The sequence below is a fragment of the Pseudomonas sp. Sample_14 genome, from assembly GCF_004307515.1.
GTDB lineage: Bacteria > Pseudomonadota > Gammaproteobacteria > Pseudomonadales > Pseudomonadaceae > Aquipseudomonas > Aquipseudomonas atacamensis.
The window spans coordinates 115,344-160,950 of the sequence record NZ_RCOC01000088.1; the positions used below are offsets into that span (position 1 = coordinate 115,344).

Here is a 45,607-nt window from a genome sequence, read left to right on the forward strand (position 1 = left end):
CCTGGCCGAGGAAGCGCAGATGAGCGTGCCGAATTTTCATCTGCACTTTCGCAAGGTCACCGACTCCTCGCCGATGCAGTATCTGAAGTCGACGCGGCTGCACCAGGCGCGATTGCTGATGCTGCGTAACGACCTGACCGCGGCAAAAACTGCATTTCTGGTCGGCTACGAAAGCGCCTCGCAATTCAGCCGCGACTTCAAACGCCTCTTCGGCCGCACACCGCTAGCGGAAGTTGCGTGGATGAAACAGGCCTATGCGCTGCCAGCACCGACGACTGCTTCGCCGTTTGTGTCGTCGCACTGACTTCACCCGCGTCTTGAACAAACAGAAATCCACATTGAAGGGAAGAAAGTGAATCTGAGAGCTGAGATCGAAAACGCATTTGGACCCCAGGCATTCGCCCGCCCGCTTTTCTATTCCTGGCCCGGAGGATTGCGTTTCGAACTCTCCGAAACGGGCGGAATGATCGAGCAATTCCTGACCGCTATGCGCAAATCCATAACCATCTGCGGCGACGTTTTCCAAGGGGACGAATCGTTTGTCGCATGCCTGCGCATTCATTCCGGTCGCAATCGATTCGCCCATCGCAGTACTCTTCGCGCCCTTAAATCTGCTGGCATCGATACTCCATCAGCGCTGTGCATCTGGAGCGAAGAAATAGATAACGAGGAATGGTTCAGTGAGGAAGAGCCGGAATATTGGGTCAACGTCGCCTTCGAAGCGTCTGTGGCGAGCATTCAAGCATTACTCTGGTGCGCATTGGCCAAGGACTTCGGTGCTATCCAACCGCGTGCGAACTGTGCTGTCTACCTGTTCAATCTGCCCAAGCGAGTCATGGTCTTTCCCTATGACGACCGAGGCATGGACGTGGTTGGAGCCAACACCGAACTACTTTTGCAGCTTTATCAACGACATCAAGTCTGGTTGCTCGACCATGACCGCGCAGCGATGGAAGCCACATTCGGCAGGCTGAAACGTTAGGTGAACGCTATCGTTTCAACTTCTTCGCCATGATGATCGTGCGCTCCGTCTGATGAAACTCATCTCTGACTTTCTTGAAGCCGAGCGAAGCATAGAAGCCTTCTGCGGTGACTGAGGAAGGAACGCGCAGCAAGTTGGAACCTGCGTCCATGGCGAGTGATTGAATGCTCTTCATCAGCTGGCTTCCGACACCCATTCCTTGAAAGTCCGGGTCGACAAATACGCTTCGAACAACGTCTCCATCAAGACTTGCCGTTGCGACGATTTGACTGTCGAGCGTAGCGACCAGCACCTGACGCTCAGTCAAAAAACGAAGGATGTTCGAGGGCGAAAAATTTTCAATCACTCGATCGATGATTTCGGGAGGATAGTCCCGAGCATTGCTCTCACGGAGCGTCTTGATGATCGTTTCACTGATAGCCGATGCATCCGCATCTCTCGCGATGTGAATTTGAATATCCACCCAGTAGCTCCTTGCTTGTCCGCTCCGTGTACAGCACTTATCGCAGCAAATTCCCCATCCGCATAGTGCTTGCCCCCTTCTGTGTTTCCCCGCCCAATCAAACAGGTCAGCCACCTGCATCAGGATGGGATCATGCACACCACGGCCATTCCCGAAGGTTTCACACCATTCACCCGCAGCAGTCCGTTGCTGGATCTGCTCGGCCCGATCTACGCCAGAGGCCACGGCCTGCAATTGGAACTGGGCTTGCTGACCGACTCCCGCCACGCCAATGGTCGCGGCACTTTGCATGGTGGTGTATTGGCGACTTTGGCCGATGTCGGGATGGGCTACGCCATGGCCTTTTCCAGCGATCCGCCGCAGCCGTTGATTACGGCGAGCATGACCCTGGATTATCTCGGTGCGGTGCAAATCAACGAGTGGCTCGAAGTGCGTCTTGAACACTCCAAAAAGGGCCGCCAACTGGCGTTTGCTGGCGTCAGTCTGCACGTAGGTGAGCGAACGGTCGCGCGCGCCAGTGCCGTGTTCGCGGTGCCGCTGAGCTGAAGCGCGAAACCTCAGTCTGACGCTTCAGAATCATCCCGCGCTGGAACAGGAATTTGCCATGAGGGTTTCTTGCCGACCTGGCTATCGAACGTGCGTCGCGCTTGGCGGAAACCCTCGACGTTTTCCACCACCCAAGTCCAGATCGGCGACATCCGCACCAGCAAGCCCATGCCCAATGGCGTCAGCTCGTACTCGACGTGCGGCGGCACCTGGTCGAGCTCGCGCCGGGTCAGCAGGCCGTCGCGTTCCAGCGCACGCAGGGTTTTGGTCAACATGCGCTGAGTCACGCCGGTCATCTGCCGTTTGATCTCAGCGTGACGCATCGTGCCGTACACCCCCAAGGCATGCAGGATGCCCAAAGACCAGCGACTGCCGGCGTGCGCGAGCACTTCGCGGCGCACGCCATCATCGTCTCGTCTGAGCGTCTGGCAGATTGCTTCTGCCTCACTGAGCGCTTGCTGATCAGTCATTTCTTCCCCTGGTATCACGCGTGTGCCTTCTTCTGAGTGCTGCCCGATCGTGCCAGCATTTGCCGATCTTACATGCAGATCTCAGGAGACATCATGACCGAATCGAACCACCCTTCCCCGCAATCCATTCTCGTCCTGGGCGCAGGTGAGCTCGGCCTGCCGGTTTTGCGCAACCTTGCGGGAGTGGCAAAGCGCTCGCCCGGCAGCACGATCAGCGTCCTGCTCAGGGCCTCGACGATCGACAGTCAGTTGCCGGCAAAGAAAGCCGAAATCGATGAACTGCGCAGTCTCGGCGTGCAGATGGTGGCGGCAGATCTGGTCAACGATTCGATCGACCAACTGGCCGAAGTCTTCGCACCTTTCGATGCCGTCATCGGCTGCGCCGGCATGGTCGCTGGTCGTGAGACGCCGATGAAGCTGGCGACCGCTGCGCTCAAGTCGGGCATCAAACGCTACTTTCCCTGGCAGTTTGGCGTGGACTTCGAAGTGATCGGCCGGGGCAGTCCGCAGGATCTGTTCGATGCTCAGCTCGACGTGCGCGAACTGCTGCGCGCGCAGGACAAAACCGAATGGGTGATCATCTCGACCGGCATGTTTACCAGTTTCCTCTTCGAGCCGGTGTTTGAAGTCGTTGATTTCGACAACGACACCGTTAACGCCCTGGGCAGCCTGGACACCAGCGTGACGCTGACGACCCCGGACGACATCGGCAAACTGACTGCAGAAATCGTTTTCTTCGAACCGCCTTTTCGCAACGAGATCGTGTATCTGTCGGGCGACACGCTGACCTATGAACAGGTCGCGGGCCTTCTCGAACGCGTGCTCGGACGGCCCTTCAAGCGTAACGTCTGGACGGTGCCGCACCTGATGCAGGAACTGGAAAAAGACCCCACTCACCACATCAAAAAATACCGCGCGGTGTTTGCCCAAGGTCGAGGTGTGGCGTGGCCGAAAGCGGGCACGTTCAATGAGCAGCGGGCGATACAGGTCACGACGGCCGAGCAGTGGGCGCGGGAAAATCTTGCGAACGAGTGAAAGCAGATTTTGCGCAGCGGGGCGTTGTGGGCGCTTTATACTCCCGCAAGCACCAGCTCCGCTGCCCGCTCACCAATAACGACGCACGGCGCCATCGTGTTGCCAACGGTGATGCGCGGCATGATCGAGGCATCTGCAACGCGCAGCCCGTCGATCCCGTATACGCGTAATTGATGGTCAACCACCGACAGCGCATCGCGGCCCATTTTTGCCGTACACGACAGGTGCCAGTAGGTCATCGCCGAGTTGCGGATGAACTGTTCCATAGCGCGGTGTTCTCTCGGCCCGGGCACGACTGCGCGCTTGATCAGCCCATCGAAGGCCTGGCTGTTGCCGAGCGCCCGGCACAGTTCGATCGACGCATGGGCTGCGGCCATGTCCTCGGGCTCGCTCAGGGAGTTCGGCTCAATGATCGGTGCATCCAGCGGCCCTGCACCTGACAACCGCAAGCGTCCGCGACTGGCAGGTCTGGCCAGCCCGGCGAACATGGTCCAGCCATGCTCCGGCGGCTCGATGGCGACCTCAGGCGGAGACGGTACCGCGAATGCCAGCTGACACTGCAAAAGATCCGGGGCTTCCAGGCGACTGTCGCTTTTCCAGTACAAGGTGGTTTCGCATCCGCTGCCAGCGACCGCTTGGGGTTGTTGGTATTCCCACGTGCAGCCGAAAGCCAGATGATCCTGCAAATTTTCGCCGACACCGGGTAAATGAACGACCGGTGCGATGCCGTGTTTTCGCAGTTCATCCGCCGGGCCGATGCCCGACTGCATGAGCACTTTCGGTGATTGCACCGCGCCCATGGACAGAATGACTTCAGCTGCGGCATGAAACCGGCGCCGCTCGCCGGCGATCAACACTTCGACACCGACGGCCCGGGTGCCGACCAGCAACACGCGGGTCACCAACGCCCCGGTCATCACCGTCAGGTTCGGACAGTGCAAGTGTGGCCGGATGTAGGCGTCGTAAACCGACTCGCGCTTGCCCTGTTTGATGCGCAAGTCGGTGACAGCGATCCCACCTGCCCCTTCCATCATCACGCCATTGGGACTGTCGAATCGGGGGATGCCCAGATCGCCGGCCGCCTCCAGCGTTGCCAACGCAAGGGGTTGAGGCGTGGCCGGCTGCTCGACATGTACCGGCCCACCTGAACCACGCCGGGTGGCGTCCGGGCTGCCTTGCCAGTTTTCGATCCTGCGGTAGTAATCGAGCACCGATGCGTAGCCCCAGGCCGGGTCGCCAGACTCGGCAGCAAAATGCTCCCAATCGGCGCGATGGCCGCGCGACCAGACCATCACGTTGATGCTCGAACCTCCACCGAGCCCCTTGCCCATGCTCAGCGGGAGCCGTCGACCGTTGAGGCGTGGATCGGATTGCCCCTCGAATGCCCAGTCGCGCGCAGAGCCGAGGTTCAGCGGCCATTGCGCCGGTTCTGTCACCTCGGGGCCCGAATAGTCTTCGCCGGCCTCAATCAGCAGAACTCGTGCGCCTGACTGATCGGCAAGCCGCGCAGCGACCACGCAGCCCGACGTGCCGGCACCACAGACAATGAAGTCATAGTCGTGATCGCTCCGAAGATTCATACGCCCGCTCCCCTTCGATGCCGCGATCACTGTTCAGCAACGCCGTGCACGGCCTGGAGAATCACCGCCGCGACTTGCGCCGGCTGCGACTGCTGCGGGACATGGCTGGACTTCACCTCGGCGAGGGTCGCACCGATGCGCTTGGCGGCAGAACGCTGGACGTCGGGATGAATCATCCGGTCTTCGGTAGCGAGCAAGTACCAGGACGGTTTGGTTTTCCAGGACGAAACGGTGGTTTTATCTTCGAAAGCCGAGGCCTTGATCGGCCCTTGTGTGGCAGTCATGACGGCAGTTTGCGCGGCCGGCAGATCCTGAGCGAAGTCCTTGGCCATGCCTTCGGGGGTCAGATAGAGGAAGCCGTTACCGTCGGCCTTGATCTGACTGATGCCCGGCGGCGTCGGCGCACCTTTGCCCTGTTCGCCACTGGTTTGCCCGGCCTCTGGCGCGAAGGCGGCGACATACACCAGCGCGCTGACTTTCTGGTCGTTACCGGCTTCGGTGATCACCGTGCCGCCCCACGAGTGACCGACCAGCACCACTTTGCCCTGCTGGTTGTTCAGCGCGCGGCGCGTGGCGGCAACGTCGTCAGCCAGCGAGGTGAGCGGGTTTTGCACAACGGTAACGGCCACGCCTTTGGCTTGCAGCAGTGGCACCACTTTGGCCCAGTCGGAACCGTCAGCGAAGGCGCCGTGTACGATCACCACCGAAGGCGTTGTATCCTGCGCGTGGCTGGCGCCGGCCATGAAGGTACTGGCCAGGGCAAAGGCGACGGTGGCGAATTTCGATTTGATTGTTTTCATTGGATGAGCTCCTGTTCGGGAGTTCAGATTCTGCTGACTGGCCTGCGTTGTGGGCATCGGTCAATTATCCGACCCCGGGGCATTTTTCATGGATAGTGGCTTGCAACTGGACATCTCGCTGGACGGCGCACTGGCAACCATCGCCCAGGTCGGTGACCTCAGCATGGGGCAACCGCTCGGTCATTCCCGGCGCGTTGCCGCTTTGGCGCGGATGCTCGCGCAGGCATGCCACGGCGCCGGTGAGCATTTGCAGGTTGCAGAGCAGATTGCCTTGCTGCGCTGGTCTGGGTGCACGGCCAACGCCGAAGGCTTTGCCGACCTGCTGGGCGACGACGTCGATGGTCGCCGCGCAATGCTCGATCTGACCCTCGGCAATGAACAGATGAACGCGGTGCATCAGGCAACCCCGCTGGCCGTGGTGCACTGTGAAGTGTCCGGTGCAATCGCCAAAACCCTCCAGCTCGGAACCGCCGTCGAAGCGGGCCTGTGTCGGGTGTTCGAAACCTACGACGGCACTGGCCGACCGCTGGGCGTAAGCCATGAACACATCCCTGAAGTCGCCTATCAGGTGGTCATGGCCGGTGATCTGGACATTCTCACCCGCGCCCATGGCCTGGACGCGGCGCTGCGCTGGATCAGCGAGCAGTCGGATCGGCGCTATCCCGCATCGCTGGTGTCGTTGCTGGTGGCCAATGCCAAGACCTGGCTGGCGGATCTGGAAACGCTTTGCACAAAAGTTGAACCCGTGCCTGAGCAGCGTCGTGTCTCGCTGACTTTGGTCGGAGACGTCATTGACTTGAAGCTGCCATGGCTGGCCGGGCATTCGCGTCAGGTCGCGCATGTTGCCATGGAAGCGGCACGCCTGTGGGGGCTGAGTGAGCCGACGCTGACAGACATTGGCAAGTCCGCGCTGATTTACGGCCTCGGCCGCGCAGCCGTTTCCAATCACCTATGGAATAGCCCAGGGCCGCTGCCCTACGGTGCGGCAGAGCGAGTGCGCCTGGTGCCTTACTGGACGCAACAGGCGCTCAGGCCGGTAATGGAACTGGCCGCGCCCGCCGAGATAGCCACCCACGCGTATGAACGGCTCGATGGCAGCGGCTATTTTCGCGGCGTGGCGGGTGATGCACTGAATGCCGAACATCGGCTGTTCGCCACCTCGGTCGCCTGGGTGGCGTTGAGGCAGGCCCGGCCCTGGCGATCAGCCCACGACGAAGCGGCAGCAGCCACGCTACTCAAACAGGATGCTGGCCGTGGTCTGTTCGATAACGATGTCTGCGAAGCCGTCATTGCTGCCGCCAGTGGCGAGCGTCGCCTGCGGCAACCCAAGCCTACGCTGCTGACAGCCCGTGAGTGCCGCATTCTCCTGGAAATCAGCCGTGGCGCCAGCAACAAACAAGTCGCGCAACTGTTGGCTATCAGTCCGAGCACGGTGCGCACGCACATGGAAAGCATCTTTCGCAAACTGCAATGCTCGACCCGTGCAGCCGCCACCCTGAAGGGGCTGACACTGGGCTTGATCGCCTGAGTCCGCCCGGTCAAGCCTGATCAGCCTGTCTGGCGCGAGCAAGTTCGATGAATGCCTTGGCGGCCGCAGAGGGATTGCGGCGGTTCGGGTAGTACAGGCACAACCTGTCTCGGGGCGGGGTCCAGTCCTCGAGTACCTGCACGAACTCGCCGGTGCGGATTTCGTCACGAACGTCCTGCTCCATGAAAAAGCCCAGCCCCATGCCCGCCTGCACCGCGACCTTGACCACGCTCGATTCATCCAGCGTAAGCGGACCGTTCACATCAAGACGGGTAACTTCTCCGTCCCGTTCGAAATACCAAGGGAAAATCGCCCCGTTCGGCAGTCGCACGCGGATGCATCGATGCCCGGGCAGCTCGGACGGCGTGCGCGGTTTGCCGTGTTGTGCAAAATACCCCGGCGAACCGACCACCGCGTAACGTTGCGGCGGGCCGACAGGCACCACAATCACATCGTTGGGGACGAGGCCTGCCGAGCGCACGCCGAAATCGAAGCCGTCAGCCACGATATCCACCAGCCGGCCTTCGGTTACAAGGTCAATATGGACTTTCGGATGCTGCTGCAAAAACTCGATCACCAGTGGCAGCAGCGCCGAACGCGCAGCGCTGGCGAAGGCGTTGATGCGCAACGTGCCCGAGGGTCCGGCGTTCTGCGAGCGCACTGCATCGAGTGCCGCACGCAAATCCTGCAAGGCTGGCCCCACCTGTTCGAGAAACACTCTCCCCGCTTCGGTGATGGCGACGCTACGGGTCGTGCGGTTGAACAGTCGCGATTCGAGGCGCGCTTCCAGTTGCGCAATGGTGTTGCTCAGCGCGGTGGTGGAGACGTCGAGATCAATGGCGGCCTGGCGAAACGACCCCCTTCGCGCCACGGCTATGACGGCGTCCAGTTCATTGAGGGCCAAGCGATCCTGAACCATGGATTGTCCTGATTTCCGGGATAGGTCATTAAGTTTTGTCCCAGTTGAACAAACTATCTGCGGCCCAGCAAGATGACTCCAGTTAATCAATCAGGAGTCAGCCAATGAACCTTCAACATCCCGCCGTCGTGCAGACGTATGTCACGGTCATCGACGAGAAAGAAATCTACGACGCGATCCATCAATTCCGAGCGCTGGAGATCTCGCCATGCTGAATTCAGGATTGACTGGCAAGCGGGTCCTCGTCACTGGCGGCACCAAGGGAATCGGCAAAGCAGTGGTCGAGTGGTTCCTGGCCGAGGACGCAAAGGTCATCACTTCGGCTCGGCAAGTGGACGTCGAAATGCCGGGCGCACTGCTGGTTGCGGCTGATCTTTCGACCCGGGAAGGTTGTGACGTACTCATCGCAGCGGTCCAGCAGCAACTGGGCGGCGTCGACATAGTGGTTCATGTCCTGGGTGGCTCGTCGGCCCCCGGTGGTGGTTTTGCAGCGCTGGACGAGGAGCAGTGGCAACGCGAGCTCAATCTGAATTTGCTGCCAGCGGTGCGCCTCGATCGCGCCCTGCTCCCGGGCATGCTCGAGCGTCGGGATGGCGTGGTGATCCATGTCACCTCCATCCAGAGTCGACTGCCACTGCCGGAATCCACCACAGCGTACGCGGCGGCCAAGGCTGCGCTGTCGACCTACAGCAAGAGCCTGTCGAAAGAGGTGTCGCCCAAAGGAGTCCGTGTGGTTCGGGTTTCCCCGGGCTGGGTCGAAACCGAAGCATCGGTGGCATTGGCCGAGCGACTCGCGCAGGAGGCAGGCACTGACTATCAGGGTGGCAAGGACATCATCATGCAAGCCTTGGGCGGTATTCCGCTCGGCCGCCCATCGACGCCAGCTGAAGTGGCTGAGCTGATCGGGTTTGTGGCGTCGCCACGAGCGGCTTCGATCACAGGAAGTGAATTTGTGATCGACGGCGGGACCATCCCGACAATCTAGCCGGCAGTTTGCGGGTCAGGGATGACTCGCTGAATCCGACCGGCACGCTTACATCCGATGCTGCTCCAGCAAAAAATCCACAAACAAGCGCACCCGCACCGGCATCGCCGCGCCGCCGACGAACACCGCATGAATCGGTTCCTCATCGCCCGGGTTAAACGTTTGCAGCAGCGGGATCAGCGTGCCGCGCTGCAAGTCTTCCCTGACGGTGAACTCGCCAATCCGTGCAACGCCTGCGCCGAGTCTGGCGAACTGGGCCAGTGCTTCGCCGCTGCTGCATTCGATGTTGCCGCTGACTTTCAGCGAGAACTCCTTGCCGTCGCGGATGAACGGCCAGTTGGCTTCGGCGCGGCGGAAGTTGAAGCGCAGGCAGTTGTGCTTGAGCAGGTCTTCCGGTTCGAGAGGTGTGCCGTGGCGTTTCAGGTAATCGGACGATGCGACCACGACTTGGCCGGTGTGGCCGAGCCGGCGTGCGGTCAACGGGCTGTCGGGCAGATGGCCGAAGCGTATGGCGACGTCCGCCTGGCCGGCGAGGATGTCGACTACCTCGTCGCCGAGGCTGAGGTCGACGACGATGTTCGGGTAACGGGCGGTGAAGGCTGCGACCAGCGGCACAATGGTCAGCCGTCCATGGCCAAGGGCGGCACTGACACGCAAGCGGCCCTTGGGTACGCCTTGATCGGTAATGGCCCCTTCGACCTCGTCCATGTCGGCGAGAATTCGCCGGGCACCGCGCAGGAAGGCCTCGCCCTCGGCGGTAAACGTCAGCGCGCGGGTGGTGCGCAGCAGCAAGCGGGTGCCAAGTCGTTGTTCAGCGCGGGCGATGATCCGACTGACCGCCGAAGGCGTCAGCCCCAACGCACGCGCAGCCGCTGAGAGGCTGCCCTCCTGCGCCACGATGACGAACACGCTCATTTCCCCTGACCTGCCGTTGAAGTCCATTCGTGCCTCTTACGCAAAGGTGATTGCCAAAATCGCCATCTACCGCCTGAAAACGATGGATCGTAGCATTGGCGGCATAGATGAGGAGACTTTCCATGCGTATCAATCCACCACTTGTTGCACTCGCTGTCGGCGCCTTTGGCATCGGCGTCACCGAGTTCGCGCCGATGGGCATGTTGCCCGGCATCGCCGCCGATCTCGGCGTTTCCATTCCCGCTGCGGGGTTGCTGGTCAGTGCCTACGCCTTGGGCGTGCTGCTCGGCGCGCCGCTGATGACCCTGACCACTGGCAAGATCCCGCGGCGCTATCTGCTGATCGGGCTGATGGCGATTTTCACCCTGGGTAACCTGATGTCGGCGCTGGCTACCGACTACTACAGCCTGATGGTCGCCAGGGTGATCACCTCGCTCAATCACGGCGCATTCTTTGGGGTCGGCTCTGTGGTCGCCGCCAGTGTGGTCGCGCCGGAAAAACGTGCCGGCGCCGTGGCGGCGATGTTCATGGGCCTGACGTTGGCGACTATCGGCGGCGTGCCGCTGGCGGCGTGGTTTGGTGAGCTGTTCGGCTGGCGCACGGCGTTCTGGGGCATTACCGGTCTCGGCGTGCTGACCATGATCGCCTTGTGGTTCGCCCTGCCCAATCTGAAAGCAGAGCAAGGCGCGGGTGCACTGGCGGAAATACGAGTATTGGGCCGCGGTCCGGTGTTGGCCGCACTGGCCCTGACCGTGGTCGGCTCGAGTGCGATGTTCACCGTGTTCACCTACATCGCGCCGATTCTCAGCAGCGAAACCCACGCCTCAGCCGCGTTCATCACCGCCATGCTGGTGTTGTTCGGAATCGGTTTGACGCTGGGCAATATGTGGGGCGGCAAGGCTGCCGACCGCTCGATCGACCGCACCCTGATCGTGTCGCTGAGCGCATTGATTGTGGTGTTGCTGGCGTTCACGGTGCTGATGCGCTGGCCGCTGCCGGCCGCCGTGGCCATTCTGATCTGGGGTATCGCCAGCTTCGCTCTGGTGCCGCCGCTGCAGATGCGCGTGATGGAAGCCGCCAAGGACGCGCCGAATCTGGCTTCGGCGGTGAACATCGGCGCGTTCAATTTCGGCAACGCGATCGGCGCGGCGCTGGGTGGCGCGGTGATCAATGCCGGGCTGGGTTATCCGGCGATTTCCCTGGCCGGCGCGGCGATGGCTGGTCTGGGGTTGCTGATGGTGCTGACGTTCGCCTGGCGCTCCAGAGCCAGTGCCGCTGCGCTGGCGTAAGTCTTCGCAGCGCTACGCCCCGCCCTGCTGATATTCGCGGGGCGTGCAGCCGAACTCGCGACGGAACACCGTGTGCAGATATTGCGCAGACTTGAAGCCGCAGGCCTGGGCAATGTCGGCAATCGCCGCATCGGTGTTCTTCAAACCGCTGGTAGCCGCCGCCAGTTTGAAACGCAGAATCTCGTCATGCACGCTGCAATCGCGCTCAGCGCGGAAATGCGCTTCCAGCGACGAGCGCGACACCCCGACATACGCCGCCACTTGTGCGGTCTTGATGCCCTGACAGGCATATTGGCGGATGAACAGCAGCGCTTGCATGACGTAGGGATTGCCCAGCGGTTGGTGCAGGCTCGACACCTGCACGTTGACCGCGTCCGGCGGAATCAGGATTTGCGTACCGGTGGACGGCATGCCGTGGAGCATCTGGTGCAGCAATTGCGCAGCGGTGCGGCCCATGGTTTCGGTGCCCTGAATCACCGAACTCAGCGGTACGCGAGTCAGGCTGCGGGTCAGCGGGTCATTGTCGATGCCGATCAGCGCGACCTGCTCCGGCACGGCGATGCCGGCGGTCAGGCAGGCTTGCAGCAACTGGCGGGCGCGGGCGTCGCTGACGGCGATGATGCCGATCGGTTTGGGCAGGCTGTGCAGCCAGGCGATCAGTTGCTCGACGGCGCTGTCCCACAGTGGCGCGCTGGTGCCCATGCCGCGATAGATCTCGGCGTGCAGGCCGTCGCGTTGCATCAGTTTGCGAAAGGCTTTTTCCCGCTCCTGCGCCCAGCGATTGGCCTGCGCCTCGGGCAGGCTGAAACAGGCAAAGCGCTGCAACCCCGCCTCGACCAGATGCGAGTAAGCCAGCGTGATCAATGCGTTGTTGTCAGTGGCAACGTAGGGAATCGCTTTTGGATAAGCGCGTGCATCCTCGTAGGAACCCCCCACCGCCACCACCGGCAAATGAATGTCGGCCAGCGCCTCGCCAATCAGCGGATCATCGAAGTCGGCAATGATCCCGTCACCCTGCCAGCGCTCGATGCCTTTCAAGCGGCAGAGAAAGTCCTCTTCCAGAAACAGGTCCCAGGAAGCGCGAGTGCTGCTCAGGTAGTTGCCGATGCCGCTGATGATTCCACGGTCGTAGATCTTGCTGCCGTTGAACAACAGGGCGATGCGGTGCACGGGCGGTAGGCTTTTCATTCAGTATCCGGATTTTGCGTCAAGCCATTCGCGAGCAGGCTCGCTCCCACACGGTTTTGTGAACGACACGAATCAAATGTGGGAGCGAGCCTGCTCGCGAAAGCGGCCTCAAATTATTTTTGTTCCGGGCCGCCATGTCGCGGCGACGATGGACACAGACTAGGCCTGCGAGCGCTGAAGCTCAATACGCAAAATCGCACTCGCAGTTGAGGCTTTTCATAATCAGCGGGCACGGGGCCGTTGCTAGTATCGAGACACCGCCAAGAACAACAAGGACAAGGTCCATGCAGTATTTCCCCAATATCGAGCCGGTTCGCTACGAAGGCCCGAACAGTGATTCGCCCCTCGCATTCCGTCACTACGACGCCGACAAACTGATCCTCGGCAAACCCATGCGCGAACACCTGCGCATGGCCGCCTGCTACTGGCACACTTTCGTCTGGCCGGGCTCTGATGTGTTCGGCGCCGGAACCTTCAAACGCCCGTGGCAACGCAGTGGCGAACCGATGGAACTGGCTATCGGCAAGGCTCAAGCCGCATTCGAGTTCTTCAGCAAACTAGGCATCGATTACTACTGCTTTCACGACACGGACGTCGCCCCCGAAGGCAACTCGCTGAAGGAGTACCGCGAACACTTCGCGCAAATGATCGACCGCCTCGAACAGCATCAGGAACAAAGCGGCATCAAGCTGCTCTGGGGCACCGCCAACTGCTTCAGCAATCCGCGTTTCGCCGCCGGTGCCGCGAGCAATCCCGATCCGGAAGTGTTCGCCTGCGCCGCCGCGCAAGTGTTCAGCGCGATGAACGCCACCCATCGCCTCAAGGGCTCCAACTACGTGCTGTGGGGCGGTCGCGAAGGCTACGAAACCCTGCTCAATACCGACCTGAAACGTGAGCGCGAACAACTCGGGCGCTTCATGCGCATGGTGGTCGAGCACAAGCACAAGATCGGTTTCACCGGCGACCTGCTGATCGAGCCCAAGCCGCAGGAGCCGACCAAGCACCAGTACGATTACGACAGCGCTACGGTATTCGGCTTTCTCCAGCAGTACGGCCTGGAAAAGGAAATCAAGGTCAACATCGAGGCCAACCACGCGACCCTGGCCGGCCACAGCTTTCATCACGAAATCGCCACGGCTGCCTCGCTGGGGATCTTCGGCAGCATCGACGCCAACCGTGGCGATCCGCAGAACGGCTGGGACACCGACCAGTTCCCCAACAGCGTCGAAGAAATGACCCTGGCGACCTATGAAATCCTCAAGGCCGGCGGTTTCAAGAATGGCGGCTTCAATTTCGACTCCAAGGTGCGCCGGCAGAGCCTCGACGAGATCGACCTGTTCCACGGCCACGTTGGCGCCATGGACGTTCTTGCCTTGTCGCTGGAACGTGCCGCCGCGATGGTCGAGAACGATCAACTGCAAACCCTCAAGGATCAACGCTACGCCGGCTGGCGTCAGCCGTTCGGGCAAGCGGTGATGGCGGGCGACTTCAATCTCGAGTCGCTGGCCGAGCACGCGTTCAGCAACGAGCTGAACCCGCAAGCCGTCAGCGGCCGCCAGGAAATGCTCGAAAACATCGTCAACCGTTACCTGTATCGCTGATCGCCGAGACCCTCTGCCGACGCAACGACGCTGTGACAATTGCACGACAATTCTGTGCCTGCTGCGTCGGCAGATTCTCTACAGTTCTACCAGCCCGATTCATCGTCAGGCCGTGTCTTTCCAACAAAAATAAAAGGACGCACCACCATGAAGAACTTGAAACGTACGCTGTTGGCCAGTGCCCTGGCGTTGTTGGCCCTGCCGGTAATGGCCGACGCTACCCACCCGAAAATCGGTTTTTCCATTGACGATCTGCGTCTGGAACGCTGGTCGCGCGATCGCGATTACTTCGTCGCGGCGGCAGAAAAAATGGACGCCAAAGTCTTCGTGCAATCGGCGGATGCCAACGAGCAGAAGCAGATTTCGCAGATCGAAAACCTCATCTCTCGCGGCGTCGATGTGATCGTCATCGTGCCATTCAACGCGACAGTGCTGACCAACGCCGTGGCCGAGGCGAAGAAAGCCGGAATCAAAGTGGTGTCTTACGACCGGCTGATTCTCAACGCCGATGTCGACGCCTATATCTCCTTCGATAACGAAAAGGTCGGCGAAATGCAGGCCGGCGGCGTGCTGAAAGCGGCGCCCAAGGGCAATTACTTCTTGCTGGGTGGCGCGCCCACCGACAACAACGCCAAGATCCTCCGTGAAGGCCAGATGAAAGTGCTGCAACCGGCCATCGACAAGGGCGATATCAAGATCGTCGGCCAGCAGTGGGTCAAGGAATGGAACCCGACCGAAGCGCTGAGCATCGTCGAAAACGCCCTGACCCGTAACAACAACAAAATCGACGGCATCGTCGCCTCCAACGACGCTACCGCTGGCGGCGCCATCCAGGCACTGGCCGCGCAGCAACTGGCCGGCAAGGTGCCGATTTCCGGTCAGGACGCCGACCTCGCAGCCGTCAAACGCGTGATCGCCGGCACGCAAACCATGACCGTGTACAAACCACTGAAACTCATCGCGTCCGAAGCGGCCAAGCTCTCGGTGCAACTGGCGCGCAACGAAAAACCGGCCTACACCTCGCAGTACGACAACGGCAGCAAAAAGGTCGACACCATCCTGCTCACGCCAACGCCGTTGACCAAGGACAACATCGACTTGCTCGAACAGGACGGCTTCTACACCAAGGCGCAGATTGCCGGGCAGTGATCCGGTCGTAAATCTTGATCAGACCTGTGGGAGCGAGCCTGCTCGCGAAAGCGGAGTGTCAGTCAGTAAAGCTCTGGCTGAAAAGGCCCCTTCGCGAGCAGGCTCGCTCCCACACAGGTTCAGTGGTGTTTGAGTCCCTGGTATACGAGCCTTTTCCATGTCCGACTATCTGCTGCAAATGAACGGCATCGTCAAAACCTTCGGCGGTGTCAAAGCGCTCAACGGCATCGACATCAAGGTCCGGCCCGGTGAATGCGTGGGCCTGTGTGGCGAGAATGGCGCCGGCAAGTCGACGCTGATGAAGATCCTCTCGGCGGTCTATCCCCATGGCACTTGGGACGGCGAAATCCTCTGGGACGGGCAACCGCTCCGGGCGCAATCGATCAGCGAAACCGAGGCCGCCGGCATCGTCATCATCCATCAGGAACTGACCCTGGTGCCGGACTTGTCGGTGGCGGAAAACATCTTCATGGGCCATGAGCTGACGCTGCCCGGCGGGCGCATGAACTACCCGGCGATGATCCACCGTGCCGAAGCCTTGATGCGTGAATTGAAAGTGCCGGACATGAACGTTTCGCTGCCGGTTTCGCAGTACGGCGGCGGCTACCAGCAACTGGTGGAAATCGCCAAGGCCCTGAACAAACAGGCGCGTCTGCTGATTCTCGACGAACCCTCCTCGGCCCTGAGCCGCTCGGAAATCGAAGTGCTGCTGGACATCATCCGTGACCTCAAAGCCAAGGGCGTCGCCTGCGTCTACATCTCGCACAAACTCGATGAAGTCGCCGCCGTATGCGACACCATTTCGGTGATCCGCGACGGCAAACACATCGCCACCACCGCCATGGCCGACATGGACATTCCACAGATCATCACGCAGATGGTCGGGCGCGAAATGAGCAACCTCTACCCCAGCGAGCCGCATGAGATTGGCGAGGTGATTTTCGAGGCGCGCCACATCACCTGCTACGACGTCGACAACCCCAAGCGCAAACGGGTCGACGACATTTCCTTCAGCCTCAAGCGCGGCGAGATTCTCGGCATCGCCGGGCTGGTCGGGGCCGGGCGCACCGAACTGGTCACCGCACTGTTCGGCGCTTACCCCGGCCGCCACGAGGGAGAAGTCTGGCTGGATGGCCAGCCGATCGACACGCGCACGCCGCTGAAAGCGATCCGCGCCGGCCTGTGCCTGGTGCCCGAAGATCGCAAGCGCCAGGGCATCATTCCGGATCTCGGTGTCGGTCAGAACATCACCCTCGCCGTGCTCGAGAGCTATTCGAAAATGACCCGCATCGATGCCGAAGCCGAGCTGGGCTGCATCGACCGGGAAATCTCCCGCCTGCATCTGAAGACCGCAAGTCCGTCCCTGCCGATCACCAGCCTGTCGGGCGGCAATCAGCAAAAAGCCGTACTGGCCAAGATGCTGCTGGCCAAACCGCGCGTGCTGATTCTCGACGAGCCGACCCGAGGCGTGGACGTCGGCGCCAAGTATGAGATCTACAAGTTGATGGGCGCGCTGGCCGCCGAAGGCGTGTCGATCATCATGGTTTCATCGGAACTGGCCGAAGTGCTCGGCGTCTCCGACCGCGTGCTGGTGATCGGCGAAGGCCAGTTGCGCGGCGATTTCGTCAACCATGAGCTGACCCAGGAACAGGTACTCGCCGCTGCCCTCAGCCAGCCGGGCAGCCATAACAATAATGATCGGAAAACCGCGTAAATGAATCAGGTCAAACAACTGTTCACCCGCTACAAGATGCTCGCGCTGGTATTCGCCGTGGTGCTGATCTGGCTGTTCTTCAGCTGGCAGACCGAGGGCGGCTTCCTCACCCCGCGCAACCTTTCCAACCTGCTGCGGCAGATGTCGATCACCGGAATTCTCGCCTGCGGCATGGTGCTGGTGATTATCAGCGGCGAGATCGATTTGTCGGTGGGCTCATTGCTCGGCCTGCTCGGAGGCCTCGCGGCGATACTCGACGTGGTCTATCACATTCCGTTGCTGGCGAATCTGAGTCTGGTCGCCCTGTGCGGCCTGATGATCGGCCTCGCCAACGGCTACATGGCGGCGTACTTGCGCATACCGTCCTTTATCGTCGGCCTGGGCGGCATGCTCGCATTTCGCGGGATTTTGCTGGGGATCACCGGCGGCACCACCATCGCCCCGGTATCGCCGGAGCTGGTCTACGTCGGCCAGGGTTATCTGCCCCACGCGATAGGCACCGGCCTGGGTGTGCTGCTGTTTGTGCTGACGGTGTTCCTGACCTGGAAACAACGACGCAATCGCGCCCTGCATGGCCTGGCGGCGCATTCGCTGGTGCGTGATGTTGTGCGCGTGCTGGTGATCGGCGCGGTGCTGGCCGGTTTTGTTCAGACCCTCAATAGCTATGACGGCATTCCCGTGCCGGTGCTGCTGTTGCTGATTCTGCTCGGCGTGTTCAGCTACGTCACCAGCCAGACCGTGTTCGGCCGCCGGGTCTATTCGGTCGGCAGCAACATGGAAGCCACGCGCCTGTCAGGCATCAATGTGCAGGCGGTCAAGCTGTGGATTTTCGGCATCATGGGCGTGATGTGCGCCCTCGCCGGCGTGGTCAACACCGCACGCCTCGCCGCCGGCTCACCGTCCGCCGGCAGCATGGGCGAACTCGATGCCATCGCCGCCTGCTTCATCGGCGGCACCTCCATGCGCGGCGGCTCCGGCACCGTCTACGGCGCCCTCCTCGGTGCACTGGTGATCACCAGCCTGGACAACGGCATGTCCATGCTCGACGTGGATAGCTACTGGCAGATGATCGTCAAGGGCAGCATTCTGGTGTTGGCGGTCTGGGTGGATGTGAGTACGCGTACGGCGCGGCGTTGATCGCCGCGAGCCTGGATGGATCTGCTTCAAAAGGGAGCAAGAACGCAAGCCGCTGCTACGCTACGTAACACAATATTATGGAATACCAGATACCACAAAACATTGCTTTGAACGCTTGGTCCGCTCTGGCTCAATGGCTTCGAAGGCCTTGCACAGCTTGGCCCGTATCTTGCTCCTCCAGTGCATATCGCGCTCAAGGTCTATGGCCATGCCTGCATCCTCCGCAAATTTCGGCGACGCTCACACCCGCTCTTCAAGCGCGGTGTGTGCGTTGCCGTGCGCAGCCATGGCGCGTTATCTCCGTCGATTCCGCTCTTCGTCCTCCATCGTGCTGCCGCAGCTGCCATCCTGCGTGAGCGCGAAGCAAAACGGTTTCTGGCAGATAGTCAGGTAACACCTCCCCACGAGAGTCTCTCTCGATCTCTCGCAGTTTCCGCCTTGGCGGATCGCTGCGCACCGTCATTACCGAGTTTTCTGGTGAGTCCCTCCGGCTCGCCCGACGCTCTGCATCCGGAACAAACCTGATGAACCAAAACACCGCCTTGCTTGTGATCGATATGCAAAAGGAAGATGGCTTCCCGCTCGAACGCTTCGATCAAGTGGTCGATAACGCCGCATCCCTGATCGATCGCGCTCGCCAGTTGCACATCCCGATTTTCTATACCCGCCATGTCAACGACGCTCCGGGCCGCGATCTGGCGCTGGGCGAACCGGTAGACGACCAAGGCAGGCCAACGACTTACCGCGCCGGCACATCTGCGATCGAGATCATTGACGCTCTGGCGCCTCGAGACGCTGACGTCGTCATCGATAAACGCCGGTACAGCGCCTTCCACGGCACCCGTTTGGCTCAGATGCTCAACCGCCGAGGCATCAAGCACCTGGTGGTCATCGGCGTGCTGACGGATGTGTGTGTCATGAGCAGTCTGTTCGACGCCTATCAGCACGACTTCCAGATCAGCCTTGTCGCTGACGCCTGTAGTGCGACTACAGAGGGAGCGCATTACTCGGCACTGTTCATCCTTTCCAACTGGCTGTACGGGCTGGAGCTCTTCACCACCGAGCAGTTGTCGAGACGCTGGAACAACGAGCCGGCAACATCGCTTCGAACCGCCGAACCCGATCACCTCGCCTTCCAGCCAGATGAATTCCCACAAGTCGTAGCGCGCTTTCAACGCCGCCTCGTCGACCCCTGCTGAACGGAGAACAGACATGAAAGTTGAAAAACGCAGCATCGACTTTATCCCTGAGAGCGAGCGTCACGGTCGGCCCCGTTCCTTGTTCTTCGTCTGGTTTGGTGCCAACGCCAACATCACCACAGTAGCGGCTGGAGTGTTGCCCATCAGCCTGGGACTCAATCTTTTCTGGAGTGCGCTATCGATTCTTATCGGTTCGCTGATTGGTGCAATCTTCATGGCTTCGCACTCCGCACAGGGGCCGAGACTGGGTATTCCGCAGATGATCCAGAGCCGGGCACAATTCGGGGTTTTCGGCGCTATCGTACCGCTGCTGTTCGTCATGCTTATTTATTTGGGCTTTTTCGTCAGCAACACGCTGTTGGCTGCTCAGGCGGTGAGCGACCTGAGCCCGTTGAGCACCGCTGGCAACATCGCTCTGCTGGGCGCGGCATGCTTCCTGGTCGCGCTGTTCGGCTACCAATTGATTCATCGCGTACAGAAGCTGCTTTCGCTGATTTCGATTGCCGTGTTCGGCATCGCCACCCTGCTCGCTCTCGCGCTGCCGATAGAGGCCGGCCAATGGACCGCGCAGGGTTTCAATCTGGTCAGCTTCCTCGCCTCTGTCAGTATCGCGGTCACTTGGCAACTGTCCTACGCACCTTACGTGGCGGACTACTCTCGCTATTTGCCGAGCGACACTTCCGCCCGCCAAGTGTTCTGGTACAGCTATGCCGGTACCGTTATCGGCGGAAGCTGGATGATGTTGTTAGGCGCCGTACTGGCCAAGGGCATGGTGGGGTTCTCCGATAACGTCGGGCTGCATCTTATAGGCCTGCTCGGAGGAGGCACGCTGCTGATGGTGGCATTCGTGCTATACGGCCAGATCGCCATCAATGTGTTCAACCTGTATGGCGCTTTCATGTCGACGATCACGATGATCGAGCCTTTCTCTGCGCTCAAAATCACCCCGTCTGTACGTGCGGGATTCCTGCTGATCATCTGCACGATCGCAACCGGTTTATGCACATTGGCGCAGGACGACTTTCTGCAGTTCTTCCTGAATTTCATTTTTTTCATGAGCTACTTTCTGATCCCCTGGACGGCGATCAATCTTGTCGACTATTACGCGCTGCGCAAAGGCGTTTACCGGATTGCCGACATCTTCGATCCGGCAGGCATCTACGGTCGGGTGAACTGGACAGCAATCGCAGTATTCCTTTGCACCATTGCTCTGGAAATTCCGTTCATGAACACCTCCATGTACGTCGGGCCTGTTGCCACCAGCCTGCAAGGCGTAGACCTGGCGTGGGTCGTTGGCTTGCTGTGCCCTGCGTGCGCTTACTACGCCCTCATGCGCCGGCGCGGTTCGCTGTTGATCAAGGCATCGCAAGTTTGATGTTCGCAGGCTGAGAGCGTTTGTGCTCTTCTATCGGAACAGTACTGAGGCCCGTATTCACGGGCCTCTTACTTCCTGTGCAAGTTTGTGTAACATCCGGGAAACTGGACGATTCGATTTATACGTAAGTCAAAACAATTACTGGCAGTGATTTATTGTCAGGGACATGATCAACGGCCCAACCCAACTCTCTGCAGTTGTACAAGCGCAGCGGTAATCGTTGAGTCTTGCCGAATTTCATCAGCCGCCTCGTTTGCGAGCTGAAGCGAACATCAGCGTTTCGCTGATGGCTTGAACTGACGATCAATGTCCAACATCTTCGCGACGCACAAGGCCAGGCGCTCATTGATCACCCGCTCCTGCTCGTTTTTGAGACACTTCTCACAAAGCCCGGCATGGCCGGCGCTTGCCTTGCAACGCTCCGCTTGCGGCGAGGTTTTGTACAGCCTATTGCATTTTGTACAAGCATGACGCAGCTCGTCGTTTTCCATGGCCCTTCTTCCTGTCAAGGCACAAACGGGTCATTAACCATTACATGAGCTTCGCTGAATCTGTACAGGAAATAGTTCGTTTATCGCCTCGCTTGCGAAGCTTGCTAACTAAAATCTTCCACTGGACTAACTGCACCAACGTACTAACTTGAAAGTATCGGCAGCGATCTACAGATTACGCGCTAGTTAAACGCAGCGATAATCCTCGTCAACATAAAATGACATTCAAATGCCATGACACCGGGCAAGCGCCGATATATTTTGCCGTTTCGCTTAGTTGCGCTGATCAAACTTTCGCAATCACAGGAGGAGCGTTGTTATACCGCAAGCGCATGCTTGTATAAGTAATTTTCAACCGGTGCGGACGCATGTCGAGATGTTAGAAAAAACTGTGAATTTCCTGGCGCGAGGAACATCCCTCTTTCATGAGTAACAGGAGAGCCTCATGAGCCAGACAGATTTGTACATGATTAAGTACCGACTTCACGGTGTGCCCAAATCCTTCATTATCCGCGCCAAATTGATGAACAACGCAGAAGCCTGGCAGTGGGCGAGTTGTGATGCCGGGTTGACGCCAATTCCCAAGCCAGGCCGGCCTCCATTGAAGCGCTTCTCGAAACCGATGGCCGAGCGATTCGGCGTCACCGACGTGCAATGGCACGAATCAAAGGCCGTGTGTTGGGACGAGGACCTGGCGATATGAGAATCCCGCGCCGCCAACCCGAGGCCTATCTGCCCGGTTCACCTTCAGCAGCGGGCACTTGAAATTCAAACACCACTCATTGCCGGGTAATCCCCATACCGTTCACGGCCCTGACGGAACCACGTACTCAGTTCACTCGCCACTGTTTTGCGGTTTTCTGGTCAATTCCCCGGCAAATCAGATATTTCTGCCTAGACTTGAACATGTCTCGGCACTTGAACGCGTTCAGCGCGTCGAGCGGTCATCACAATAAAAACAAGAGGAATCACCCAGATGCTCAGATCTCTGTTCAGCGCACTTGCCTGCGCTTTGGCGGTAAGCAGCATGAACCCGGCCATGGCGGCAGACCCGGTGATCATCAAGTTCTCGCATGTGGTCGCTGACCAGACGCCCAAGGGGCAAGGTGCGTTGCTGTTCAAGAAACTGGTCGAGGAACGTTTGCCGGGCAAGGTCAAGGTCGAGGTGTATCCCAACTCCTCGCTCTTTGGTGACGGCAAGGAAATGGAAGCGCTGTTGCTCGGCGATGTGCAGATGATTGCGCCGTCGCTGGCCAAGTTCGAGCAGTACACCAAGACCGTGCAGCTGTTCGACCTGCCCTTTCTTTTCAATGACATCAACGCTGTCGACCGCTTTCAACTGAGCCCGCAGGGTCAGGGCCTGCTCAAATCCATGGAAAGCAAAAACATCACCGGCCTGGCTTATTGGCACAACGGCATGAAACAACTGTCGGCCAACAAGCCACTGCGTGTACCGGCGGATGCGCGCGGCCTGAAGTTCCGGGTGCAGGCCTCGGCGGTGCTGGAGGAGCAATTCAAGGCGGTGCGCGCCAATCCGCGCAAGATGAGTTTTGCCGAGGTATATCAAGGCCTGCAGACCGGTGTGGTCAACGGGGCGGAAAATCCTTACTCGAACATCTACAGCCAGAAGATGCATGAAGTGCAGAAATACATCACTGAATCCAACCACGGTGTACTGGACTACATGCTGATCACCAACACCAAATTCTGGAACGGCCTGCCACCCGACGTGCGCAGCGAACTGGACAAGATCGTCGTGGAAGTCACCACCCACGTGAACAAGGAAGCCCAGCAACTGAACGAGGGTGACAAGCAGCGCATCCTTGCCGCCAAAACCACGGAAATCATCACGCTTACGCCAGAAGAACGTGCGCAATGGCGCGACGCGATGAAACCGGTGTGGAAGAAGTTCGAAGGCGAAATCGGCGCTGAGCTGATCTCTGCCGCCGAAGCCGCAAACCAGGCGCAATAATCGCAAGGCAGGCGCCGCTGCGTCGGCGCCTGCCCGTCTTCACTCGACGTGAGATGCCATCCATGAAAGCGCTTCGGCGAATCTGGGAACACTTCGAGGAAGGCTTCATCGTCTTCCTTCTGGCGGCCATGACCCTCGTCACGTTTGTCTACGTGATCCTCAATAACTTCTACAGCCTGTTTTACTGGCTCGCCGATCATTGGCCGGCGGCCAGTGTTCCGCTGTTCGCTGTTGGCGATCAGATCATGGGCATGGCGCAGGCCATGACCTGGAGCACTGCCCTGACCAAAGCGCTGTTCGGCTGGCTGATTTTTTTCGGTCTGGCTTATGGCGTGCGCACCGCCGGGCATATCGGTGTCGACGCACTGGTCAAACTGGCGCGCAGATCGGTACAGCGTTACATCGGCATCCTCGCCTGCCTGTGCTGTCTGGCCTACGCGGGGCTGCTCGCCGTCGCCAGCTTCGAATGGATCGAAACCTTGATGAACGCCGGTATCGGTGCCGAGGATCTTGGCCATTTCGGCGTCATGCAGTGGCATATCGGGTTGATCGTGCCGCTGGGCTTCGCGCTGGTGTTCATCCGCTTCGCTGAAATTCTCCTGCGCATCCTGCTCAATCGTCAGACCGGCCTCGGGCTGGCCGATGAGGCGGCCGACGCGCTGAAACTTGCCGAACACGAGGATGACAAGCCATGACCATCGCCTTCCTGTTCGTGGCCCTGTTCGCCTTGATGTTCATCGGCGTGCCGATCGCCATTTCGCTGGGCCTGGCCGGCTCCTTGACGATCATTTTCTTCAGTCCCGACTCGGTGCGCTCGCTGGCGATCAAACTGTTCGAGACCTCGGAACACTACACGCTGCTGGCCATTCCGTTTTTCCTGCTGGCCGGGGCCTTCATGACCACTGGCGGCGTCGCCCGCCGGCTGATCGACTTCGCCAACGCCTGTGTCGGGCATATTCGCGGCGGCCTGGCCATTGCGGCGGTGCTGGCCTGCATGCTGTTCGCCGCCCTCTCCGGTTCAAGTCCCGCCACGGTCGCTGCGGTGGGCTCGATTGCGATTGCCGGGATGGTCCGTTCCGGCTATCCGCAGGCGTTCGGCGCAGGGATCATCTGCAACGCCGGTACGCTGGGCATCCTGATCCCGCCGTCGATCGTGATGGTGGTTTACGCCGCCGCTACAGAAACCTCCGTGGGCAAGCTGTTCATGGCCGGCGTGGTGCCTGGCCTGCTGCTGGGCACGGCGTTGATGGTGGCGATCTACATCGTCGCGGTGAAGAAAAATCTCCCCGCCTTGCCGCGTGCGACGCTTCGCGAGTTTCTGAGTACAGCACGCCAGGCAATATGGGGCCTGTTGCTGATGGTGATCATCCTCGGCGGCATCTATTCGGGCATGTTCACCCCGACCGAAGCTGCCGCAGTGGCAGCCGTCTATTCGGCCTTCATCGCTTTGTTCGTCTACAAGGATCTGACCTTTCGCGAGACCCCCAAGGTTCTGCTCGACTCGGCCAAGCTGAGCATCATGCTGATGTTCATCATTGCCAACGCCATGCTGTTCGCCCACGTGCTGACCACCGAACAGTTACCTCAACAAATCACTGCCTGGGTGATCGACGCCGGCCTGACGCCGGTGACGTTCCTGCTGGTGGTCAACATTGTGCTGTTGATTGCCGGCGCGTTCATGGAACCGTCAGCGATCATCCTGATCCTGGCGCCCATCCTTTTTCCTATCGCGATGAAACTGGGCATCGATCCGATTCACCTCGGCATCATCATGGTGGTCAACCTTGAGATCGGCCTGATCACGCCACCGGTGGGCCTGAACCTGTTCGTGACCTCGGCGGTGACCGGCATGTCCTTGCCCGCCACAGTCAAAGCCGCGATGCCGTGGTTGTCGATTCTGCTGTTGTTCCTGATCCTGATCACTTACGTGCCATGGATCTCACTGGTGCTGCCGAACTGGCTGGGGATGAACTGACGTCGTGACGATCACGTTCAGCCGGGACCGGCTAGAGTGCAATCACTCTGCTTAAAACCATAACAAGACGGAGAAGTGCCCCCATGCGAGTCAAAACACGCTTTGCCCTGCTGGCCGCCGCCACGCTGACCCTTAGCAGTGCTGCGCAGGCCGCGCCCGTGTTCATCAATATCCTCACCGGCGGAACCAGCGGGGTTTACTACCCGATCGGGGTCGGTCTGTCGCAAATCTACAGCGACGGTATTGCCGGCTCGAAGACATCGGTGCAGGCCACCAAAGCGTCGGTAGAAAACCTCAACTTGCTACAGGCCGGTCGCGGCGAGTTGGCCCTGGCTTTGGGCGACTCAGTGGCCGACGCCAAAAACGGCGTGGAAGACGCCGGTTTCAAAGCACCGCTGACCAAATTGCGCGCCTTGGGCGGCGCCTATCCCAATTACATTCAAATCGTCGCCAGCCAGGAGTCGGGAATCAAAACCCTCGCCGATCTCAAGGGCAAGACCATCTCGGTCGGCGCCCCAAAATCCGGCACCGAATTGAATGCGCGGGCGATATTCAAAGCGGCCGGCCTGACCTACGAGGACATGGGCAAGGTGCAATATCTGCCGTTTGCCGAATCGGTGGAATTGATCAAGAACCGGCAACTGGACGCCACCCTGCAATCGTCGGGACTGGGCATGGCCGCCATTCGTGACCTGTCGTCGGTGATGCCGCTGAACTACGTCGCCATTCCGAGCGAGGTGGTGACAAAAATCGGCAATCCGGCCTACCAGAGCGCAATGATCCCGGCCAACACCTACGACGGACAGGCCGAAGCCGTGCCCACCGTGGCAATCACCAATATTCTGGTGACCCGCGCCGACCTGCCGGATGACGTCGTCTATGACATGACCCGCCTGCTGTTCGACAACTTGGGGCGCTTGGGTAACTCCCATTCGGCGGCCAAGGACATCAAGCTGGAAGCGGCTGCGAAAAACCTGCCGATCGCGCTGCACCCCGGCGCCGAGCGCTACTACAAGGAAAAAGGCGCTTTATAAGCGCTTGTGCGCAGTGGCGTGACGGCCACTGCAGCGTCGATTCCTTTGTGTGGTCATGAGGAAGGCAGCCAATGAGTGACGAGCATCACGGTATTTCCGCGAACCCACGGGACTGGCCGAAAACCCTGTTTTACGTAGCGTTGCTGTTCTCGATTTTCCAGATCGTCACCGCAGCCTTTTCTCCTCTCTCCAGCCAGGTGCTGCGTGCGGTGCACGTCGGCTTCCTGCTGTGGGTGGTGTTTCTCAGTTATCCCGCACGAGGCACAGACCGTCCGTGGCAACCGCTGGCGTGGCTGCTGAGCCTGGCCGCCATCGCTACCGCGCTGTATCAATGGGTGTTCGAGGCCGATCTGATCCAGCGCTCCGGTGACCTCACCTCGGCCGACCTGATGATCGGCATCGTATTGATTGCTCTGGTCTTCGAAGCCGCGCGACGGGTCATGGGCATTGCGCTGCCGGTGATTTGCGGGCTGTTCCTGGCGTACGGTCTGTTCGGGCAATACCTGCCCGGCGAACTGGCCCATCGCGGCTACGGTTTCGACCAGATCATCAATCAACTGTCGTTCGGCACCGAAGGGCTGTACGGCACGCCGACTTATGTGTCGGCGACCTACATTTTCCTGTTCATCCTGTTTGGCGCATTCCTCGAGCAGGCCGGCATGATCAAGCTGTTTACCGACTTCGCCATGGGCTTGTTCGGGCACAAGCTGGGAGGCCCGGCAAAAGTGGCCGTGGCCTCGTCGGCATTGATGGGGACGATCACCGGCTCCGGGATTGCCAACGTCGTGACCACAGGGCAATTCACCATTCCGCTGATGAAGCGCTTTGGCTATCGCGCCGCGTTCGCCGGCGGCGTGGAAGCCACCTCCAGCATGGGCAGCCAGATCATGCCTCCGGTGATGGGCGCGGTCGCCTTCATCATGGCTGAAACCATCAATGTGCCCTTCGTCGAAATCGCCAAGGCGGCGCTGATTCCGGCCCTGCTGTATTTCGGCTCAGTGTTCTGGATGGTCCATCTGGAAGCCAAGCGCTCCAACCTCAAGGGCCTGCCCAAAGACCAATGCCCCAGCGCATGGGGCGCGGTGAAAGCCCGCTGGTATTTGCTGATTCCTCTGCTGGTTCTGGTTTACCTGCTGTTTTCCGGGCGCACACCGCTGTTCTCGGGCATGGTCGGCCTGGCATTGACTGCCATCGTGATTCTTGGCTCGGCGATCATTTTCCGGGTGCACAGCTTCGGCCTGCGCTGTGCGTTCTGGATTGCCCTGGGCGTGCTCTGCACAGGTTTTTTCCAGCTCGGCATCGCGGTGATTTTCGCGGTCATTGCCGTCCTGGTGCTGGTCTGCGCTTTCATCAAGGGTGGTCGCGACACGCTGCTGATCTGCCTGCACGCGCTGGTCGAGGGCGCCCGCCACGCGGTACCGGTGGGCATCGCCTGCGCACTGGTCGGCGTCATCATCGGCATCGTTTCGCTCACCGGCGTCGCTTCGACGTTTGCCGGCTACATCCTCGCCATCGGCCGCGACAACCTGCTGCTGTCGCTGATCCTGACGATGATTACCTGCCTGGTGCTAGGGATGGGCATTCCGACCATTCCCAACTACATCATCACCAGCTCGATCGCCGCGCCCGCCCTGCTGGAGCTGGGCGTGCCACTGATCGTGTCGCACATGTTCGTGTTCTACTTCGGCATCCTCGCCGACCTGACCCCGCCGGTCGCCCTCGCCTGTTTTGCCGCCGCGCCGATCGCCAAGGAAAGCGGCTTCAAGATCAGCCTGTGGGCCGTGCGCATTGCGCTGGCCGGTTTCGTCATCCCGTTCATGGCGGTCTACAACCCGGCGCTGATGCTGCAAGGCGACAACTTGTGGGCAACTGCCTACATGCTGATCAAGACTCTTCTGGCGGTTGGTCTCTGGGGCATGGCGTCTACCGGTTTTCTGCAACAGAAAATGCTGATCTGGGAACGGGTGCTCAGTCTCGGCGCCGGCGCCCTGCTGATCGTGGCACTGCCGGTGACCGATGAAATCGGCTTCGCACTCGGGATTCTGGTAATCGTGCAACACGTCTGGCGCTCGCGGCGCGCAGCAGCGGCCAATGCATGATCGGCTTGTGCCTGGGTCTGGCCGGCAGTATCTGGGCACAGTTGCCGGTAGCGAACTTCACCCTGGCATGGAACCACAGCATCGAAAAGATCCGCTGGGAGGAAGACTACCGCGTCACGGCCCAAGGGCTGGTTCTTGAGCAGGCCAGGGTTCGCGGCAACGGCGCTGGCATGGAGATACCCGACGATGCCCGGCTGGAGAACGGCAGTTGGCATTTCCGACGCCACTTGCCGCCGCTGCAACCACTGCAATTGGGCCGAACCCCGCAGGCCGGTGATTACCAGTTATGCATGGATGCCAAGTGCGAATTGGTCAGCCGATGGGTTGGGCCGGCCACTGTCAGCGAGCCGTTTTTGCAGTTGTGGGGTTGCGAAATGACTTCGCTATCGCCGTCGCATGATGGTTAGCCAGGAAGCCGTGGCGAGCTGTCGCCAACATCGCCACGTTTCGCGGATTACTTGTGCGCCAGCAACGATTTACGTTCGGCCTTGGCGTGTTTCATGGCGGCGATTTCCCGCTCGCACGCTTCGACATCGAAGGAGTTGTCCCACTTGGCAATGGCAATGGTGCCGATGCCGTTGCCAATCAGGTTGGTCACCGCTCGCGCCTCGTTGAGGAAGCGGTCGATGCCCAACAGCAACACCAGGCCCACCAGAGGTATGGAGTGAATAGTGGTGAGCGTGGCCGCCAGGGTCACGAACCCTGCTCCCGCCACACCGGCCGAGCCCTTGGAGGTCAGCAGGAACACGCCGAGCAGAATCATCTGATCCATGAAGGTCAGCGGCGTGTTGGTCGCCTGGGCGATGAAGATCGCTGCCATGGTCAGGTAGATGCAGGTGCCGTCCGCGTTGAAGGTGTAGCCCGTCGGCAGGACCATGCCGACCACGGATTTCTTGCAGCCGAGCTTTTCCAGTTTGACCATCATTCGCGGCAGCACCGCTTCGGTCGAACAGGTGCCCAGGGTGATCAGGATTTCATCCTTGAAATAACGCAGAAACTGCATCAGCGGCATGCCCGACCATCGCGCCACCGCGCCCAGTACCACGACGATGAAGATCAGCGTGGTGATGTACAGCGCGACCAGTAACTGCCCCAGCGACAGCAGAGTGCCGATGCCGTATTTACCGATGGTGAACGCCATGCCAGCTCCGGCGCCCAGCGGCGCCAGACGCATGACCATCGCGACGATTTTGAACAGACCTTGCAGGAACAGATCGATGGTGTTGATCAGCGGTTTGCTGGTTTCGCCCATTTGCACCAAGGCGACGCCCATCAGCACCGACAACAGAATCACTTGCAGCATGACGCCATTGGAGAAAGCGCCGAGGAAGGTGTGCGGAATGATATTGAGGAAGAATTCGACGAGGCCGCCCTGCTCGCTCGCCGCCTGGCTGTATTTATTGACAGCACTGCCATCGAGGGTGCCGGCGTTGATGTTCATGCCGGCGCCGGGCTTGACCACGTTGACTACGATCAGGCCGACCACCAGTGCGATGGTGGAAAGAATCTCGAAGTAGATCAGCGCTTTCACACCGATCCGTCCGACCTCCTTGATGCTGCCCATCTTGGCGATACCGACCACCACCGTGCCGAAAATGATCGGCGCCAGAAGCATCTTGATCAGCTTGATGAAACCGTCGGCAAACGGCTGCAGCTTGGCGCCGATGTCCGGCACGAAGTATCCGATGGCAGCGCCGATGACGATGCCGATCAGCACTTGCACATAGAGCTGGCTGTACCAGCGTGATTTTGAAGTTTCCACGGAAGCACCTCATTTTATTGTTGTGGTGGGCATGTGGCTTTGGCGTCGAGGATGACGCCTGAAGCTGCGGCCCCGGCGAACGAGGCCGCAGATGAAACAGAATCAGCCCTCGCCCAGTTCGCGCATGACGGCATACAGCGCAGACTTGGCTTCGAAGCCGACGCCCGGGATATCCGGCAGCCCGACGTAGCCGCTCTCCACGCGGATGCCATCGGCAAAACCGCCGAATGGCTGGAACACGTCCGGGTACGATTCGTTGCCGCCCAAGTGCAGACCGGCGGCGATGTTCAACGACATCTGGTGACCACCATGCGGCACCACGCGGCGCGAAGACCAACCCAGCTCTTCCATCACTTTCAGGGTGCGCATGTACTCCACGAGCCCGTAGGACAACGCGCAGTCGAATTGCAGGTAGTCACGGTCCGGGCGCATGCCGCCGTGGCGCAACAGGTTGCGAGCGTCCTGGTGAGAGAACAGGTTTTCGCCGGTGGCCATCGGCAGTTCGTAGTGATTGGCCAGCTCGGCCTGGAGCGCATAATCCAGCGGGTCGCCGACTTCTTCGTACCAGAACAGGTTGTACTTCTTGATCGCTTCGGCGTACGCGATACCGGTCTGCAGATCGAAGCGGCCGTTGGCATCGACCGCCAGGCGCTGGCCGTCGCCCACCACTTCGAGCACCGCTTCGATGCGGCGGATATCTTCGTCCAGCGGCACTGCGCCGATCTTCATCTTGACCACGTCGTAGCCACGGTCCAGATAGCTCTGCATTTCGGCCTTGAGCTTGCTCTGGTCCTTGCCCGGGTAGTAATAACCACCCGCCGCATACACCCAGACTTTGTCATCGGCAACGCCGTTGCGATAACGGTCGGCAAGCAGGCGATACAGCGGCTTGCCTTCGATCTTCGCCACCGCATCCCACACCGCCATATCGATGGTGCCGACCGCTACTGAACGCTCGCCATGGCCGCCCGGTTTTTCGTTGGTCATCAGGGTTTTCCAGATGGCGAACGGATCGAGGTTATTGTTCTCGTGATCGATCAGGGTTTCCGGGTCGGCTTCAGTGATCCGCGCCAGAAAACGGTCGCGCATCAACGCGCCCTGGCCGTAGCGACCGTTGGAGTTGAAGCCGTAACCGATGACCGGTTTGCCGTCGCGAATCACGTCGGTAATGACCGCAACGACCGAGCAGGTCATCTTCGAAAAATCGATGTAGGCATTGGCGATCGGGGAAGCAATGGAGACGGTTTTTTCACGGATATCGACGATACGCATGACGGGTTCCTCTTGTTGTGGTGACCCAACGTTATGCTTTGCGACGACACCCGCCCAATGCTATTAATGCCGCGCCCTATGCACAGGAGGCATTGCCCTTGGAACTGGTTTGGCTTGAGGATTTTTCAGCACTGGCCGAGTACGGCAGCTTTGTCCGGGCCGCCGAAGCGCGCCATGTGACGCAGCCGGCGTTCAGTCGCCGAGTGCGCTCGCTGGAGAACTGGATGGGTGTGGAATTGTTCGTGCGCACCCCGCAAGGTGCGACGTTGACCGAGGCCGGCCGGCAGATTCTGCCCAGCGCCCAAGAAGCGGCCAGACGCCTTTACCGCATGCGCTCCGAGGCCCAGGAAGTGGCTGGCATGGCGGCGAAAACCTTGCAGTTCGCCGCCACTCATTCGCTGTCATTCACCTTCTTCCCACGCTGGTTGCGCAGCGCCGAAAGTGGCGCGCCGATCGATGCGGTTCGCCTGCATTCCGACAGCATGGCCGTGTGCGAACAGATGCTGATTCATGGCCAGGTGCAGTTCCTGCTATGCCATCGCCACCCCGACGTTCCGCCGTTACTGGCGCCGGATCAGTTCATTGGCAAGAAGGTTGGCGAGGACGTACTTGTGCCGCTGGCGAGTGCTTCAGCACAGTTCGGCACGTCGCCTGAAACCCTGCCCTATCTGGCCTACACCCACGAATCGGGCCTGGGCCGAATCGTCGCCCACAGGTTGCATGGCAAGGCTGATTATCTGCACTTGAAACCATTGTTCAGCAGCCACTTGGCCGCAGTGCTGATGTCGATGGCGCTGGAAAGCAAAGGCGTGGCCTGGCTGCCAAAAAGCCTGACCGAACAGGAAATGGCTGATGGGCGTCTGGTCAGGGCACTGGATGAAAGTTGGGATATTCCACTGGAAATACACCTGACTCGCCCGACGGCACCGATCAGCCCTTCGGCCGAGGAATTCTGGGCGAAGCTGGGCGGCTGACACCGCTAGCGATAACGGGCAGATGCTCAATACACCCGGTTCAACTGCGGTAGCTTCCATTTATCGGACAGCACATCTTCCCTGGGCTGATACAGGCGCAACAGCACATAAAAGCCGCCCTTGGGCGCCGGCAACCAGTTGGCTGCGTGCTCGCCTGTTGGCTTGTCATGCGAGATCGGAATGGTGATCGAGCCGTCTGCGGCGACCTTCAGGCCTTGGGTGTCGGTGCCGACCTTGTAGCGGTTGATCGGGTTGTCGACGAGCATTTTGTCGTTGGCGTCGTACATGGTGAGCGACCAGAAGGCGTCGACCGGCGGCGCTGAGGCCAGCTTGATTTCGTAGCGATGAGCCCCTGTGAGCGGCTGATTCTTGCTATCGGTGAAGCGGATCGGGTACATCGCTTCGCGTTCACCCTGGCCGCCGAGATAAGGCCCCGCCACCATCGCGCGCAATGGGTAGTTGTAGCCGAAGCTGTCGAGACCGGTCACCCAGTTCCAGCCGTTGCGGATCGACGAGGTGCTGGCCAGCGAGGCAATTGCCACATACGGCGCGACCTTCAAACCTTCTTCCAGGCCTTTGCGCGTGGCCGGATCGAGTTTTTCCGGCGAGAAGCCTTTGTCGGTCAGACCGATACGGGCGAACTGGGCGAACAACGCCGCGTCGGCCGGCTTCACCGGGTTATCCTTCAATGCCGCGGCCAGTTCCGTGAAGAAGCCCAGCGAATCGGCCGTCTGCGGTAATGCTGGCAGGGTCTGGGCGGCCGGTGCCTTGCCGCTCAGTGGCGCGACACTGAACTGCTTCTGCAACGCCAGAATCGGTGCAACGTCTTCGCCCTGCTTGACCTGCATGCGGCCCCATAACCAGATTTTTCCGGTCGAAACGTCAAGGCGCTTGGCATCCTTGGGCAACTCGCCTGTCCAGCCCGGCGGCACCAGCACAAACTTGCCGGCCTGGGTGCCCGTAGTGCGCCGCCCGACGTAGTGCTCCAGTTCCTGCCACATGTTGAACACATCGACCACGTAATAACGGTCCTGCGTATCAGGCACGCTGAGTACGTAGGGCTCGGTCAGGTCGAGCACGGCGCTCATGTAATAGGTGTCGTTGTTGGCGGTGGGCATGTCCTTGGCCGACGGTGAGGCCAAGGCTGTGGCCCAGCCGATCTGATTAAGACCGGCGCGATAACTGGTGGCGGGCTTGGGACTCGGAACGCTGGTGTACTCGCGCGCTACCCGTTCCATGCGCACCAGCGGATAACCCCAGTTGTAAGCCGAAATCGCCAGGCTATAGCCATCGGCGTGCATGCCTTTTTCGACAGCGTCGGGTGTTGCCGGCGTGCTCAGCAGCAAATCCGGTGCCGCGGCCTGCGCCGGCATCACTCCGCCCAGTGCAACACAGAGTGGCAGGGCACAAAACAGCAGCTTGCGAGGTGGGGTCATGATCAGAATCCTTTCACGGAGATCGACGTGCCGAAAACTGGCCGATTGACTGGAGGCGTGAAAGAACCGTAGGCACAGAGTCGGCAGCCGTCAAACTGATGCGCGGGAATATTCATGTGGGCGACAGCTGGATGGCCGGATCGAAAAGCCGCCCCGTTCAGAGGCGGCCGGGCCGGATCAAAACTCCAGCGAAGCGCCGTCCGACGGGATGTCCACCCGGCTCTCGATGCCGTGCTTTTGCAGATAGCTGCGCAGCTCAGCGCGGGTCAACGACATGTGGTTGATCGCGTCCATGTGCACGGCGACGATCTTCGCGTGTTTGCGTTGCTGGAGACACGAATTTGCCGGTTGAATGCATTGCCGGGGAAGCCGGGTTTGGCACGCCGCTGTCGTTGCGGCAGCAGTTTGCGGCGCACTTGGGGACGTCGCCTTCGGATTATCGAAAGATGTTTTGTCTTGGGGTGAAGCGCGAAGGCGGTGCACGGGCGTGACGAGCAATTTTTGGGGTCGACTTGATTCCGGCGGCGCGGCAGCCCCTCATCGGAACGCCGCCCGCCCAGACCTCTCCCGAGGGAGAGGGAGCCGATTCGGGTGCTGTTCTAGAACTGAGTTCGACTCGGTATTTCAGATCGACGTTTCTCTGCTAAACCACTCGGTCGGTCCCATCTCCCTCCGAGGAGAAGGAGAGAGCCGATTTGGGTGCTGTTCAAAACCTGAGTTCGACCCGGTATTGCAGGTCGGCGAATTTCTACTAAACACCTCGGTCAGTCCCCTCTCCCTCCGGGAGAGGGCTAGGGTGAGGGGCTTTTGGCCTTTGACTCGATTTATGCGACCGTGAGCCCCGTCCATAGCTCCGAAACCGCCCACAGTCGCTCAGCCAGCGCAGCATCCGCCGCCCATTTCGCAACACCCTTGCGGCCTGCTTCCGGTTCATTGATCGGCGCAACATTGCAGTCTTCGCAATACACGCCGCCCAAATCCGCAAGCAATGCACTGGTCGCGCACCACAACCCCGTCGCCGCGCCTTGCTCGACAGTTTTCAGTCCATTGTGCGCATCCAGCCGTGGCCGGCCCTGCTCATCCAGCGCGTCGAATGCGGCAAGCTCCGCTGTGCTGAGGTGCCGTGCCAGATCCGTCAGAATCTGCCCCGGATGCAATGAAAATGCGCGAACACCTTGGCTACGCCCACGCTGATCGAGTGCGATGGCAAACAAGGCGTTGGCGGTTTTCGACTGGCCATAGGCGACCCATTTGTCATACGGCCGTTGCAGGAAATCGATGTCATCAAAGTCGACTCCGGCAATCTGATGCCCGCGCGAGGACACCGACAGCACCCGCGCCTGGCCAGCCTTGACCAGCGCGGGCCAGAGGCCGCAGATCAGGCGGTAATGACCGAGATGGTTGGTCGCGAACTGGCTCTCATGGCCATCGGCATCGCGCAGCAACGGCGCGGCCATGATTCCGGCGCAGTTGATCAGCAAGGACACTGGCTGACCCGCGCTGACCACGCTGTGGCTGAACGCCGCCACCGACTCGGCCTGCATGAGGTCCATGGGCATCACGCGGACACCGTCCACTCCAGCCAATGCAGCCTCAGCTCGCGCGGTATCTCTGGCCGGCACGATAATTTGCGCCCCTGCCGCCGCGAGGCTTTTTACCGTCAGCAGACCGAGGCCGGAATAGCCGCCGGTGACCACAGCGAGCTGCCCGCGCAGATCGATGCCGGCCATGACTTCAGCCGCTGTGCTGGCGGCGTTGAACGGTGATTGCACAGGTTGTTGAAGCGTGGCCATGGGCGTAATCCTGAGTGAGCTATCGAAGGCCTTCATTCTTGGCTAAGCTCTCGGGACGAACCAGTCTGATAAATCCAGGTTTCTGTCGTGATCATCCAAAATCCTGCTGGCGACCCACTCTCTGCCGTATTGGCACTCTCGGAACTGCGCGCAGCCTGCTCGGTTCGCTTGCAAGCGGGCGGTGTCTGGGCGCTGCGTTTCCAACCCATCGAACTGAAATTCAACGTGGTGCGACGAGGCGAATGCTGGCTGCGCATGCAAGGCATGCCGGCGCGCCTGTTGCAGGCCGGCGACTGTTTTGTGGTGTCGCGCACGCCGTTCATTCTGGCCAGCGGCGCCGACGTCGAGGCGGTGAATGCAGCGGAGGTTTTCGCCCATGACGAAGCCTCGGCAACGTTCGGTGTCGGCGAGGAAGTCGAGTTGCTGGGCGGCAGCGTGTCGCTGTCGGGACCCGGCGCAACCGAACTGCTCAACGTGCTGCCGACCTCGCTGATCATTCGTGCCGAAACCGCAGGCGCCTCGTCGTTCGGCTGGCTGCTGGATGAACTGGGGCGCGAGTGGCCGTCGCATCAGCCTGGCTCGCAGGCGATGTGCAACGACCTGCTGCGGCTGATCTTCATCCATGCGCTGCGCCATCACATCAACAGCGCGGATGCCGAACAACTGGCGTGGCTGGGTGGACTGCGGGAACCGGCGATTGCCGGCGTGTTGCGCGCCATTCACGCTGCTCCGCAGATGCCTTGGCGACTGACGCAAATGGCCGAGATTGCCTGCATGTCGCGATCGGGTTTCGCGGTGTTATTCAAAACTTGCATGGGTGTAGCGCCGGTCGAGTACGCCACGCGCTGGCGGATGCGCGTGGCCGCGTTCCGCTTGCGCAATGGCCGGGACAATGTGGCCACTGTCGCCGCGTCACTGGGCTATCTGTCCGACGCGGCGTTTGGCGCTGCCTTCCGCCGCGTGCACGGAATATCGCCGGGGCAATACCGGCGCGATTCACTCTTATAGTCCGGTGATCAAGGTTATGATCGCGACAACCGCCGCCAAGGACATCCGCCTATGCCTGCCATGAAAACCCGCCCCACCCCCGCGCCATTGCTCAAGCCAGGCGAAACCGTGGTGCTGTTCGACGGTGTGTGCAAACTGTGCAACGGCTGGGCGCGTTTTCTGATTCGGTATGACCGTCAGCGCCGCGTGCGGCTGGCGACCGTGCAATCGCCCGAGGGCCAGGCCTTGCTGGCGTGGGCCGGTTTGCCGCTGGACGAGTTCGACACCATGGCGGTGATCCGCGACCGCAATTATTGGGAACGCTCGGATGCGTTTCTCGAAGTGGTCGGGCAACTGCCAGGGCGCTGGCAGCCGCTGAAACTGCTGCGGATCTTCCCGCGTCGTCTGCGCGACTGGGCTTACGATCGCATCGCGCTGAATCGGTATCGGCTGTTCGGCAAGTACGACACTTGTCTGCTGCCGACTGCGGATCACGAAAGCCGTTTTCTAAAGGCCCACGGCTGACCCGATCAGTTGCAGCGGCGTCATCTTCGTCACCATCATCAGCACGATGACAAACATCCCGGCGAACCCGACGACGCCCATCCAGAACCACCAGCGGTACGTGCTCGCGTAGCGATCATCCAGAGGCAGGCTACCTTCGCCCGCGCTCAGCGCCATGCTCTGCAAACGCTTTTGCAACACCAGCACCGGCAGCCACAACGCGCCGACACAGAAGAAAATGATCAGCGAAGTCAGCAGCCATTCGGTGCTCATCGAAAGCCCCGAGAGCCGCATCAGCAGATAGCCGGTAATGACCTGCACAAACCCGGCCGGCGTGGTGATCCACGTATCAAAGCGCACCACCATTCGTGCGACATGGGCGATCACTTGCGGGTTGCCGCTGCGGCTGGCGGCGATCAGGTAGAGGTAGGAACCCATGCCGAAACCGAAGAGGAAAATCGCCGCGATTACATGCAGGTACTTCAGGCACAGATAGACCATCTCAACGCTGCCCATCGGAGAATTGAACCGACAGGCTCAAGTTGGCCGGATCGTTGATCGCCGCCAGATATTCATCGACGCTGATTTCGCCAACACACGGCCGCGCGCCAGGTTGCGGTGCATAACCCCGCGCCATTTTGGTTGCGAGGGCGACGGCGGCGCAGCTGGGGATTTCCGGGCCTTTGTCATTCAGTGCGGTGAGTTGCGCGGTCATGCTCAGCGGCTGGTCGTCAACTCCAATGCCTTGAACATCGATGTACATCGCGCTTTTGCCATCACCGAAGCGTTCGAACCACGTGCCCAGTCGATGCAGACGCGCCGCCCAGCGCACATGATCGCGCACCAGACCGAAGCGCAAGGCTTGCGCCAGCAAGGCGTTGGCGACACCGCCGAGCTTCAGGCCGGCGCCAGCCTTGAAGCGCAGCGTCTGTGCGCCATAGCGGCGAGCGAAAATATCCATGTCCGGCACATCGACATTGGCCAGCACCCGCTTGCCCAGTTGCGGCATGCTGCGCAGGGTCAGGTCGAGCCAGCCCAATACTTCGTGAACCTGGCCGTTTTTCAATTGTTTGATCGGTTTGCCTGCGTAGGCGAGCACGCCCTCGACTGTGGACAGCCCAGGCATCTTCGCCGAGGAAGAAATGCCATGCTCGATCGAGTCGATTCGCGCAAAACGTGAGCGCTGCTGATCGATGATCGCCGAAGACAAGGTCGGCACCGAACTGCAACCGCTGAGCACGGCCACACCAGCCTCCCTGGCGCGGGCGTCGAGCACATCAATGCCGTTGACGAAGGTGCGGCAGTCAGCCAGATCGCAGTAATTGACCCCGGCATCGATGCAGCTTTCAGCAACTGCGTAGGATTGCCCCTGAAACGGCCCGCCGGTGTGCACCACCAACTGAATATTCAACTCTCGCAACGCCGCTTGAAAACCTGCGCCCATCGCATCACCGCACCAGCCTTCGCAAGCTCGGCCCGACTGCGCTTGCAGCTCAGCGACCTGGCGTTGCAACTTGCGCGCATCGCGGCCCGACAGCAGCAGCTCAATCTCTGGCATCTGCGCCAGATGCCGACAAACGATACTGCCGAAATTGCCATAACCACCGACGACCATCACCCTGAATGCCATTGCCCTGTCCCTGTTCCAGCCTAAACGTGTGGCGCAGAGGATATAGGGCGCAGCGGCGACCAGACATTTATTTTGCAACCGGGTATCACCGCGTCCGCTCGTCCCAGGCAAAAAGAATGAACCCAACGCACCTCTCGCCGCCTAACGCACAGACCATCAGGAGTTAAGCCTATGCAAATCGAAACCGTGTGGATCGTATTGGCGGTCATTCTCGTGCTGATCGAGCTTTGGGCCATCAACCGGGTGCGCAAAAGCGAGGGGAAATCGAGCAATAAAGGCGTGTGGATCGTGCTGATCGTGTTCGTGCCGCTGTTCGGCCTGATCGCCTGGGCGTTGGCGGGGCCCAAGCATATCGGTCGCGGCTCGCCTTCCCAGGCCAGCCGCTAAGCAAGGACGCAGGCCCGTCTCAAGCATCACCCGCAGCCCGGCTTTTGCCGGGCTTGTTATATGCAATGCCCGCCACGCGGATTTCTTGCAGGCTGCACGAAAGCATTGTGCCTGCTTCGATGCCAGCCCTTGATTTAGACGGATTGCGCTCGATCAGCGAGTTGGCATGAGTCCTGCGATAGCCTCTTCCTGAATACACAGCAGCGCGAAAAAAAGAACGCTGTGTTCAATCCGTGAAAAGCAGAGGCCTCAAAAATGAATGCTATCGACCTTCTCAAAGCCGACCATGAAAAAGTCAAAGCCATCCTCAGCCAACTGAGTGAGTCCACCGACCGCGCGCTGAAAAAACGCGTCGAGTTGCTGGGCAAACTGGAAATGGAAATCACCATCCACACCCGCCTCGAAGAAGAGATTCTCTATCCTGCGTTCAAGGAAGCCGGCAGCAAGGAAGAAGACATCATGTATTACGAAGCCAAGGAAGAGCACCGCACCGTGGATTCGCTGGTACTGCCTGATCTGAAAGAAACCGATCCAGGCACCCCGGAATTTGCTGGTCGGGTCAAAGTGGTCAAGGAACTGCTGGAGCACCACATCGAAGAGGAAGAACAGGAAATGTTCCCGAAAGCGCAGAAGCTTCTGGGCAAGGCAAAACTCGAGGAATTGGGCGCACAGATGGAAGCCATGAAAGCCAGTCACAAAAAGGAAATGGCGGCCAACAAGATCGCCGCGTAAAGTGCTGAAGATACCGAGGCCCGGCAGCGATGCCGGGCTTTTTTGTGCGCCCAAATTGGCACTCGCTCTCACATTGGATATTTGGGCGTTCGGGAGTTTCTGAGCAAGCCACGAAACCTGTGGGAGCGAGCCTGCTGGCGAAGGCGTCAGGTCAACCAGATCATCCATGACTGACACTGCGCTTTCGCGAGCAGGCTCGCTCCCACGGGGTCAGTGTCGGTCTTGATGCAGGTTGTGCTCAAACCGCCCAAGGTGGCCCGGTCTCGAATTTCGCTTCGATCCACTCCTTGAACGCCACCACCGCCGCCGCTGGAAACCGCGACGACGATCTGACCAGATAAACGCCGCCCGCCGAATCCAGATGCCAGTCGGGCAGCACGCGAATCAGCCGCCCTGCCGCCAGATCGCGGCTCATCAGCCAGTCGCCGGCACCGAGTATGCCGGCGTCGGCGCGGGCGGCGGCGAGCAGGGATTCGCTGTCGCTGGCGGTCAGGTTGCCGTGTGGCGTAATGGTCTGCACTTCGTTGCCGCGATGCAGTCGCCACAGCGGGAACGACGCCAGCCCGCTGAAGCGCAGGCAATTGTGTTGCAGCAGATCCTGCGCGGTTTGCGGCATGCCGTGGGCCTCGATGTAGGCCGGCGATGCGCAGAGAATCCGACGATGGTCACTGAGCTTTTTTGCAATCAGGCGATTGTCCTCAAGCTCGCCGATGCGAATAGCCGCGTCGAAGCCCTGCTCGATGATGTCGACCAGGCCTTCGCTGTAATCGGCGACCAGCGAGACCTGCGGGTGAGCCTTGAGAAATTCCGGCAGCAGCGGCCCCAGCCATAACCGCCCCATCGCCGCCGGCAAGGCCAGGCGCAGGGTGCCGCGTACTTCGCTGGCAACCTGCACCGCTTGCTGCTGCGCTTCGTTCATCAACTCGACGGCCGCGCGCAGGCGCTGTTCGAGTTGCAGGCCAGCCTCGGTGATACGCACGTGTCGCGTCGAGCGCTCCACCAGCCGCACGCCGAGTCGCTTCTCCATCGCCGCAAGGCGCTTGGAAACGATGGTCGGATGGCGCTGCAACAAACGCCCCGCCGCGACAAACGAGCCTTGCGCGGCGACGGCCAGGAAAGCAGCGATTTCATCGCTGTGCGGGTTGCTCAGAACATCCAGATTCATGGTTTTAAAATGATCGCCCCTGATGATCGGCCCGATTCAAGATCGGCGTGCGCTTGTGCCGCGTCAGCCAATGAATAACGCGCGCGAATTTGCGGCGTGATGATACCGGCGGCAACAGCGGCCAGCACATCTTGCGCGCGCTCCTGATATTCAGCTGTCGTGGCGGTGTGCGCGGCCAGCGACGGACGGGTCAGGAACAGCGAGCCCTTGGCGTTCAGCGTGGCCATTTCCACCGCTGCCGGCGCGCCGGTCTGCGCGCCGAACGAGACCATCAATCCGCGTGGGCGCAAGCTGTCCAGCGAGGCCTGAAAAGACACCCGACCAATCGGGTCATACACCACATCGACCTTGCGCCCCTCGGTGATACGCACCACATCGGCGGCGAGAGTCTCGGCATCGAACACCAGTACTTCGTCACAACCGGACGCGCGAGCCTTGTCGACACTGGCCTGCTTCGACACCACACCGATCACCGTTGCGCCAAGGTGTTTGGCCCATGGCACCATGATTTCCCCCAGGCCTCCCGCGACGCCGTAAACGAGCATTGTCGTGCCCGGCCCGACCGGATAAGTCGCCTTCAGCAGATACTGCGCGGTGATGCCTTTGAACAACACCGCCGCCGCGTCTTCGAACGTCAACTCTTCGGGAATCTTCACCAGCCGCTCTGCCGGAAACAACCGCGCCGAGGCGTAACCGCCCAAGGGGCCAGTGGCGTAAGCGACCCGATCACCGACGCGCACATTGCTCACACCGGCACCGACCGCCGCCACTCGACCCGCGCCTTCCAGCCCCAGCCCCGACGGCAACGCCACTGGTACCGCACCTTTGCGCTGGCTGACATCGAGGTAATTGACGCCCACCGCCGCTTGCTCCAGCCAGACCTCGCCGGACCCGGGGGCCTGTTCGCTGACAGTGCGCAATTGCAGGACATCCGGTGCGCCCGTTGCGGTGAAGCGGATTGCGTTGGCCATGGTCATCTCCATTCATTCGTTAAGCGTTGAGCTCAGTCTGAAAGCGCAGCAATCAACGAACAACCCAGCCTGAATGCAGTTCATTGCTGCAAAGGCTGCAGCAATACACACATAAAAAAGGAGCGGCACATGCTGCCGCTCCTCTTTCAACAATCAATCGAACGCGCCGTTGAGCACCTCGTAGATCAGCCCGGTGGCCAGCGCAACGAGAATGAGGTCAGTGCCCGCCTGTCGCCATTCGTAGCCGTCATAACGAGGCAAATGGCCGAGCATGCGCCCGTCCAGCTTCTTGGCGATACCCGGGGGCAACGGTTTGCCCCGCGCCAGATTCTTTTGAATACCCGGCGGCAGCGGCGGCCCCGGATTCCAGTATTGGCCGCGATAACCATCGATGATGCCGAGAATATTGCCGCGATCGAAACTCGGGCCGCCACCATTGCCAGAGTGTTGCTGGCCCTTGTTGCCATTGCCTTGGCCGCCCCCGCCCTGTTTACCGTGATCCTGCATGTTTTGCGGTTTGCCCTTGCCGTTGCCCTGGCCGCCCTGACCACCCTGCCCCTTGCCATTGCCGGGGTCAGCCAGTGCCGTCGTGCTGCCGATTACCAGCGCGAGGCAAGACAACGCGGTAATCAATCTGCGAGCTTTTCTCATGTGCGATTCCTTCGGTTGGGGGATGCTCTAGAGTATGGGCGAATGTGCTCAGCTTAGTGGATTTCTTCTTGCTGACCACTCGGCCTTGCGTCAGGATTCCCACCCTCTCCACCCCTGATCGAAAAATCATGAATCGTCAAAAGAAGCTGCAGCAGTTGTTCAAGGAAAAGGCCAAAAAGGCCAATGCCAAACTGGCGCCGAAAAAGACCAAATACATCTGCAAGGCCGACCGCCTGAAGCTGGAAGCCGAAGCGGCGCAGGCCTCGGCCGAAAACACCGAGAGCTGATTCAGGCTGTCTGCCGCGACGTCAGCCAGGTCATCAGCGCCGCCAGCACCAGCAATGCCGCGCTGGCGAAAAACGTCAGCCGATAACCGCTGCCGTCGAACAGCAGACCACCGATGGTAGAACCCGAGGCAATCGACAACTGCACCACCGCCACCATCAGCCCACCGCCGGCTTCGGCATCGTCGGGCAGCGTGCGCGCCAGCCACGACCACCAGCCTACCGGCGCTGCCGTGGCGATCAGTCCCCACAAGCCCAGCAACACGAACACTGCTAGCACTGAACTGCCCAGCCCGATCAGCGCGACAGCAATCACCGCCATCAGCAGCGGAATGGCGATCACGACTCTGTACAGACCTGACTTCAGCACCGACCCGATGATCACAGTGCCGATAAACCCGGCCACACCAATGACCAGCAGGATGATCGACAGCATCGAAACGTCGACCCGGGTCACGGTCTCCAGAAACGGTCGCAGGTAGGTGAACAGAACAAACTGGCCCATGAAGAACAGACCTGCGCCGAGCATGCCGAACGCCACGCGGCGGCTTTTGAACAACGCAAAAACATTGGCTGCGCTGGCTTTGCGCGGCGCGGCCGGGAGTGCGGGCAAGCTGATCCACTGCCAAAGCAGCGCAATCAGCGCCACCGGTATCAGGCAGAAAAACGCCCCGCGCCAGCCAATCACGCTGCCCAGATAACTGCCCAGCGGCGCAGCCACGACGGTCGCCAAGGCATTGCCGCCGTTAAAAATTGCCAATGCCTTGGGCACGCTGGCGGACGGCACCAGACGCATGGCCAACGCCGCTGACATCGACCAGAAGCCGCCAATCACCACACCGATCAATGCGCGGCCAATCATGTACACCGTGTAATTGGGCGCCAGGCCGACCACCAGCCCGGACGCACACATCAGCGCGGTCAACAGCAGCAACAGGCGCTTGCGATCCATCGAGCCGGCGAGCCTGCTGATCGTCAGGCTGGTCAGCACCGCGAACGCGCCGGAGATGGCAATGCCATAGCCGGCCAGGCCTTCGCTGATGTGCAAGTCCGTGGCCATTGGCGTGAGCAGACTGACCGGCATGAACTCGGAAGCGATCAGCGCGAAGACGCACAGGGTCATAGCGAACACGCCGCTCCAGTACGCCGGTTGCTCGCCGTCAGTGGACGCTTCCATGGCCTGGGCTGTCGGGGTGTCGATTACTTGAGCCGTCATGCGAAAACCTGTCTTGAAGAAGAAATCATCGAGGCACTTCTGCCCCGTTACTCAGGCTGCAAAGCTTGACGGATCGGGCTTAACTTGATTAGTAGCGGTAATCTTCATGTGCTTTTGAGAAAAATTCAGCAATGAGCAACGCCAAAGTCAACGACCTGCAGGCCTTTCTGGCGGTGGCCCAAGAGCAAAGCTTCACCAAGGCTGCCGCCCGCCTCGGCGTCACGCCGTCTGCGCTGAGCCATACGGTGCGCGCGCTGGAGCAACGTCTGGGTATCCGCTTGCTCGCTCGTACGACGCGCAATGTCTCGCCGACCGAGGCTGGCGAACGCTTGATGCACTCAATTGCGCCGCTGTTCGAGCAGATCAGCGCCGAGCTCGAAGCCCTTGGTGAATTGCGCGACAAGCCCAGCGGCACGATCCGCGTTTCCTGCACGGACGATCAGATCGAATTGTGCATCCGGCCGATGCTTGCGCAGTTTTTGCAGGACTACCCGGACATCACCCTGGAGTTTTACGTCGATTACGGATTTACCAATGTGGTCAAGGAACGCTTCGATGCAGGGATCCGTCTCGGTGAATCGATCAGCAAAGACATGATCGCCGTGCGCATCGGCCCGGACTGGCGCCTGGCCGTGGTCGCCTCGCCCGAGTACTTCGCTCGTCACCCGGCACCCGCCACGCCGCATCAGTTGATGGAGCACACCTGCATCAACATCCGCCACCAACCGGCCGGCGCGATCTACGCCTGGGAGTTTGCGCACAAGGGTCAGGATTTCAGCGTGAAGGTCGATGGGCAACTGGTGTTCAACAGCATCATGCATGTGCTCAACGCCGCCGTGGACGGCATCGGCGTGGCCTACGTGCCCGAGCAATTGGTCGCGCCGTATCTGGCCGACGGGCGATTGGTGGAAGTGCTGGAAGAATGGTGCCCGACGTTTCAGGGCTATCACCTCTATTACCCCAACAGGCGCCAGAGCTCGGCAGCGTTTGCAGCGTTTGTCGAAGCGCTGAAATACAACCGCTGACATCACAAATCATCTGAGCAAAACGCCGATACCTGTGGGAGCGAGCCTGCTCGCGAAGGCGCCAGATCAGATACATCCACGTTGGATGACACACCGATTTCGCGAGCAAGCTCGCTCCCACAATGGTCCGGGGCAGATCTACAATCTTTGTCGCACCTCAAACCCCATGTGGGAGCGGGCTTGCCCGCGAAGGCGCCGGCACATTCAAAATCATCATCGCCTGTCATACCGCTTTCGCGAGCAGGCTCGCTCCCACAGTGATCCGGGGCAAATCTACGATCTTTGTCGCACCCCAAATCCCCTGTGGGAGCGGGCTTGCCCGCGAAGGCGTCGGCACATTCAACATCATCATCGCCTGTCACACCGCTTTCG

At 60.3% G+C, this 45,607-nt stretch carries 45 protein-coding genes and 1 pseudogene (1 of these 46 running past the window's edge); 28 read left to right on the top strand and 18 right to left on the bottom strand.

What is annotated here, in order from left to right; genetic code table 11:
• Together D8U61_RS21130 and D8U61_RS21135 are read left to right on the top strand one after the other, a co-directional pair.
• Positions 1-304 carry the 3' end of an AraC family transcriptional regulator gene (locus tag D8U61_RS21130; protein WP_130927608.1) on the top strand. It extends 638 nt beyond the left edge of the window, so 304 of the gene's 942 nt are visible here — the last part of the coding sequence; its start codon lies beyond the left edge, outside the window; the stop codon is at positions 302-304.
• A gap of 48 nt (positions 305-352) precedes the next feature.
• Positions 353-982 (top strand): DUF3885 domain-containing protein, encoded by a 630-nt coding sequence (locus D8U61_RS21135; RefSeq protein WP_130927609.1) that lies wholly within the window; start codon positions 353-355, stop codon positions 980-982.
• Between the two features lie 7 nt (positions 983-989).
• On the opposite strand, the gene D8U61_RS21140 is transcribed toward D8U61_RS21135, so the two are convergent.
• Positions 990-1,445 (bottom strand): GNAT family N-acetyltransferase, encoded by a 456-nt coding sequence (locus D8U61_RS21140; RefSeq protein WP_241663643.1) that lies wholly within the window; start codon positions 1,443-1,445, stop codon positions 990-992.
• Between the two features lie 132 nt (positions 1,446-1,577).
• Between D8U61_RS21140 and D8U61_RS21145 the strand changes: the two genes are divergently transcribed.
• On the top strand, positions 1,578-1,991 hold the full coding sequence (locus D8U61_RS21145) for a PaaI family thioesterase (RefSeq protein WP_130927610.1): 414 nt from the start codon (positions 1,578-1,580) through the stop codon (positions 1,989-1,991).
• A gap of 11 nt (positions 1,992-2,002) precedes the next feature.
• Here the strand turns inward: D8U61_RS21145 and D8U61_RS21150 are convergent, their stop codons facing one another.
• On the bottom strand, positions 2,003-2,461 hold the full coding sequence (locus tag D8U61_RS21150; RefSeq protein WP_016774338.1) for a helix-turn-helix domain-containing protein: 459 nt from the start codon (positions 2,459-2,461) through the stop codon (positions 2,003-2,005).
• A gap of 93 nt (positions 2,462-2,554) precedes the next feature.
• Between D8U61_RS21150 and D8U61_RS21155 the strand changes: the two genes are divergently transcribed.
• The gene (locus tag D8U61_RS21155; RefSeq protein WP_130927644.1) at positions 2,555-3,496 is read left to right on the top strand and encodes an aromatic alcohol reductase; all 942 of its coding nucleotides are present in this window, start codon (positions 2,555-2,557) and stop codon (positions 3,494-3,496) included.
• Positions 3,497-3,531: 35 nt separating this feature from the next.
• Here D8U61_RS21155 and D8U61_RS21160 read toward each other — a convergent pair whose 3' ends face one another.
• Together D8U61_RS21160 and D8U61_RS21165 are read right to left on the bottom strand one after the other, a co-directional pair.
• The gene (locus D8U61_RS21160; protein WP_130927611.1) at positions 3,532-5,076 is read right to left on the bottom strand and encodes a GMC family oxidoreductase N-terminal domain-containing protein; all 1,545 of its coding nucleotides are present in this window, start codon (positions 5,074-5,076) and stop codon (positions 3,532-3,534) included.
• 26 nt (positions 5,077-5,102) lie between these two features.
• The gene (locus D8U61_RS21165; RefSeq protein ID WP_130927612.1) at positions 5,103-5,876 is read right to left on the bottom strand and encodes an alpha/beta hydrolase; all 774 of its coding nucleotides are present in this window, start codon (positions 5,874-5,876) and stop codon (positions 5,103-5,105) included.
• A gap of 88 nt (positions 5,877-5,964) precedes the next feature.
• Between D8U61_RS21165 and D8U61_RS21170 the strand changes: the two genes are divergently transcribed.
• A complete protein-coding gene (locus D8U61_RS21170; RefSeq protein ID WP_130927613.1) occupies positions 5,965-7,404 on the top strand; it encodes an HD domain-containing phosphohydrolase in 1,440 nt (479 codons plus the stop codon).
• 10 nt (positions 7,405-7,414) lie between these two features.
• On the opposite strand, the gene D8U61_RS21175 is transcribed toward D8U61_RS21170, so the two are convergent.
• A complete protein-coding gene (locus tag D8U61_RS21175; RefSeq protein ID WP_130927614.1) occupies positions 7,415-8,323 on the bottom strand; it encodes a LysR family transcriptional regulator in 909 nt (302 codons plus the stop codon).
• A gap of 208 nt (positions 8,324-8,531) precedes the next feature.
• On the opposite strand from D8U61_RS21175, the gene D8U61_RS21180 reads away from it, so the two are divergent.
• Entirely contained in the window at positions 8,532-9,308 is a 777-nt protein-coding gene (locus D8U61_RS21180) for an SDR family oxidoreductase (protein ID WP_130927615.1), read from the top strand.
• A 48-nt stretch (positions 9,309-9,356) separates the two neighbouring features.
• Here the strand turns inward: D8U61_RS21180 and D8U61_RS21185 are convergent, their stop codons facing one another.
• Complete coding sequence (locus D8U61_RS21185; protein ID WP_130927616.1) at positions 9,357-10,250, bottom strand: LysR family transcriptional regulator; 894 nt, start codon at positions 10,248-10,250, stop codon at positions 9,357-9,359.
• A gap of 95 nt (positions 10,251-10,345) precedes the next feature.
• On the opposite strand from D8U61_RS21185, the gene D8U61_RS21190 reads away from it, so the two are divergent.
• A complete protein-coding gene (locus tag D8U61_RS21190; protein ID WP_016774330.1) occupies positions 10,346-11,512 on the top strand; it encodes an MFS transporter in 1,167 nt (388 codons plus the stop codon).
• Between the two features lie 12 nt (positions 11,513-11,524).
• Here D8U61_RS21190 and D8U61_RS21195 read toward each other — a convergent pair whose 3' ends face one another.
• Complete coding sequence (locus tag D8U61_RS21195; RefSeq protein WP_110599156.1) at positions 11,525-12,700, bottom strand: DNA-binding transcriptional regulator; 1,176 nt, start codon at positions 12,698-12,700, stop codon at positions 11,525-11,527.
• Between the two features lie 284 nt (positions 12,701-12,984).
• On the opposite strand from D8U61_RS21195, the gene xylA reads away from it, so the two are divergent.
• From xylA to D8U61_RS21230, 6 genes are all read left to right on the top strand, one after another.
• Positions 12,985-14,301 carry a xylose isomerase gene (gene xylA, locus D8U61_RS21200; RefSeq protein WP_130927617.1) on the top strand — a complete coding sequence of 439 codons (1,317 nt, stop codon included), beginning with the start codon at positions 12,985-12,987 and terminating at the stop codon, positions 14,299-14,301.
• 147 nt (positions 14,302-14,448) lie between these two features.
• The gene (gene xylF, locus D8U61_RS21205; RefSeq protein WP_016774327.1) at positions 14,449-15,450 is read left to right on the top strand and encodes a D-xylose ABC transporter substrate-binding protein; all 1,002 of its coding nucleotides are present in this window, start codon (positions 14,449-14,451) and stop codon (positions 15,448-15,450) included.
• 157 nt (positions 15,451-15,607) lie between these two features.
• Complete coding sequence (xylG, locus tag D8U61_RS21210) at positions 15,608-17,164, top strand: D-xylose ABC transporter ATP-binding protein (RefSeq protein WP_039758957.1); 1,557 nt, start codon at positions 15,608-15,610, stop codon at positions 17,162-17,164.
• Complete coding sequence (locus tag D8U61_RS21215) at positions 17,165-18,301, top strand: sugar ABC transporter permease (RefSeq protein ID WP_016774325.1); 1,137 nt, start codon at positions 17,165-17,167, stop codon at positions 18,299-18,301. It begins immediately after the preceding gene.
• A 524-nt stretch (positions 18,302-18,825) separates the two neighbouring features.
• The gene (locus D8U61_RS21225) at positions 18,826-19,500 is read left to right on the top strand and encodes an isochorismatase family cysteine hydrolase (RefSeq protein WP_130927618.1); all 675 of its coding nucleotides are present in this window, start codon (positions 18,826-18,828) and stop codon (positions 19,498-19,500) included.
• A 13-nt stretch (positions 19,501-19,513) separates the two neighbouring features.
• On the top strand, positions 19,514-20,875 hold the full coding sequence (locus D8U61_RS21230; RefSeq protein ID WP_125916004.1) for a cytosine permease: 1,362 nt from the start codon (positions 19,514-19,516) through the stop codon (positions 20,873-20,875).
• Between the two features lie 272 nt (positions 20,876-21,147).
• Here the strand turns inward: D8U61_RS21230 and D8U61_RS21235 are convergent, their stop codons facing one another.
• Entirely contained in the window at positions 21,148-21,366 is a 219-nt protein-coding gene (locus D8U61_RS21235; RefSeq protein ID WP_125926101.1) for a hypothetical protein, read from the bottom strand.
• A gap of 445 nt (positions 21,367-21,811) precedes the next feature.
• On the opposite strand from D8U61_RS21235, the gene D8U61_RS21240 reads away from it, so the two are divergent.
• From D8U61_RS21240 to D8U61_RS21270, 7 genes are all read left to right on the top strand, one after another.
• Positions 21,812-22,069: a DUF6555 family protein gene (locus D8U61_RS21240; RefSeq protein ID WP_039758965.1), complete on the top strand. Its 258-nt coding sequence runs from the start codon at positions 21,812-21,814 to the stop codon at positions 22,067-22,069.
• A gap of 324 nt (positions 22,070-22,393) precedes the next feature.
• Positions 22,394-23,338, top strand: a complete 945-nt coding sequence (dctP, locus tag D8U61_RS21245; RefSeq protein WP_225927696.1) for a C4-dicarboxylate TRAP substrate-binding protein DctP — start codon at positions 22,394-22,396, stop codon at positions 23,336-23,338.
• Positions 23,339-23,400: 62 nt separating this feature from the next.
• A complete protein-coding gene (locus D8U61_RS21250) occupies positions 23,401-24,033 on the top strand; it encodes a TRAP transporter small permease (RefSeq protein WP_024012587.1) in 633 nt (210 codons plus the stop codon).
• Complete coding sequence (gene dctM / locus D8U61_RS21255) at positions 24,030-25,313, top strand: C4-dicarboxylate TRAP transporter large permease protein DctM (protein WP_041480541.1); 1,284 nt, start codon at positions 24,030-24,032, stop codon at positions 25,311-25,313. The genes D8U61_RS21250 and dctM overlap by 4 nt, the downstream gene beginning before the upstream one ends.
• A gap of 83 nt (positions 25,314-25,396) precedes the next feature.
• Complete coding sequence (locus D8U61_RS21260) at positions 25,397-26,347, top strand: TAXI family TRAP transporter solute-binding subunit (RefSeq protein WP_130888055.1); 951 nt, start codon at positions 25,397-25,399, stop codon at positions 26,345-26,347.
• 71 nt (positions 26,348-26,418) lie between these two features.
• Positions 26,419-28,446: a TRAP transporter permease gene (locus D8U61_RS21265; protein WP_130927619.1), complete on the top strand. Its 2,028-nt coding sequence runs from the start codon at positions 26,419-26,421 to the stop codon at positions 28,444-28,446.
• Positions 28,443-28,853: a DUF1850 domain-containing protein gene (locus D8U61_RS21270; RefSeq protein ID WP_125926099.1), complete on the top strand. Its 411-nt coding sequence runs from the start codon at positions 28,443-28,445 to the stop codon at positions 28,851-28,853. The genes D8U61_RS21265 and D8U61_RS21270 overlap by 4 nt, the downstream gene beginning before the upstream one ends.
• Positions 28,854-28,900: 47 nt before the next feature.
• Here D8U61_RS21270 and dctA read toward each other — a convergent pair whose 3' ends face one another.
• Together dctA and D8U61_RS21280 are read right to left on the bottom strand one after the other, a co-directional pair.
• Positions 28,901-30,208: a C4-dicarboxylate transporter DctA gene (gene dctA, locus D8U61_RS21275; protein WP_125926098.1), complete on the bottom strand. Its 1,308-nt coding sequence runs from the start codon at positions 30,206-30,208 to the stop codon at positions 28,901-28,903.
• Between the two features lie 102 nt (positions 30,209-30,310).
• Positions 30,311-31,480 (bottom strand): mandelate racemase/muconate lactonizing enzyme family protein, encoded by a 1,170-nt coding sequence (locus D8U61_RS21280; RefSeq protein WP_125926097.1) that lies wholly within the window; start codon positions 31,478-31,480, stop codon positions 30,311-30,313.
• 98 nt (positions 31,481-31,578) lie between these two features.
• On the opposite strand from D8U61_RS21280, the gene D8U61_RS21285 reads away from it, so the two are divergent.
• Positions 31,579-32,454, top strand: coding sequence for a LysR family transcriptional regulator (locus D8U61_RS21285; RefSeq protein ID WP_041480547.1), 876 nt, complete (start codon positions 31,579-31,581; stop codon positions 32,452-32,454).
• Between the two features lie 26 nt (positions 32,455-32,480).
• On the opposite strand, the gene D8U61_RS21290 is transcribed toward D8U61_RS21285, so the two are convergent.
• On the bottom strand, positions 32,481-33,890 hold the full coding sequence (locus D8U61_RS21290; protein ID WP_125926096.1) for a DUF1254 domain-containing protein: 1,410 nt from the start codon (positions 33,888-33,890) through the stop codon (positions 32,481-32,483).
• A 335-nt stretch (positions 33,891-34,225) separates the two neighbouring features.
• On the opposite strand from D8U61_RS21290, the pseudogene D8U61_RS28120 reads away from it, so the two are divergent.
• Positions 34,226-34,381, top strand: a pseudogene (locus tag D8U61_RS28120) (GlxA family transcriptional regulator); the annotation flags it as partial.
• Between the two features lie 333 nt (positions 34,382-34,714).
• On the opposite strand, the gene D8U61_RS21305 reads toward D8U61_RS28120, so the two are convergent.
• Entirely contained in the window at positions 34,715-35,683 is a 969-nt protein-coding gene (locus D8U61_RS21305) for an oxidoreductase (RefSeq protein ID WP_130927620.1), read from the bottom strand.
• Between the two features lie 87 nt (positions 35,684-35,770).
• Between D8U61_RS21305 and D8U61_RS21310 the strand changes: the two genes are divergently transcribed.
• Together D8U61_RS21310 and D8U61_RS21315 are read left to right on the top strand one after the other, a co-directional pair.
• Positions 35,771-36,691 carry an AraC family transcriptional regulator gene (locus D8U61_RS21310; protein ID WP_241663644.1) on the top strand — a complete coding sequence of 307 codons (921 nt, stop codon included), beginning with the start codon at positions 35,771-35,773 and terminating at the stop codon, positions 36,689-36,691.
• A 51-nt stretch (positions 36,692-36,742) separates the two neighbouring features.
• Positions 36,743-37,195 carry a thiol-disulfide oxidoreductase DCC family protein gene (locus tag D8U61_RS21315; RefSeq protein ID WP_125926094.1) on the top strand — a complete coding sequence of 151 codons (453 nt, stop codon included), beginning with the start codon at positions 36,743-36,745 and terminating at the stop codon, positions 37,193-37,195.
• Here D8U61_RS21315 and D8U61_RS21320 read toward each other — a convergent pair.
• Both D8U61_RS21320 and D8U61_RS21325 read right to left on the bottom strand, forming a co-directional pair.
• Positions 37,178-37,675, bottom strand: coding sequence for a DUF2269 domain-containing protein (locus tag D8U61_RS21320; protein ID WP_125926184.1), 498 nt, complete (start codon positions 37,673-37,675; stop codon positions 37,178-37,180). The two genes, D8U61_RS21315 and D8U61_RS21320, sit on opposite strands and share 18 nt — an antisense overlap.
• Position 37,676: 1 nt before the next feature.
• Positions 37,677-38,804, bottom strand: a complete 1,128-nt coding sequence (locus D8U61_RS21325) for a saccharopine dehydrogenase NADP-binding domain-containing protein (protein ID WP_125926093.1) — start codon at positions 38,802-38,804, stop codon at positions 37,677-37,679.
• A gap of 171 nt (positions 38,805-38,975) precedes the next feature.
• Between D8U61_RS21325 and D8U61_RS21330 the strand changes: the two genes are divergently transcribed.
• Both D8U61_RS21330 and D8U61_RS21335 read left to right on the top strand, forming a co-directional pair.
• Positions 38,976-39,191, top strand: a complete 216-nt coding sequence (locus tag D8U61_RS21330; RefSeq protein WP_016774306.1) for a PLD nuclease N-terminal domain-containing protein — start codon at positions 38,976-38,978, stop codon at positions 39,189-39,191.
• A gap of 255 nt (positions 39,192-39,446) precedes the next feature.
• Positions 39,447-39,923 (top strand): hemerythrin domain-containing protein, encoded by a 477-nt coding sequence (locus D8U61_RS21335; protein WP_024012575.1) that lies wholly within the window; start codon positions 39,447-39,449, stop codon positions 39,921-39,923.
• 238 nt (positions 39,924-40,161) lie between these two features.
• On the opposite strand, the gene D8U61_RS21340 is transcribed toward D8U61_RS21335, so the two are convergent.
• The 3 genes from D8U61_RS21340 to D8U61_RS21350 form a co-directional block, all read right to left on the bottom strand.
• Positions 40,162-41,088 (bottom strand): LysR family transcriptional regulator, encoded by a 927-nt coding sequence (locus D8U61_RS21340; RefSeq protein WP_130927621.1) that lies wholly within the window; start codon positions 41,086-41,088, stop codon positions 40,162-40,164.
• On the bottom strand, positions 41,085-42,059 hold the full coding sequence (locus D8U61_RS21345) for a quinone oxidoreductase (RefSeq protein ID WP_130888062.1): 975 nt from the start codon (positions 42,057-42,059) through the stop codon (positions 41,085-41,087). Before D8U61_RS21345 ends, D8U61_RS21340 begins: the two co-directional genes overlap by 4 nt.
• Positions 42,060-42,212: 153 nt before the next feature.
• Entirely contained in the window at positions 42,213-42,710 is a 498-nt protein-coding gene (locus D8U61_RS21350; RefSeq protein WP_130888063.1) for an anti-virulence regulator CigR family protein, read from the bottom strand.
• A 128-nt stretch (positions 42,711-42,838) separates the two neighbouring features.
• On the opposite strand from D8U61_RS21350, the gene D8U61_RS21355 reads away from it, so the two are divergent.
• Positions 42,839-42,997 carry a DUF2986 domain-containing protein gene (locus tag D8U61_RS21355; RefSeq protein WP_130888064.1) on the top strand — a complete coding sequence of 53 codons (159 nt, stop codon included), beginning with the start codon at positions 42,839-42,841 and terminating at the stop codon, positions 42,995-42,997.
• A 1-nt stretch (position 42,998) separates the two neighbouring features.
• On the opposite strand, the gene D8U61_RS21360 is transcribed toward D8U61_RS21355, so the two are convergent.
• Complete coding sequence (locus tag D8U61_RS21360; protein ID WP_130927622.1) at positions 42,999-44,210, bottom strand: MFS transporter; 1,212 nt, start codon at positions 44,208-44,210, stop codon at positions 42,999-43,001.
• Between the two features lie 131 nt (positions 44,211-44,341).
• Here D8U61_RS21360 and D8U61_RS21365 point away from each other — a divergent pair, with 131 nt between their 5' ends.
• Positions 44,342-45,235, top strand: a complete 894-nt coding sequence (locus D8U61_RS21365; RefSeq protein ID WP_130903302.1) for a LysR family transcriptional regulator — start codon at positions 44,342-44,344, stop codon at positions 45,233-45,235.
• Positions 45,236-45,607 lie beyond the last annotated feature (372 nt).

Bases quoted from the DNA above. Each gene is read 5' to 3' on its own strand.
- D8U61_RS21145 (WP_130927610.1), top strand. From the start codon at position 1,578: ATGCACACCACGGCCATTCCCGAAGGTTTCACACCATTCACCCGCAGC.
- D8U61_RS21150 (WP_016774338.1), bottom strand. From the start codon at position 2,461: ATGACTGATCAGCAAGCGCTCAGTGAGGCAGAAGCAATCTGCCAGACG.
- D8U61_RS21155 (WP_130927644.1), top strand. From the start codon at position 2,555: ATGACCGAATCGAACCACCCTTCCCCGCAATCCATTCTCGTCCTGGGC.
- D8U61_RS21160 (WP_130927611.1), bottom strand. From the start codon at position 5,076: ATGAATCTTCGGAGCGATCACGACTATGACTTCATTGTCTGTGGTGCC.
- D8U61_RS21165 (WP_130927612.1), bottom strand. From the start codon at position 5,876: ATGAAAACAATCAAATCGAAATTCGCCACCGTCGCCTTTGCCCTGGCC.
- D8U61_RS21170 (WP_130927613.1), top strand. From the start codon at position 5,965: ATGGATAGTGGCTTGCAACTGGACATCTCGCTGGACGGCGCACTGGCA.
- D8U61_RS21175 (WP_130927614.1), bottom strand. From the start codon at position 8,323: ATGGTTCAGGATCGCTTGGCCCTCAATGAACTGGACGCCGTCATAGCC.
- D8U61_RS21180 (WP_130927615.1), top strand. From the start codon at position 8,532: ATGCTGAATTCAGGATTGACTGGCAAGCGGGTCCTCGTCACTGGCGGC.
- D8U61_RS21185 (WP_130927616.1), bottom strand. From the start codon at position 10,250: ATGGACTTCAACGGCAGGTCAGGGGAAATGAGCGTGTTCGTCATCGTG.
- D8U61_RS21190 (WP_016774330.1), top strand. From the start codon at position 10,346: ATGCGTATCAATCCACCACTTGTTGCACTCGCTGTCGGCGCCTTTGGC.
- D8U61_RS21195 (WP_110599156.1), bottom strand. From the start codon at position 12,700: ATGAAAAGCCTACCGCCCGTGCACCGCATCGCCCTGTTGTTCAACGGC.
- xylA (WP_130927617.1), top strand. From the start codon at position 12,985: ATGCAGTATTTCCCCAATATCGAGCCGGTTCGCTACGAAGGCCCGAAC.
- xylF (WP_016774327.1), top strand. From the start codon at position 14,449: ATGAAGAACTTGAAACGTACGCTGTTGGCCAGTGCCCTGGCGTTGTTG.
- xylG (WP_039758957.1), top strand. From the start codon at position 15,608: ATGTCCGACTATCTGCTGCAAATGAACGGCATCGTCAAAACCTTCGGC.
- D8U61_RS21215 (WP_016774325.1), top strand. From the start codon at position 17,165: ATGAATCAGGTCAAACAACTGTTCACCCGCTACAAGATGCTCGCGCTG.
- D8U61_RS21225 (WP_130927618.1), top strand. From the start codon at position 18,826: ATGAACCAAAACACCGCCTTGCTTGTGATCGATATGCAAAAGGAAGAT.
- D8U61_RS21230 (WP_125916004.1), top strand. From the start codon at position 19,514: ATGAAAGTTGAAAAACGCAGCATCGACTTTATCCCTGAGAGCGAGCGT.
- D8U61_RS21235 (WP_125926101.1), bottom strand. From the start codon at position 21,366: ATGGAAAACGACGAGCTGCGTCATGCTTGTACAAAATGCAATAGGCTG.
- D8U61_RS21240 (WP_039758965.1), top strand. From the start codon at position 21,812: ATGAGCCAGACAGATTTGTACATGATTAAGTACCGACTTCACGGTGTG.
- dctP (WP_225927696.1), top strand. From the start codon at position 22,394: ATGAACCCGGCCATGGCGGCAGACCCGGTGATCATCAAGTTCTCGCAT.
- D8U61_RS21250 (WP_024012587.1), top strand. From the start codon at position 23,401: ATGAAAGCGCTTCGGCGAATCTGGGAACACTTCGAGGAAGGCTTCATC.
- dctM (WP_041480541.1), top strand. From the start codon at position 24,030: ATGACCATCGCCTTCCTGTTCGTGGCCCTGTTCGCCTTGATGTTCATC.
- D8U61_RS21260 (WP_130888055.1), top strand. From the start codon at position 25,397: ATGCGAGTCAAAACACGCTTTGCCCTGCTGGCCGCCGCCACGCTGACC.
- D8U61_RS21265 (WP_130927619.1), top strand. From the start codon at position 26,419: ATGAGTGACGAGCATCACGGTATTTCCGCGAACCCACGGGACTGGCCG.
- D8U61_RS21270 (WP_125926099.1), top strand. From the start codon at position 28,443: ATGATCGGCTTGTGCCTGGGTCTGGCCGGCAGTATCTGGGCACAGTTG.
- D8U61_RS21280 (WP_125926097.1), bottom strand. From the start codon at position 31,480: ATGCGTATCGTCGATATCCGTGAAAAAACCGTCTCCATTGCTTCCCCG.
- D8U61_RS21290 (WP_125926096.1), bottom strand. From the start codon at position 33,890: ATGACCCCACCTCGCAAGCTGCTGTTTTGTGCCCTGCCACTCTGTGTT.
- D8U61_RS21305 (WP_130927620.1), bottom strand. From the start codon at position 35,683: ATGGCCACGCTTCAACAACCTGTGCAATCACCGTTCAACGCCGCCAGC.
- D8U61_RS21315 (WP_125926094.1), top strand. From the start codon at position 36,743: ATGCCTGCCATGAAAACCCGCCCCACCCCCGCGCCATTGCTCAAGCCA.
- D8U61_RS21320 (WP_125926184.1), bottom strand. From the start codon at position 37,675: ATGGTCTATCTGTGCCTGAAGTACCTGCATGTAATCGCGGCGATTTTC.
- D8U61_RS21325 (WP_125926093.1), bottom strand. From the start codon at position 38,804: ATGGCATTCAGGGTGATGGTCGTCGGTGGTTATGGCAATTTCGGCAGT.
- D8U61_RS21330 (WP_016774306.1), top strand. From the start codon at position 38,976: ATGCAAATCGAAACCGTGTGGATCGTATTGGCGGTCATTCTCGTGCTG.
- D8U61_RS21335 (WP_024012575.1), top strand. From the start codon at position 39,447: ATGAATGCTATCGACCTTCTCAAAGCCGACCATGAAAAAGTCAAAGCC.
- D8U61_RS21340 (WP_130927621.1), bottom strand. From the start codon at position 41,088: ATGAATCTGGATGTTCTGAGCAACCCGCACAGCGATGAAATCGCTGCT.
- D8U61_RS21345 (WP_130888062.1), bottom strand. From the start codon at position 42,059: ATGGCCAACGCAATCCGCTTCACCGCAACGGGCGCACCGGATGTCCTG.
- D8U61_RS21350 (WP_130888063.1), bottom strand. From the start codon at position 42,710: ATGAGAAAAGCTCGCAGATTGATTACCGCGTTGTCTTGCCTCGCGCTG.
- D8U61_RS21355 (WP_130888064.1), top strand. From the start codon at position 42,839: ATGAATCGTCAAAAGAAGCTGCAGCAGTTGTTCAAGGAAAAGGCCAAA.
- D8U61_RS21360 (WP_130927622.1), bottom strand. From the start codon at position 44,210: ATGACGGCTCAAGTAATCGACACCCCGACAGCCCAGGCCATGGAAGCG.
- D8U61_RS21365 (WP_130903302.1), top strand. From the start codon at position 44,342: ATGAGCAACGCCAAAGTCAACGACCTGCAGGCCTTTCTGGCGGTGGCC.